Source organism: Oceanicola granulosus HTCC2516 (assembly GCF_000153305.1).
In the GTDB taxonomy this organism is placed as follows: domain Bacteria; phylum Pseudomonadota; class Alphaproteobacteria; order Rhodobacterales; family Rhodobacteraceae; genus Oceanicola; species Oceanicola granulosus.
The window spans coordinates 494,976-541,376 of sequence record NZ_CH724107.1; the positions used below are offsets into that span (position 1 = coordinate 494,976).

Here is a 46,401-nt window from a genome sequence, read left to right on the forward strand (position 1 = left end):
AACGACGACAACGGCCGCAACATCAACCGCGCCACCATGGTGCGCCCGTGGCTGTTCCTGTTCCCCGCGATCTTCGCGCTCGGCCTCTACCTCGTCTACCCGGTCGTCGGCTCGTTCTGGCGCAGCCTGTTCAACCGCTCGGGCAACGAGTTCATCGGGATGGGCAACTACGCCACGATGTTTGGCGAGGAGGGGTTCCGGCAGGCGCTGTTCAACAACTTCCTCTGGGTGCTCGTCGTCCCCGCCGCCTGCACCTTCATGGGCCTGCTCGTCGCGCAGCTGACCGACCGGCTGCGCTGGGGCAACATCGCCAAGAGCCTGATCTTCATGCCGATGGCAATCAGCTTCGTGGGTGCCTCGCTGATCTGGAAGTTCGTCTACGCCAACGATCCCGAGATCGGCATCATCAACGCGGTGCGCGACAGCTTCGGGATGGCGCCCATCGACGTGATGCAGATCCCGTTCTGGAACAACTTCTTCCTGATGATCATCCTGATCTGGATCCAGACCGGCTTCGCCATGGTGATCCTGTCGGCCGCCCTGCGCGGCATCCCCGAGGAGACCATCGAGGCCGCGATCATCGACGGCGCGAATCCGTTCCAGATCTTCTTCAAGATCAAGGTGCCGCAGATCGTGGGCACCATCGTCGTCGTCTGGACGACGATCACCATCCTCGTGCTCAAGGTCTTCGACATCGTCTACGCGATGACGGGCGGCAACTTCGACACCGAGATCCTGCCCAGCTACATGATGGACTACATGTTCCGCGACGACGGGCGGGCGACGGCGGTGGCCTTCGTCATCATGGTCATCGTGCTGCCGGTGATGATCTTCAACATCCGGCAGGCCCGGAAAGAAATGCACTGAGGGGGCAGGGACATGGACAACATCGCCGGTACCAAGTCGGGTCTCGTCTGGGCCACCAACCTCAGCGTGATCTTCCTCGTCATCCTCTGGCTCGTGCCCACGATCGGGCTGCTGGTCTCTTCGTTCCGCGACCGCGAGCAGATCAGCGAGAGCGGCTGGTGGCGCGCGCCGTTCGCCGTCGAGCAGGCGTTCCGCATCAACCCCGAGCCCGAGGGCGTGGTGCAGGAGGGCGACCTCTACGTGCTCGAAGGCAATCTCTTCGGTGACGCCGGCAGCGGCGCGGTGGCCGGCTTCGGCATCACCTCCCGCGCGCCCGGCGCCGCAGAGCCGGGGATGGTCTACGCCCGCTTTATCGTCGACGTCGAGGAGCCCGACGGCACCATCGACGACACCCGCCTCGAGCTCGCCTACCCGGCGGACGGCGAGCCGATCTTCCCGGCGCAGGACGAGGACGGCAACACCATCCTCGCCGAGACCGCCGTGCTCGACCGCGCGCTGCAGGTCGAGGCCAACGGCGACTTCCGCTACCTGTCCGACAGCGAGATCGACCGCGCGCCGACGATCTACATCACTGCCGAGACGCCGCCCGAGTTCAGCCTCGAGAACTACGACACGATCCTGACGTCCGACAACATGGACCGGGCCTTCATCAACACCCTCACCGTCACCATCCCGGCGACGATCATCCCGATCTGCATCGCCGCCTTCGCCGCCTATGCGCTGGCGTGGATGGACTTCGCCGGCCGGGGCTTCCTGATCGCGATGATCGTGGGGCTGCTCGTGGTGCCGCTGCAGCTTGCGCTCGTGCCGCTGCTGCAGCTCCACAACCGGATCGGCATCGGGCAGAGCTTCCTCGGCATCTGGCTCGCCCATACCGGCTTTGGCTTACCACTCGCGGTCTACCTGCTCCGAAACTACATGGTCGGGCTGCCACGCGACATCATCGAGAGCGCCAAGGTCGACGGGGCGACCGACTTCCAGGTCTTCACCAAGATCGTGCTGCCGCTCAGCTTCCCCGCGCTCGCCTCGTTCGCCATCTTCCAGTTCCTGTGGACATGGAACGACCTGCTCGTGGCGAAGGTCTTCCTGCCGTCCAATTCCGAGAGCTGGGTGATGACCGTCAAGATCGCCGACGACCTGCTCGGCAGCCGTGGCGGCGACTGGGGAATTCTTGCCGCTGCGGCATTCATCTCCATCGCCGTGCCGCTGGTTGTGTTCTTCGCGATGCAGAAATACCTCGTCCGCGGGCTGCTCGCAGGCTCGGTTAAATAGGGACGACCGCATGACTCTTGCGGAACAACAGGCACCAAGCCAGCAGGCCGCACTCGACCGCGACTGGTGGCGCGGCGCGGTGATCTACCAGATCTATCCGCGCAGCTTCCAGGACAGCAACGGCGACGGGATCGGCGATCTCGGCGGCATCCGCCAGCGCATCCCCTACATCGCTGCCCTCGGGGTCGACGCGATCTGGATCTCGCCGTTCTTCCGCTCGCCGATGAAGGATTTCGGCTACGACGTCTCCGACTACCGCGACGTCGAGCCGGTCTTCGGCACGCTCGACGACTTCGACGCCGTCATCGAGACCGCCCATGCCCACGGCATCCGGGTGATGATCGACCTCGTGCTGAGCCACACCAGTGACCAGCATCCGTGGTTCGACGAAAGCCGCTCGAGCCGCACCAACGCGAAGTCCGACTGGTACGTCTGGGCCGATCCGCGCCCCGACGGCACGCCGCCCAACAACTGGCTGTCGATCTTCGGCGGCTCCGCCTGGCAGTGGGACAGCCGGCGCGAGCAGTACTACCTGCACAACTTCCTGACCTCGCAGCCCGACCTCAACCTGCACTCGATGGAGGTGCAGGACGCGCTGCTCGACGTGGTGCGCTTCTGGCTGGAGAAGGGCTGCGACGGCTTCCGCCTCGACACGATCAACTTCTACTTCCACGACAAGGACTTGCGCGACAACCCGCCGCTCGCCCCCGAGCTGCGCAACGCCAACATCGCGCCCTCGGTGAACCCGTACAATCACCAGGAACACCTGCACTCGAAGAACCAGCCCGAGAACCTCGACTTCCTGCGCCGCGTGCGCGCCGAGCTCGACCGCTACGGCGCCGCCGCCGTCGGCGAGGTCGGCGACGCGCAGCGCGGGCTGCAGATCATGGGCCAGTACACCGCCGGCGACGAGCTGATGCAGATGTGCTACGCCTTCGAGTTCCTCGCCACCGACCCGCTCACCGCCGGGCGCATCGCCGAGGTGATGACGCGCGTCGACGAGGAAGCCTCCGACGGCTGGGCCTGCTGGGCCTTCTCCAACCACGACGTGACCCGCCACACCACGCGCTGGAACCTCACGCCCGCCGCCCAGCGGATGCTGTGCACGCTGCTGATGTGCCTGCGCGGATCGGTCTGCCTCTACCAGGGCGAGGAACTGGGCCTGCCGGAGGCGGAGGTCGCCTTCGAGGACCTGCAGGACCCGTACGGCATCCAGTTCTGGCCCGAGTACAAGGGCCGCGACGGCTGCCGCACGCCGATGCCGTGGGAGCCGAGCAATCAGAACGCCGGCTTCTCGAGCGCCAGGCCGTGGCTGCCGGTGCCGATCCGCCACCTGCACAGCACCGTCGCCCACCAGGAAGACGATCGCGCCGCGATGCTGCACCATTACCGCCGCGCCATCGCGCTGCGCCACGCCCACCCGCCGCTCGCCAAGGGCCGCCACGGGGGCGTGCGCCACGACCGGGACGTGGTCTACTTCACCCGGACCCATGACGGGCAGGAGGTGTTCTGCGCCTTCAACGTCTCGGAGGAGCCGGCCGAGTTTCACCTGCCCCCGGGCACGTGGACCGCGATCGGGGAGGAGCTGGGCACGGCGACGCCCGCGGCGGACGGGCGGGTCTACCTCGCCCCCTGGCAGGCCACGCTGGCCACCCGCCGGGCAGTGTAACAACGAGGGCGATCAGGGAGGGAACGGATGACCAGTCTGAAATTGACCGATGTCGGCAAGACCTACGGCAACGCGGTCGAGGTGCTCAAGCACATCGACCTCGAGATCGAGACGGGCGAGCTCGTCGTCTTCGTCGGCCCCTCCGGCTGCGGCAAGTCCACGCTGCTGCGGATGATCGCGGGGCTCGAGAAGATCTCGTCCGGCACGCTCGAGATCGACGGCCAGGTCGTCAACAACGTCCCGCCCGCGCAGCGCGGCATCGCCATGGTGTTCCAGAGCTACGCGCTCTACCCGCACATGACGGTGCGCGACAACATGACCTTCGCCCTCAAGCTCGCCAAGAAGAGCAAGGCCGAGATCGACGAGGCGGTGAACAAGGCCGCGCGCATCCTGCAGCTCGAACCCTACCTCGACCGCCTGCCCAAGGCGCTCTCCGGCGGCCAGCGCCAGCGCGTCGCCATCGGCCGCTCCATCGTGCGCGACCCGAAGGTCTACCTCTTCGACGAGCCGCTGTCCAACCTCGACGCCGCGCTGCGCGTGGCGACCCGGATCGAGATCGCGCAGCTCAAGGAGAGCATGCCCGAGAGCACGATGATCTACGTCACCCACGACCAGGTCGAGGCGATGACGCTGGCGTCGCGCATCGTGGTGCTCGCCAACAAGGGCATCGCCCAGGTCGGCACCCCGCTCGAGCTCTACGAGCGGCCCGAGAACGAGTTCGTCGCCCAGTTCATCGGCTCGCCCGCCATGAACCTGTTCCCCGGCGAGATCGTCGAGACCGGCGCGCGCACGGTGATCCGCCTCGACGGCGGCGGCACGGCGGTGTCGGCGGTGCCGACGCAGGCGGCCGACAAGGGCCTCAAGGTCAATATCGGCATCCGCCCCGAAGACTTCGTCGAGACCGAGGGCGAGGCCGCCTATACCGGCACCGTCGCCATCACCGAGGCCCTCGGCGAGGTGACGCTGCTCTACTTCGAGACCGACGCCGACCAGCCGGTGATCGCCAAGCTCCCCGGCATCCACGCCGACGTCCGCGGCCGCCAGGTCTCCCTCGCCGCCGCGCCGGAGAAGGTGCAGGTCTTCCACAACGGGATCTCGCTCTACTACCGCTGAGCTAGACCCCCGCGAGCAGCACGTCGAACGCGCGCACGATGGCGTCGCGGTGCTCGGGGACGTTGCCGATGTGGGTGTCCAGTTCTGACGGTAGCGCAGTGGCGAGCACGTGCGGCGCGAGGCGCAGGCGGAGGTCGCCCAGCTCGATCTCGGGCTGCAGGCCACGAATGGCCGCGTAGGGCGTGTCGAGCGGCTCGAGGCTGGCGACGGGGATCAGCGGAAACTCTTCCAGCAGATCGTTGCGCAACACCAGAACGTACGCCCGCGAGCGCAGCTGGTAGACATCGAACTGGCGAACCACCGTCAGAACTTGCGCAGCTCAGAGAGCGGAAGCCCGTTCTCCTCGACCCAGACCTTCATCTGCTCCATCGCCTCCCGGTTCTCCTCCTTCCAGCGCCTCTGGCGTTCGGCCCTGGCGGCGGCGGCGACGCCGGCCTCGGCGGCGCGGGAGACGTCGACGCCGAGCGCCTCCGCCTCGGCGAGCGTGGCGCTGCTGAGGGTGACGTCGACGGTGGCGCGCTTGTCGGTGGTCACATCCGTCTCCATGCCGGGATGTCTAACAGCTAAATCCTGACAAAGCGTTAAACAAGGCTGGGCAGCCAGAGCACGATGCCCGGGAACGCCACCAGCAGCGCGATGGTGATCGCGTCGGCGATGAAGAACGGCGTCACCCCGCGGAACACGTCCTGCACCGAGAGATCCGGCCGCACCCCGGCGACCACGAAGCAGTTCAGCCCGATCGGCGGCGTGATGAGGCAGAACTCGGCCATCTTCACCACCAGAATCCCGAACCATACCGCGCAGAGCGGCCCCGACATGCCGAACGCCGCCTCCTCGGCCGAGACGTTCACCCCGCCATTCAGCGCCATCACCGCCGGGTAGACCACCGGCAGGGTCAGCAGCAGCATCCCGATCGCGTCCATGAACATCCCCAGCACCGCGTAGGCGAGCAGGATCATCACCAAGGTCAGCATCGGCGATTGCTCGAGCGAGGTGATCCAGTCGGCGAAGGCGCCGGGCAGGTCGGCGAAGCCGAGGAAGCGGACGTAGATGAGCACCCCCCAGATGATGGTGAAGATCATCGCCGAGAGCTTCGCCGTCTCGATCAGAGCGTCGCGCAGGTCGCGCCAGCGCAACCCCTTCCAGAGCGCCATCAGCAGCACCACGAAGGCCCCGAGCGCGCCGCCCTCGGTGGGCGTGCCCCAGGCGTCGCCGCCGAAGGGGAGCGGGATCACGGCGCCGAAGAGGGTCATCTGCGGCGGGATCGGGTTGTAGACGAAGAACAGGATGATGATGACGACGAAGAAGATCGGGAAGGCCGGCAGCAGCGCGGCAAAGCGCTGGCGCCAGGTGAAGCCGCCGACGGGGGGGCCGAGCTTCTTCCACGCCATCGCCAGCCCGACGATGATGAGCGCGTAGACCACGGCCGAGAAGACGCCCGGCACGAAGCCGGCGAGCAGCAGCCGGCCGACGTCCTGCTCGACGATGATGGCGTAGATGACGAGGATCGCCGAGGGCGGGATCAGCGAGGCGAGCGTGCCGCCCGCGGCGACGACACCGGCGGCGAAGCGCTTGTCGTAGCCCACCTTGATCATCTCGGGGATGGCGATGCGCGCGAACACCGCCGCCGTCGCCACCGAGGCGCCGGAGACCGCGGCGAAGCCCGCGGTGGCGAAGACCGAGGATACCGCCAGCCCGCCCGGCAGCCAGCCGACCCAACGCCTGGCGGCCTCGAACAGGGCGCGGGTGAGGCCGGCGTAATAGGCGAGGTAGCCGATCAGGATGAAGGTCGGGATCAGCGACAGCGACTGGCTCGCCACCTTGGCGTGGGGCACCTGTCCGGCCGTCTTCACCGCGACCGACAACGCCCAGCCGAATTCCTCGCCCGCGTAGCCCTTGCGCGACCAGAAGATCCAGACGAGCCCCACCAGCCCCGCCAGCGCGGCGGCGAAGGCGACGCGCATGCCGAGGACGACGAAGACCAGCAATCCGCCGGTCACCCAGAGGCCGATATCGAGGCTATCCACGGCCGCCGCCGGCTTTGCATATTTGCAGCCAGATGAAGGGGCGCGTCATCTCTCTGCTCCCGAGACGGTCTCGGCTTCGCGGGCGGCGGTTTCGGCGGCGCTCTCGATCAGCGGCACGGCGACGGGGCGGTCGGTGCCGGTGACGAAGGCGCGGCCGAAGCCCCAGAGCTGCAGCGCCAGCCGCAGCGACAGCACCGAGAAGGCGACCGGGGCGAGCAGCTTGGCGGGCCAGATGGGCAGGCCGATGTCCATCGAGGAGTCGCGGCTCCAGAGCGGCGCGGCGAAATCGAAGGAGCGCTGGAAGTGCGCCCAGCTGCCCCAGACGAGCAGCAGCATCAGCACCAGCACGGTCAGCGTCGTGAACCACTCGACCGCCCAGAGCACGCGGCCCTTGAGCGCGCCGACGACGATGTCCATGCGGATATGCCCGCCGAGCCGCTGGGTGTAGGCGATGCCCATGAAGGCGATCAGCGGCATCGCCTGCTCGATCCAGTCGACGTAGCCGGGCAGGGGCCTGTTGAAGGCGTTGCGCCCGCCGACGGAGAAGACCGCGAGCAGCATCAGCCCGAAGACGGCGAGGCCCGACAGCAGCGCCAGCCAGCCCTCGAGCCGGACCAGGGCGCGGTCGAGGCGGCTCAGCAGCGAGCCGTCATCGAGCACGGAGGCGGCGCCGGCCATGGGCGGTCCTTTCCTGTCGGTGCGGGCGCGCCCGGGCTCCAGGGAGCCGGGCGCGCGGGAGGGCTCACTCGCCGGCGAGCACGCCGTCGACGATGTTGAGCAGCTCCTCGCCGGGCAGGCCGGCCGCCGCGGCGTCCTCGAGCCAGGCCTCGCGCGCGGGGCCGGCGGCGGCCTCGCGGAAGGCGGCGATGTCGTCGTCGGAGAACGTCACCTGCTCGATGCCCTTCTCCTCGAGCAGCGGCCCCCAGGCCGACATGGTCTGGGTGTTGTAGTGCTCGATGTAGTGCGCCAGCGCCTCGTCTACCGAGCCCAGCAGCGCCTCGCGGTGCTCGTCCGACAGCGACATCAGCGCGTCGGTGTTGACGACGACGGGGCAGTTGACGGTGCCGGGGTTGAGGTTGGTCGTCCACCAGTCCGCCGTCTCGACGGTGCCGAACGACATGTGGGCGTGCGGCGCGAAGGACGCCGCCTTGATCACGCCGCTGTCGAGCGCCTGGCGCACCTCGGTGGCCGACATCGAGGTCGGCACCGCGCCGACCGCTTCCATCGCCGCGCCGATGCCGCCGGTGGCGCGCACGGAGAGGCCTTCGAAATCGTCGAGGCTGGCGGGCGGCTCGCCCACGCCGACGAGGTTGTACTGGGGCAGCGGCGAGGGCATCAGCAGCGTCGCGTTCCAGCGCGCCATCTCCGCGACGGTGGCCGGGTGCAGGTAGACGGCCTCCGAGGCGGCGACCTCCTGCTCGAGCGTCTCGACGCCGAGGAAGGGCAGCTCGAGCACGGTGATCGCGCGGTTCTTGTCCGCGTGGTAGCCGGCGCAGAACTGCGCCATCTCGAAGGCGCCGATGGAGATGCCGTCGAGGTTCTCGCGCTCGTTGCTGAGGCCGCCGTAGGAAATGTTGAGGGTGAACTCGCCGTCGGTCTTCTCGGAGACCAGCTCGGCCAGCTTCTCGACATGCTCGGTGAAGGCCCGGCGCTGGCCCCAGAGCGACACGTTCCACTCGACGGCCGCCGCCTCGCCGGCGATCCCGACAACAAGCGCGGCGACGCCCGCGCGCATCCATAGCGTCTTCATGCAACTCTCTCCCTGTTGGCCCCGCTTTCGCGGCGGAGCGTCTGCCCCCACTTTTCCCGCACCGCGCGCGCCGCGCAAGAGCGCAGGCGCACAGGGGAGGCCAGGGACCGGGCGCCGTCAGGGGATGATGCGGGTGTACTTGATCCCCTCGACCGTCGCCGCGGCGCGCAGCCCGGCCTGTGCGAAGACCAGCGCGATCACCGGCGCCCGCGACGAGATCAGGTCGGCGCGGATCGTGTCGGCCTGGTCGGAGAGCGCGTATTCCGCGTCCGCTCCGCCGGCCCAGCCGCCGCTCCGGCGAAACTCGGCCAGCGCCTCCTCGGTCATGAAGAACAGCACGTGGCTGTATTGCTGCGCGCCGATCTGCAGGCCGGCGCTGACGGAGGTGGCGGAGTAGTAGTCGACGTTCATGCCGCCGACCCGCAGCGCGCCGCGCCCGTAGGCGCCGCCGAGCCCGAGCCCGGCCTCGGTGACCAGCGGCATCACCAGCATGCCGGCCGACTTGTTCACCAGGTCCTGCGCGTCGGGGTAGCGCTGGAGCATGTAGTTCACGGTGGTCTCGACGCGGGCGTCGATGGTCTGGGCGTTGGTGTTGCCGACGCCGTTGCCGCAGGCGGCGAGGGCCGTCGCCGCGAGTGCGGAGCCGGCCAGGAAGGTCCGTCTGGTAAAGCTGCTCATTGTGTGCCTCGATGTGCCTGTGCCGGCCTTGTGCGGCCGGTCTGTGCCGCCACTATAGGCTGTGGCGGCCGGCTTGTCATCCAGTGTCGCGCCCGTGCCGCTACGTGGCGAGGAGGCGCGCGGCGGCGGGGGCGAAGTAGGTGAGGATCCCGTCGCAACCCGCTCTCTTGAAAGCGAGAAGGCTCTCCAGCATCGTCTTGTCGCCGTCCAGCCAGCCGTTCCCGGCGGCGGCGCGGAGCATCGCGTACTCGCCCGACACCTGGTAGGCGAAGGTCGGGACGCCGAAGCTGTCCTTCACCCGCCGGCAGATGTCGAGATAGGGCATCCCCGGCTTGACCATCACCATGTCGGCCCCTTCCGCGAGGTCGCGCGCGACGAGCCGCAGCGCCTCGTCGGCGTTGGCCGGGTCCATCTGGTAGGTCGACTTGTCGCCCTTGAGCGCCGCCGAGGCGCCGACGGCGTCGCGGAACGGGCCGTAGAAGGCGGAGGCGTACTTGGCGCTGTAGGAGAGGATCGTAACCCACTGGTGCCCCTCGCTTTCCAGCGCCTGCCGGATCGCGCCGATCCGGCCGTCCATCATGTCGCTGGGGCCGAGAATGTCGGCGCCCGACGTGGCCTGCGCCAGCGCCATCTTCACCAGCGCGTCGACGGTGCGGTCGTTGACGATCTCGCCGTCGGCGACGAAACCGTCCTGGCCGCTGGCATTGTAGGGATCGAGCGCGATGTCGGTCATCACCGCCATCCCGGGCACCGCGTCCTTGACCGCGCGGATCGCCTGGTTGGCGATGTTGTCCATCGACCAGGCCATCGCGCAATCCTCGGTGCGCTGCGCCAGCGGCGTGTAGGGGAAGATGCAGATCGCCGGGATGCCGAGCCCGTGCGCCTCGCGCGCGGCGGCGGCGATGCGGTCGACCGTGAGACGCGACACGCCGGGCATCGACGGGATCGGCTCCTCGGCGTCGCAACCCTCCATCACGAAGACCGGCCAGATGAAATCGGCCGGGGCGAGCGTGGTCTCGCGCACCATCGCGCGCAGGGCGGGGCTCTTGCGCAGGCGGCGCAGGCGGGCGGCGGGGAAGGGGGCGACGGGGGAGGTCATGGGTGCGGCGGGCCTTTCAAGTCACACCTCCCGGTGCCACTAAATCGGCGGGCTCACAAGTCTGGGCATCGCCGGGCGCCGCCGGTAGGGTCCGGCAAAAACCAAGGCGGGCCCGCGTGAGCTGGACACAGACGATCTTCGAAGTCATCGACATGCGCTCGTTCTCGAACCTCTGGTTCTGGATCGCGCTCGCCGTCGTCTGGTCCACCGCGAGCCACTGGATCCTCGGCGTCCCGTTCGACATGCTCACCCGCGCCAAGCGCCACGGCGGGCAGGCGCAGGCCGACCTCGAGAGCGTCGTCTACATCATGGCCAGCCGCATCCTCTACATCACCGAGGTCTCGGGGATGCTGCTGCTCGGCTTCCTCAGCTTCGCGCTGACGGCGCTGGCGGTGCTCGGCTTCGTCTACGACGTGGAGTTCGCGCAGGCGCTGTTCCTGATCGGGCTGCCGATGTCGGGGGTGGGCGCGCTGTCGATGCACACCGCGCGCGGGATCGTGACGGAGCAGCTTCGGGGCGAGGCGCTCCACCGCCGCCTGATCCGCCATCGCCAGATCGTGCAGGCGATCGGGGTGCTGGCGATCTTCGTCACGGCCATGTGGGGCATGTGGCAGAACCTGGACCGGAGCTACCTGTTCAACTCCTTCTAGTTGACACCGGGGCCGGGCGGGCTCACATGAGCCGCCCCCCGAAGCCGCAAGCAGACGAGGCCCCCGAGCCATGGCCGACACCACCCGCATCACCGTCGGAGGCGCGCCCGAAGGGTTCGACGCCCGCCTCGTGCTGTCCGAGCTGGAGAAGTCCGGCGGCCCGGTGATCCATGTCGCGCGCGACGACAAGCGGATGGCGGCGATGCAGGCGGCGCTGGCGTTCTTCGCGCCCGACATGCCCGTCGTCACCTTCCCCGGCTGGGACTGCCTGCCCTACGACCGGGTCTCGCCCAACGCCGACATCTCGGCCGCGCGCATGGCGACGCTGGCGGCGCTGGTGCACGGGATGCCCGAGCGTTTCGTGCTGCTGACGACGATCAATTCGGCGACCCAGCGCGTGCCGGCGCGCGAGGTGCTGAAGGACGCCGCCTTCCGCGCCCGCGTCGGCGACCGGATCGACGAGGCGGCGCTGCGCGACTTCCTCGTGCGGATGGGCTTCAGCCAGGCGCCGACGGTGACCGAGCCCGGCGACTACGCGATCCGCGGCGGCATCATCGACATCTACCCGCCCGGCGAGATCGGCCCGGTGCGGCTCGACCTGTTCGGCGACGTGCTCGACGGCGCCCGCCGCTTCGACGCCGCCACCCAGCGCACCACCGAGAAGCTCGAGGTGATCGAGCTCGCGCCGGTCTCCGAGGTGATCCTCGACGAGGCGGCGATCACCCGCTTCCGGCAGAATTACCGGCTCGAGTTCGGCGCCGCGGGCTCCGACGATCCGCTCTACGAGGCGGTCAGCGCCGGGCGCAAGCACCAGGGTGTCGAGCACTGGATCGGGCTGTTCCACGAGCGGCTGGAGACGCTCTTCGACTACCTCCCCGCCGCCTCGGTGACGCTCGACGACCAGTCCGCCGCGATCCGCGACAGCCGCTGGACGCTGGTGTGCGACGCCTACGAGACGCGCCGCCACGCGCTGAGCCAGAAGTCGCGCCACGACAGCGTCTACAAGCCCGCCGCGCCGCAGACGCTCTACCTCGACGACGACGCCTGGGAGGCGGCCGTCGCCGGGCGCCGCGTGCTGCAATTCTCGCCGCTGCCGCAGGCCACCGGCCCCGGCACCATCGACGCAGGCGGGCGCATCGGGCGCAACTTCTCGCCGGAGCGCCAGCAGGAAAACATAAGCCTCTTCAAGTCTCTGGCGGATCATGTTCGCGCAAGGCTCGAAGTCGGGCCGGTCGTTGTCGCCTCCTACTCGGAGGGCGCGCGCGAGCGGCTCTCGGGGCTGATCGAGGACGAGGGGCTGGTCGAGACGATCCATGTCACCGACTTCACGCGCATTGGCAAGAGCGGCCTGCATCTCGCTGTCTGGCCTCTGGAAAACGGCTTCGAGGGTCCGCTCCGCGACGGCCGGGTGACGGTCATCTCCGAGCAGGACGTGCTCGGCGACCGGCTGATCCGCGCCCCCAAGCGCAAGCGGCGGGCGGAAAACTTCCTCACCGAGACCCAGAGCCTCGGGCCGGGCGACCTGGTCGTCCACGTCGACCACGGCGTCGGCCGCTACCGCGGGCTCGAGGTCATCACCGCCGCGGGCGCGGCGCACGAGTGCCTGGTGCTGGAATATGCCGAGGGCGCGAAGCTCTACCTGCCGGTCGAGAACATCGAGCTGCTCTCGCGCTACGGCCACGAGGAGGGCCTGCTCGACCGTCTCGGCGGCGGGGCGTGGCAGGCCAAGAAGGCCCGCCTCAAGGAACGCATCCGCGAGATGGCGGAGCGGCTGATCCGCGTCGCCGCCGAGCGGGCGCTGCGCCACGCGCCGATCCTGACCCCGCCCGACGGCCTCTGGGAGCAGTTCCTCGCGCGCTTTCCCTACCAGGAGACCGACGACCAGCTCGCCGCCATCGAGCAGGTGCTCGAGGACATGGAGGCCGGCACGCCGATGGACCGGCTGGTCTGCGGCGACGTGGGCTTCGGCAAGACCGAGGTCGCCATGCGGGCCGCCTTCGTCGCGGCGATGTCGGGCAGCCAGGTCGCCGTCGTCGCGCCCACGACCCTGCTCGCGCGCCAGCACGCCCAGTCGTTCAAGGAGCGCTTCCGCGGCTTCCCGCTCAAGGTCCGCGCCCTGTCGCGGTTCGTGTCGCAGAAGGAGGCCGCCGAGACCCGCGCCGGGCTCGCGTCGGGTGACGTCGACATCGTCGTCGGCACCCACGCGCTGCTCTCCAAGCAGGTCAAGTTCCGCGATCTCGGCCTGCTGGTCATCGACGAGGAGCAGCGCTTCGGCGTGGGCCACAAGGAGCGGCTCAAGCGGATGCGCACCGACGTCCACGTGTTGACGCTGACCGCGACGCCGATCCCGCGCACGCTGCAGCTGTCGCTGTCAGGCGTGCGCGAGCTGTCGATCATCGGCACCCCGCCCGTGGACCGGCTGGCGATCCGCACGTACGTTTCCGAGTTCGACGCCGTCACCGTGCGCGAGGCGCTGCTGCGCGAGCGCTACCGGGGCGGGCAGTGCTTCTTCGTCGTGCCGCGCATCAGCGACATGGCCGAGGCCGAGGCGTTCCTGCGCGAGCAGGTGCCCGAGGTCAGCGTCGTCACCGCGCACGGGCAGATGGCGGCGGGCGAGCTCGACGACCGGATGAACGCCTTCTACGACGGCAAGTTCGACGTGCTGCTCGCCACCACCATCGTCGAGAGCGGCCTCGACATCCCCACCGCCAACACGATGATCGTCTGGCGCGCCGACATGTACGGGCTGTCGCAGCTCTACCAGATCCGCGGCCGGGTGGGCCGGTCCAAGACCCGCGCCTACGCCTACATGACCACCAAGCCGCGCGCCCGCCTCACCGACCAGGCCGAGAAGCGGCTGCGGGTGCTCGCCTCGCTCGACAGCCTCGGAGCGGGCTTCACGCTGGCCAGCCAGGATCTCGACATCCGCGGCGCCGGCAACCTGCTCGGCGAGGAGCAGTCGGGGCAGATGCGCGAGGTGGGCTACGAACTCTACCAGCAGATGCTGGAGGAGCAGATCGCCAAGATCCGTTCGGGCGAGGCCGAGGGCCTTCCCGACGAAGGGACCTGGGCGCCGCAAATCAACCTCGGCGTGCCGGTGCTGATCCCCGAGGAGTACGTGCCCGACCTCGACGTGCGGCTCGGTTTGTATCGTCGTCTCAGTGACTTGACGACCAAGGTTGAACTGGAGGGCTTCGCCGCCGAACTGATCGACCGGTTCGGCAAGCTGCCGCGCGAGGTCAACACGCTGATGCTGGTGGTGCGGATCAAGGCGATGTGCAAACGCGCCGGGATCGCCCAGCTCGACGGCGGCCCCAAGGGCGCGACGATCCGCTTCCACAACGACAAGTTCGCCTCGCCCGAGGGGCTGGTGGAGTTCATTCAGGGCCAGAACGGGCTGGCGAAGGTGAAGGACAACAAGATCGTCGTGCGGCGCGACTGGAAGAGCGAGGCCGACAAGATCAAGGGCGCGTTCGCCATCGCCCGGGACCTCGCCGAGAAGGTGAAGGCGAAGAAGGCCGCCTGAGCACCCTCCCGTCGAGCACCAGGAGGCCCAGCGTCAGCAGCGCGAAGCCGCCGTAGGCGCGCGGCGCGAGGCTCTCGCCCAGCACCACCGCCCCTGCGACGATGGCCACCGGCGCGATCAGCAGGGTGACGAGCGTCAGGTTGCCGCTCCCGGCCATGGCGAGCACGCGGTAGTAGAGCAGGTAGGCGAGGGCCGTCGCGGCGATGGCGTAGTAGCCGATGGCCCCCCAGGTGCGCGCCGCGAGGCCGAGGTCGGGCGGGCCTTCCAGCCACAGGGCCAGCGGCACCGACACCAGCGTCGCCCCGGTCAGCATCCCCGCCGCCGCCGCCTCGGGAGCGAGGCCGCGCAAGGTCTTGCGCGCCCAGATCGAGGCGACGGCGTAGGAGATCGTCCCGGCGATGACCGCGAGCTGCGCCAGCGCGGTGATGTCGAGCGCGGCGAGGCTGGAGAGGCCGATCGCCGTCGCCACGCCGAGGAAGCCGAGCAGCACGCCCACGGCCCGGCGCAGCGACAGCCGCTCATCGGCGAAGACGAGCGCCGCGAGCAGCACGCCCCAGATCGCCGTCGAGGCGTTGAGGATCGAGGTCAGCCCGCTCGGGATCGTCAGCTGCCCCCATGCCATCAGCGTGAACGGCACCACGTTGTTGAGCAGCCCCATCATCAGCAGCGCGCCCCAGGCCGCCGCGCCGCGCGGCACCGCCAGCCCCCGCGCCAGCACCACGATCCAGAGCGCCAGCGCCGCCCAGCCGACGCGGTGCGCGACGACCCAGAACGGGCCGATCTCGTCGAGCGCGATACGCACCGTGAGGAAGGAGCCGCCCCAGAGGAGCGCGAGGAGGCCCATTTCGGCCCAGGCGCGGGGAGCCATGGTCTGCTGTCTCATGGCCCCCTCGTCGCCCGTCGACCCTCCCGCGACAACCCGGAACCTGCGCCTTCAGCGCCGCACGAGGTTGGCGTAGTTGGCCGCGAAGATCATCGCGCCGCCGAGGAAGACGAAGATGTCGAGCGGCTCGGAGTAGAGCAGCATCCCCGTCACCGCGATCAGCGGCAGGCGCAGGAAGTCGATCGGCATCACCACCGCCGCCGGCGCGCGGGCGAGCGCGTTGGTCAGGCAGAAATGCGCCATCAGCCCGGCGCAGCCGATGAGCACGAGGAAAGGCAGGGTGGCCGCCGAGGGCAGCGCCATGTCGCCGTCGATCAGCGCGCAGACGAGGCCGAACACGGCCTGCATCGCGGTCAGGTAGAACAGGATCGTCAGGATCGACTCGGTGCGCGTCAGCCGGCGCGTCAGCACGGCCGTGACGCCGAATCCCACCGCCGCGCCCGCCGCGGCGAGCAGGCCGGGGCTGAGGCTGTCGGGCGAGGGGCGGGCGACGACGAGGATGCCGACGAAGCCCACCAGCGCGGCGAGCAGCCCGGTGCGGGTGATGCGCTCGCCCAGGATCAGCGGCGCGAGCAGCAGCGCCCAGATCGGCGAGGTGAACTCGACCGCGAAGACCTGCGCCAGCGGGATCGCGGAGACGGCGAAGAACCACAGGTTCTGCCCGACGAAATGCGCTGCGTTGCGCACCGCGTGGAGGCGCAGCCGGTCGGTGCGCACGCGGGCGAGACCGCCGCGCACCGACAGGATCGCCAGCACGATCGCGAGGCCGACGAAGGAGCGGTAGGTCATGATCTCGAAGGTGTCGAGCGCGAGGCTGACCTCCCGGCCCGCGACGGCCATCGTCGAGAAGGACAGCACTGCGCCGAGCATCCAGAGCGCCGCCTTCGCCGTCTCGGTCGGCGGCGGGCGGGTCGTGGCGGGGGCGGGGCTGTTGGACATGTCACCTGATGCCGCGCCGCGAGGGCGGCGGCAAGCAGGCGGCGTCATTTCAGCAGGTCGAGCGACAGGCTCTCGCCGAAGCCGAGCCAATGGCCCACGCTCCAGGCCGATCCGCGCGCGATGTTGAGCCACCAGGCCAGCGCCTCGCGCAGGGTGATACGCGCGACCTCGAGCGGGTCGTCGTCGCCGAAGGCGGACGACTTGCACATCCCGTCGACCGGCGTGCCCGCCCACGCCATGCTCGCCGCGCCGCGCCAGAGGTGGAAGCCCTCGGTGACGAGCAGCAGGTGGTCATGGCGTGCCACCGCGGGGCGCGAGAACAGGGCGTTCTGCAGCGTCGAGCGCGACTCGCCCTCCACGCTCAGCGCGCCGTCGGGAACGCCGCGCGCCCGCGCGAGGTCGGCCATCAGCCCGGCCGTCGAGACGCCGCGCCGCGCGGCGCTGCCGGTGAAGTGCAGGTGGCCGACGGCGCCGCGTGTGTAGAGCTCCGCTGCCGCCTCGGCGCGGTCACGGCTGCCGTCGCCGAGCTGGTTGCCGTTCATCCCGCCCGCGAGCACCACCGCGACGCCGAACCGGCCGTCGAGCCCGTCGCAGGGCCGGCTGAGGAGGGCCGAGCCGAGTGCGGCGAGCACGCCCAGCGCGACCATCGCCGCGAGCAGGCCGAGGAGACGCCGCAGCGTCACTCCCACTCGATGGTCCCGGGCGGCTTCGAGGTGATGTCGTAGGTGACCCGGTTGATGCCGCGCACCTCGTTGATGATCCGCGTCGCGGTTTCGCCGAGGAAGTCGTGGCTGAACGGGTAGTAGTCCGCCGTCATCCCGTCGACCGAGGTCACCGCGCGCAGGGCGCAGGCGTAGTCGTAGGTGCGCCCGTCACCCATCACCCCGACGGTGCGCACGGGCAGCAGGGCGACGAAGGCCTGCCAGATCTCGTCGTAGAGCCCGTGCTTGCGGATCTGGTCGATGTAGACGGCGTCGGCCTTGCGCAGGATCTCGAGCTTGTCGCGGGTGATCTCGCCGGGGCAGCGAATCGCGAGGCCTGGGCCGGGGAAGGGGTGGCGGCCGATGAACGAGGCGGGCAGGCCGAGCTCGTGGCCCAGCGCGCGGACCTCGTCCTTGAACAGCTCGCGCAGCGGCTCGACCAGCTTCAGCCCCATCTTCTCGGGCAGGCCGCCGACATTGTGGTGGCTCTTGATCGTCACCGAGGGGCCGCCGGAGAAGGAGACGCTCTCGATCACGTCCGGGTAGAGCGTGCCCTGGGCGAGGAAGGAGGCGCCCTCGATCTTGTTGGCCTCGCGCTGGAAGACGTCGATGAACAGCCGCCCGATGGTCTTGCGCTTGACCTCCGGATCACTGACGCCCTCGAGCTCGCCGAGGAACAGGTCGGCCTCGTCGGCGTGGATCAGGGGGATGTTGTAGGCGTCGCGGAACATGCCCACGACTTCCTCGGCCTCGTTCTGGCGCAGCAGCCCGTGGTCGACGAAGACGCAGGTGAGCTGGTCGCCGATGGCCTCGTGGATCAGCACGGCGGCGACGGAGCTGTCGACCCCGCCCGAGAGGCCGCAGATCACCCTGGCATCGCCGACCTGCTCGCGGATCAGGCGGATCGCCTCGTCCTTGTAGGCGGCCATCGTCCAGTCGCCGGTGAAGCCGGCGATCTTGACGAAGTTCTCGAGGAAGGTGCGGCCGTTGGGGGTGTGATGCACCTCGGGGTGGAACTGCACGGCGTAGAAGTGGCGCGCGCGGTCGCCGGTGATGGCGAAGGGCGCGCCCGGCGAGGTGCCGAGCACCTCGAAGCCCGGCGCGAGCTTGGCGACGTGGTCGCCGTGGCTCATCCAGACCTGCTCGCGGGCCTCGAGGAACCAGCCGGTCAGCAGGTCGGGGTGCTTGTCGCCCTTGCGCTCGACCCAGGCGCGGCCGAACTCCGACGTGCCGTCGCCGCGCTCGACGCGCCCGCCGAGCATCTCCATCATCACCTGCTGCCCGTAGCAGATGCCGAGCACCGGCACGCCGAGCTCGAACACCTCCGCCGGCGGGCGCGGGCTGCCGGCGTCGATCACCGAGGCCGGGCCGCCCGACAGGATCACCGCCTTGGGCGCCGTCTCGGCCAGCAGCGCGGGCGTGACGTTCTGGAACGGGTGGATCTCGCAGTAGACGTTCAGCTCGCGCAGGCGGCGCGCGATCAGCTGGGTCACCTGGCTGCCGAAATCGATGATGAGGAGCGTGTCGTGCTGGTCCATATCCATGCGCCGAGGCTCTAAGACCAACCCGGAGCGGAGGCAAGCGGGGGCGCAAAGGGGCGCGCATGTCGTTTTCCCCCCGCCGAAGCCGCAAATCCACCATTGCGGCCGCACCGGCGAGCGTATGACCGGGCCAATCCGGACGGAAAGGACAAGCGACATGACCGAGGCTCGAACGGCACGCAGGACCCGCGGCGGCGGCGGCGCGGCACGGCGCGCGGAGCGCACCGCGGTCCGCTTCGAGACGGCGAAGTTCATCGAGCGCAACATCCCGAACTTCGAGGTGCTCGACGAGGAGGCGCTGCAGGTCATCGAGCACAACGCCGAGACGGTGCTCGAGGAGATCGGCGTCAACTTCGTCGAGAACCCGGCCGCGCTCGATCTGTGGCGCGCCGCCGGCGCGGATGTCGACGGCGAGCGCGTCCGCCTCCCGCGCGGCCTCGCGCGCGAGCTGTGCAAGACCGCGCCCTCCCAGTTCGTCCAGCACGCCCGCGATCCGGCGAAGTCGGTCACCATCGGCGGCAACAGCCTCGTCCTTGCCCCGGTCTACGGCCCGCCCTTCGTGCGCGACATCAACGGCGGGCGGCGCTACGCGACGATGGCGGACTTCGAGAAGTTCGTGAAGCTCGCCTACATGAGCAAGTGGCTGCACCATTCCGGCGGCACCATCTGCGAGCCCACCGACATCCCCGTCAACAAGCGCCACCTCGACATGCTGATGGCGCACATGACGCTGTCGGACAAACCCTTCATGGGCTCCGTCACCGAGCCGAGCCGGGCGCAGGACAGCGTCGACATGGCCGGGATCCTGTTCGGCAAGGAGTTCGTCGCCGACAACACCGTGATGACCTCGCTCATCAACATCAACTCGCCGCTGACCTTCGATGCGACGATGATGGGCGCGCTCGAGGTCTATGCCAGGAACATGCAGGCGGCGATCATCTCGCCCTTCATCGTCGGCGGCGCGATGGCGCCGGTCTCGGTGGCGGGGACGCTGACGCAGGTGCTCGCCGAGGTGCTGGCGGGCGTCGCCTACAGCCAGCTGGTGCGCCCCGGCGCGCCGGTGATCTTCGGCGCCTTCGTCACCTCGATCGACATGAACTCCGGCGCCCCCACCTTCGGCACCCCCGAGGCGAGCCACATCACCTACGGCGCGGGCCAGCTCGCGCGCCGGCTCGGGCTGCCCTACCGCTCGGCGGGCTCGTTCTGCGGCTCCAAGCTGCCCGACGCGCAGGCCGCCTACGAGACCTCGAACTCGCTCAACATGGGGCTTCTGTCCGGCGTCAACTTCATGCTCCACGCCTGCGGCTGGCTCGAGGGCGGGCTGGTGGCGAGCTTCGAGAAGTTCGTGCTCGACGCCGACCAGCTCGGCGTGCTGCACCGCCTCGCGGCGGGCGTCGACATGAGCGAGAACGGCCAGGCGATGGACGCGATCCGCGAGGTGGGGCCGGGCGGGCACTACCTGGGCTGCGCGCATACGCAGGCGAACTTCAAGACGGCCTTCTGGCGCTCCGACGTGCTCGACTACAAGCCGTTCGAGACCTGGGACGAGGAGGGCGCGCGCGACAGCCAGAGCCTCGCCGCCGTGCGCGTCGACAAGCTGCTCGCCGACTACCAGGCCCCCGCGCTCGACCCGGAGATCGACGCGGCGCTGCGCGCCTTCGTCGCCGAGCGCAAGGCCTCGATGCCCGACGCCTTCTCCTGAGGATCAGGCGACGTCCGGGGCCGGCTGGCGGCGCGCAGCAGCCGCGCCTCGCCCATGATCGCGATCAGCACCTCGACGTGGCGGGCGATGGAATAGTCCGCCGCGCCGGTGTTGCGCCGCGCGTTCAGGCTCTCTTCCAGTTCCAGCAACCGCACCAGCGCCACCCCGGTGCGCGGCGCGCCCGCGCTGCGCAGGATGCGGGGCAGGTGGGTGTCGCGCCGGTAGTCTTCGAGGCCGAATCGGGCGGCGCTGACGAGCAGCTTCGGGCGCTTCAGCGCGGCGGCCTTGGTGAACAGGTCCTGCATCTTTCCATCCCCTGACGGTTGTTTCCCTGAAGGAGACAATACACAACTTTATCGTGTGTTGCCTGGGGTTATATCGGGGAGAACCTGAGGATAACCTCCGCTTATTGTTTCCTAATCAGCGGTTAATCGGAGCGCTGCGTTAAGGTTTGAGTAACTGATGCAACCACAGGATGCGTCGGGTGACATGGCTCCGCCCGGCGTCGGCCGCGGCGGGGAGGTGAACAGCGAGAGGGACTGGGGATGTCGAGAGCGGACCTGCGGAAAACGAGCGTCGCGAGGGGTTTGCCGCCCTGGGTGCCGGCGGCGGCGGCGCATTATCTGGCTCACGTGGAGCGCGGGACGCCGATCCGCGCGCTGGCGCGGCGCGTCGACGTGCACGCCTCAACGGTGCTGCGCCAGGTCCGCCGCGTCGAGCGGCGGCGCGACGATCCGCTCGTCGACGCCGCGCTCAAGCGTCTGTCCGCGGCACTGCCCGATCCTGTGGACGGATCTGGGGGCGGATCGGGGACAAGTGCGCCGCTGCCCGCCGCCGAGACGGTCGAGGACGAGACGATCCGCGTCCTGCGACGGCTGGTGGAGCCGGGGGCGGTGCTGGCGGTGGCGCGCGACATGGAGATGGCGGTGGTGGTGCGCGAGAGCGCCGGCGGCGCGGCCGACCGCACCGCGCTGGTGGCGCGCGAGAGCGCGCAGGTGCTCGCGCTCAACGAGTGGATCGAGAGCGACGAGCCGGCGGCGCGGATCGCGCGCTACCGCATCACCGGCGCCGGGCGCACGGCGCTGCGCGAGCTGATCGCGGGGCGCGAGAACGCCCGCGCCACCGGCGAGCCGGCGCCCGCCGTCACCGGCCGCCGCACCGCGCGCCCCGCCCCCCGCGCCGCGCTCGCCGAGAGCCCGCTCGCCGGCCTCGCGCGGCGGCGCGACCGCGACGGCCGCCCGTTCCTGCCGCGCGAGCTCGTCGCGGCAGGCGAGCGGCTGCGCGAGGATTTCGAGCTGGGGCAGGTCGGCGAACGGCTCGGCCAGAGCTGGGACGGGCTGCTGACGGGACGCGTCGACGGCGGCGCGGCGGCGGGCGGGCAGGGCGCGAGCTCCGCCGCCGCGCGCGAGCGGGTCGAGGCGGCGCTCGCCGATCTCGGCCCCGGGCTCGGCGACGTCGCCCTGCGCTGCTGCTGCCTGCTCGAAGGCCTCGAGGAGACCGAGCGGCGCATGGGCTGGTCGGCGCGCTCGGGCAAGATCGTGCTGCGCATCGCCCTCCAGCGCCTGCGCCGCCACTACGACGAGCAGGGCTCCTGCGCGATGATCGGCTGACGCCGCCTTGTCATCCGCCCCCCTGCCGGTAGGCTCGCGCCGATGAGCCTGACCCTGAAGCAACTGCGCTACTTCGCGGCCCTCGCCGAGGCCGGCAGCTTCGGCACCGCCGCCGCGCGCGTCCACGTGACCCAGCCGGCGCTCTCGCTTCAGATCAAGGAGCTCGAGGAGCGGCTCGGGGTGAAGCTCGTCGAACGCCTGCCGCGCCAGCTGCGCCTGACCCGCGCGGGGCAGGAGGTGCTCGAGCGGACGCGCCGCATCCTCGCCGAGGTGGACGACCTCGAACAGGCGGTGCGCTGGCAGCAGGGGCTGAAGGGGCGCCTCAATCTCGGCGTCATTCCCACCGTCGCGCCCTATCTGCTGCCGCTGGCGCTGACCCGCATCCGCTCGCACGACCTGACGCTCGAGCTGCGGGTCCGCGAGGCGCAGACCGACACGTTGCTCGAGGAGCTGCGCCGCGGCCGGCTCGACGCCGCCGTCGTGGCGCTGCCGGTGCCGGGGCCGGGCCTCGTCGCGCGCCCGATCGCGACCGACCGCTTCCTGCTCGCCGGCTCGCGAGCCCGGCTGGCGAGCTGGGCCGAGCGGACCGAGGCGCTGCGCCCGCGCGCCCTCGCGCCCGACCAGCTGCTGCTGCTCGACGAGGGCCATTGCCTCGCCGAGCAGGCGCTCGAGGTCTGCGGCCTCTCCGGGCGCCGGCAGGTCGATCTCGGCGCCTCGTCGCTGTCGACGCTGGTGGGGCTGGTGGCGGAGGGGTTCGGGCTGACGCTGCTGCCCGAGATGTCCGTCGTCACGGAGAGCGCCGCGGCGCCCAACCTGTCGCTGCTGCGCTTCTCCGCCCCCGAGCCCGCCCGCGAACTGGCCCTGGTGCGCCGCGAGAGCAGTTCGGACAGCGGCTGGATGGACGACCTCGCCCGCCTCCTCACCGAGGCCGCCGACGCGCTGCTCGTCCAGGCGCGCCGGATCGTGCCGGAGGCGGCCGCGGCCTGACGCTTGCCGTGAGCGCATGGCTGCTAAGGCCCCGAGCTGTTGGACAGTGCGCGCGCGACGGCTTATGTCCGTTGGGCAAAGGCCGAGAGGAGAGCCGATGAGCCCGCGCGATCTCAAGATCCCCAGCCAGCGCCACCCCGAGAAGGCGCGCCGCCCGGACAACGCCCAGCCGAAGAAGCCCGACTGGATCCGGGTCAAGGCCCCGACCTCCGAAGGCTACAAGCAGACCCGCGACATCATGCGCGAGCACAAGCTCGTCACCGTCTGCGAGGAGGCCGGCTGCCCCAACGTGGGCGAGTGCTGGTCCCAGGGCCACGCCACGATGATGATCATGGGCGAGGTCTGCACCCGGGCCTGCACCTTCTGCAACATCGCCACCGGCAAGCCCCCCGAGGCGCTCGACGTGTTCGAGCCGGGGCGCGTGGCCGACGCGGTCAAGAAGCTCGGGCTCAATCACGTGGTCGTCACTTCCGTCGACCGCGACGATGTCGAGGACGGCGGCGCCGAACACTTCGCCCAGACCATCCGCGCCATCCGTCGCCAGTCGCCCGACACCACGATCGAGATCCTGACGCCCGACTTCATCCGCTGCGCCCCCGAGGCGCTCGAGGTGGTCGTCGCGGCCAAGCCCGACGTGTTCAACCACAACCTCGAGACGGTCCCCGGCCTCTACCCCGAGGTCCGTCCCGGCGCGCGCTACTTCCACTCCCTGCGGCTGCTGCAGCGGGTCAAGGAGCTCGACCCGACGCTGTTCACCAAGTCCGGCCTGATGGTCGGCCTCGGCGAGGACCGGCAGGCGGTGATCCAGGTGATGGAGGACATGCGCGCCGCCGACGTCGATTTTCTCACCATCGGCCAGTACCTGCAGCCGACGCCCAAGCACCACCGCGTCGACCGCTTCGTGACGCCCGAGGAATTCGCCTCGTACGAGAAGGCGGCCTGGGGCAAGGGCTTCCTGATGGTCTCGGCAACCCCGCTCACCCGCTCGAGCTACCACGCCGGCGACGATTTCGCGCGCCTGCGCGAGAACCGCATGAGGAAGCTCGGCCAGTTGGCGTGATGGTGGGTCGGGGGCCGGGCTGAAGCCCGGCCTACGCGTAGGGTGCGCATTCATTGCGCACCTGCACATGCCACACGGTCAGGGTAGGGTGCGCATTCATTGCGCACCCCCCGCCATTTCACGCCCGCCGACGACGCCGGCCGTCGCGCCGTGGCCCGCCGGCGGCGGCGGCGGCCTTTGAAGCGTCCGCGAAGGACGTGCCGTCCTTGGTGGCGTCGAGGATGCGGGTGAAGGCGATCCAGGCCGAGCCGTTGGGGTCGTGGTTGGCGAGCAGGTTGGCCGCGCGGATCGCTTCCATCTCCACCGCCCGGGTCGGGTTCATGATCGCCGAGGTCATGCCCGCGCCGATCGCCATGGGCAGGAAGGCGGCGTTGATGCCGTGCCGGTTGGGCAGGCCGAAGGAGATGTTGGACGCGCCGCAGGTCGTGTTCACCCCGAGCTCGTTCCGCAGGCGGCGCACCAGCGCGAAGACCTGCTGACCGGCGGTCGCCATCGCGCCGATGGGCATCACCAGCGGGTCGACGACGATGTCGTGCGCGGGGATGCCGAAATCCGCCGCCCGCTCGACGACCTTCCTGGCCACGGCGAAGCGCACGTCGGGGTCTTCGGAGATGCCGGTGTCGTCGTTGGAGATCGCCACCACCGGCACGTTGTACTTCTTGACCAGCGGCAGCACGAGCTCGAGGCGGTCCTCCTCGCCGGTCACCGAATTCAGCAGCGGCCGCCCCTCGCAGCATTGCAGCCCCGCCTCGAGCGCGCCGGGCACCGAGCTGTCGATGCAGAGCGGCACGTCGACCAGCCCCTGCACGAGCTCGAGCATCTTCGTCATCAGCGGCGGCTCGGTCTCGTTGGGGTTGGGGTTGGAGTTGTAGACCACCCCGGCATTCACATCGAGCATCGTCGCGCCGCAGGCGACCTGCATCAGCGCGTCGGCCTCGACGGTGGAGAAGTCGCCGGCCTCGAGCTCGGCGGCGAGCTTCTTGCGCCCCGTGGGGTTGATCCGCTCGCCGATGACGCAGAACGGCTCGTCAAAGCCGATCACGGCGGTCTTCGTCTTGCTCTCGACGACGGTGCGGGTCATGCGGTGGCTCCTTCAATGCGCCGGATCTCGGTCTCGAGCGCGGGGTCAGTGTAATCGCGGATGGTGGCGGTGGCGCCGGCGGCGCGGAGAGTGTCGGCGTCGAGCCCGGTCGTCACGCCGAGCACCGTCGCGCCGGCGCCGGCGGCCGAGGCGATCCCGGCGCGGCTGTCCTCGAAGGCGAGCGTCTGCCCGGGCGTGACGCCGAGCAGGCGCATCGCGTGGGCGTAAGGGTAGGGGTCGGGCTTGCCGCGCGGGCAGTCGTCGCCAAGCACGATGGTGGCGAAGCGCCCGTCGAGGCCGATGGCCGAGAGCATCGCCTCGGCGTTCTCGCGCGGCGCGTTGGTGACGACGGCCATGGGCCAGCCCGCGGCCTCGGCGCGCTCGAGCAGCGCCAGCAGCCCCGGCAGGGGCTCGGCGCTGCCGCCGAGCCGCTCGCGGAAACGGGCCTCCTTGTCGTCGGCCATCTCCTGGGTGTGGGAGTCGGGGAAGTACTCCTCGAAGATCTCGGCGTTCAGGCGGCCGTGGATGTGCTTCATGTAGAAAGCCTCGTCCACGTCGCGGCCGTGCTCGGCGAAGATGTCGACGAAGACCGCCGCGTGCAGCGGGTCGGTCTCGAGCAGTGTGCCGTCGAGGTCGAAAAGCAGCGCCGGCATCAGGCCGTCGCCGCCGCGGGACGGGCCGCCGCGCCGCCGTGGGTGCGCGCCCACTCCGCGCAGGCGGCGATGCCGCCGAGCGGAAAGAAGTGGATCTGCGGCACCTGGAAGCCGGGATGGACCGCCTTGTGATCGGCGAGGGCCTGCAGCACCTCGTCGGGCTCGTAGGGCAGCAGCAGCTTGGAGACGTCGAGCGCGCGCTTCTGCAGCACCTTCAGCGACGGTCCGACGCCGCAGGCCATGGCGAACTTGATCATCGTCTGCAGCTTCGCCGGCCCCGCGATGCCCACATGGACGGGCAGGGTGATGCCGGCGGCGGTGAGCGCCTCGGTCCAGCGGATGATCGCGCCCGCGTCGAAGGCGAACTGGGTGACCAGCGCCATCTCGGCGTCGGTGCGCTCGGAGAAGGCCTGCTTCCAGGCCAGCGCCTCCTCGACCTGCGCGGTCGAGCCGTCGGGGTCGATGTCGCGGTTGCCCTCGGGGTGGCCGGCGACGTGCAGGCGGGTGAAGCCGGCGGCGTCGAAGAGGCCGGTCTCGAGCAGCTGCATCGAGCAGTGGAAGTCGCCGTGCGGCGCCTTGACGCCGCCCGCCAGCACCAGCGCCTGGCGCACGCCGGCCTCGCCCCGGTAGCGGGCGATCCAGTCGGCGAGGGTGGCGCGGTCGGGGATGATGCGCGCGGGGAAGTGCGGCATCGCCTCGAAGCCCTCGTCGGCGAGGCGGCGCGCGGTGGCGACCATGTCCTCGATGGGGGTGCCCTCGATGTGGGCGATGTAGACGCGCGTGCCGGCGGGAAGCAGCGCGCGGAAGTCCTCCACCTTGGCGGCGGTGCGCGGCATCACCTCGATCGAGTAGCCCTCGAGCAGGGCGGCGACGCGCCCGTCGGTGGCCTGGCCGGCCGGGCCGGGGCTGCGGCGGAAGTTGAGCAGTGCCATGAGGACCTCCCTGAGACGCTGGCGGATCACGCCCAGCCGTCGTTTCCGATGAGCGCCTTGAGGCGCGCCGTGTCGTACTCCGCCTCGAGCCGCGCCGCGGTGGCCTCGGCGGCCTCGCGGTCGTCGCCCTCGACGCCGACGGGCGCGGCCTTGCGCCACTCCGCGAGGTAGGCGTCGGTCTCGGCGGCGCCAGTCTTCATCGCGGCCCGGTCGATCGCCTGCTCGAAGCGCTCGCTGAGCTGCACCTTCACCGCGCGCCGTCCCTTGCCGACGATCACCTGGGCGGGAATGTCTCGCCAGTACACGATCGTCACGTCCGCCATGCGATTCCCCTTTGCCGTCCGGGCACTTCTAAGGTCCAACGCGCGCGCACCGACGTCGGTTTTCGACATAACAACACCACGCTGCGACGCCTAGATCGCAAGCCCGCGCGCCGAGGGCCAGCCCCGGCCGCGTGAAAAGGGCTCACCACCATCTTGAGGCGGAGGTGACGCGACGCCGGGGTGTCGCGGAGAGGTCACAACGCTTGTCAGATCGACGACGCATCCGTAGATTGGCCTCAACTAGATATGGAGGGCGTGACGATGGCGCCCAAGCGTCCCAAGGGTGCGGGCGCTTTCCCACTGCCGGTCGAGAGCCCTGCGCCCATACCGCCGGATCCGGACTCGCTCTACGCGGCGCTGGATCTCGGCACCAACAGCTGCCGGATGCTGATTGCCCAGCCCAAGGGCAGTCAGTTCCACGTGATAGACAGCTTCTCGAAGTCGGTCCAGCTCGGGCTGGGGCTCGAGACGTCGGGGCGGCTGTCGCGCTCGTCGATGGCGCGCACCGTCAACGCGATGCGCATCTGCATGCAGAAGCTGCGCCGCCACAAGGTCTCGCGGATGCGGCTGGTGGCGACCGAGGCCTGCCGGAGGGCCACCAACGCCGGCCAGTTCATCGCCCAGGTGCGCCGCGAGACGGGGCTGAAGCTCGAGATCATCGAGCCCGAGGAGGAGGCCCGGCTGGCGGTCATCTCCTGCGCGCCGCTCGTCTCGACGCGCACCGACCAGCTTCTCGTCGTCGATATCGGCGGCGGCTCGACGGAGCTGGTCTGGATCGACCTCACCAACGTCCCGCGCCTCGACCGGCCCAAGGCGATCATGCGCCTGCATTCGGGCTTCAAGCAGGGTCCGGGCCCGTTCCCCGTCGCCAAGGTGGTGGACTGGATCTCGGTGCCGCTCGGCGTCGCCACCCTGCGCGACCAGTTCCGCGACGTGGAGGACGACTCGGCCCGCTTCGCGCTGATGAGCTGGTTCTTCGAGGAGAACCTCGCCGAGTTCGCGCCCTATGCCTCCGAGCAGATCAAGGAAGGTTTCCAGATCATCGGCACGTCGGGCACCGTCACCACCGTCGCCGCGTCCCACCTCGGCCTGCGGCGCTACGACCGCTCCAAGGTGGACGGGCTGCGGATGACGACGGAGCAGATCGACACGGTGATCCGCGACTACCTCGCGCTCGGCCCCGAGGGGCGGCGCAACGATCCGCGCATCGGCAAGGACCGGCAGGCCCTGATCATGTCGGGCGCGGCGATCCTGCAGGCCCTGATGCGGATCTGGCCGACGGATCGGCTGTCCGTCGCCGACCGGGGGCTGCGCGAGGGGCTGCTCTACGCGCAGATGAGCGCGGACGGGGTTCTCGAGGGTGGGCCGTACTAGCACGGCGGGCGCGGAGTGGCGGGGGGCCGGGCTGAAGCCCGGCCTACGTGCCGGCAGTGGGCCACGCGCCGCAGGCCGTCACTTCCGCCCGCCGCGCACCAGCGACAATCCGGTCACCAGCATTCCCAGCGCCGTCGCTCCGCTCGGAAACCGCTTCGCGTCCCACCAGCGGCGCTCGCGGGCGACGGCCTCGATGGCGGGGATCAGCGAGCGCAGCAGCATCAGCCAGCCGAGGGCGCGGAACCGGCCGCGCACGGTGAAGGCGGCGGCGGCGAGGATGCCGCTGACGAGCCGGGCCTGGTGCAGCGTGCGGCGCGCGGCCCCCGAGCGCAGCGGCCGGCGGTAGCGGGCGGCGGCGGCCTCGGGGTCGTTGACGAACTGGGCGCCGACCAGCACGGCACCGGCGAGGCCGGTCAGCAGCAGCGTCTTGGGCAGGGGGGTGGTCACGGCGGCGGGCTCCTCGTTTCGGCGTCTTCTTCCACAACCCCGCCGGGCCCGCCCGGTTTCGCCGCGGCTTGTCTGACGCGGCCCCACGCGCTATCGCGGGCCGCATGGCGAAGAAGACACGCAAATCCTCCGGCCGCGGCCAGCGCGACCTCACCGTGAAGGTGAAGACCGCGCGCGGCCGCAAGCTGTCCTCGACGCTCTGGCTGCAGCGCCAGCTCAACGACCCGTACGTCAAGCGCGCGAAGGCCGACGGCTACCGGGGCCGCGCCGCCTACAAGATCCTCGAGCTCGACGACAAGTACCGCTTCCTCGTTCCCGGCGCGCGGGTGGTGGACCTCGGCTGCGCGCCCGGCGGCTGGTGCCAGGTCGCGGTGCGGCGCACCAACGCGCTCGGCGAGCGCTCCGACAAGGCGGTGGGCAAGGTGCTCGGCATCGACCTGCAGGAGGTCGAGCCGATCGCGGGCGCGGAGATCCACCAGCTCGACTTCCTCGCCGACGACGCCGACGAGCAGGTCAAGGACTGGCTCGCCGGCCCCGCCGACGTGGTGATGTCGGACATGGCCGCCTCCGCCTCGGGCCACAAGCAGACCGACCACCTGCGCATCGTCGCGCTCTGCGAGGCGGCGGCGTATTTCGCCTTCGACGTGCTCGTCGAGGGCGGCACGTTCGTGGCGAAGGTGCTCGCGGGCGGCGCGGAGGGGAGCCTGCAGACCCTGCTCAAGCAGCGCTTCACCAAGGTCGTCAACGTCAAGCCGCCGGCCTCGCGCGCCGACAGTTCCGAAAAGTTCGTCGTCGCGACGGGCTTCCGCGGCTGAGGGGGCAGGGGCCTCCGACAATCGAAAAAAGCGGCGCCCGCCGAAGCGCGCGCCGCTCGGGAGAGGCAGCCGGCCCCCGGAGGGGCCGACGCTTCAGTGCTTGCCGCGCAGGTCGAAGCGGTCGGCGTTCATCACCTTGACCCAGGCGGCCACGAGGTCCTTCACGAACTTCTCGCCCGCGTCGTCGGCGGCATAGACCTCGGCCAGCGCCCGCAGCTGCGAGTTGGAGCCGAAGACGAGGTCGACGCGCGTGGCCGTCCACTTCTGCTCGCCGGTCGCCCGGTCGGTGCCGACATAGACGTGCTTGTCGTCCTCCGACGCCTTCCAGGCCGTGCCCATGTCGAGCAGGTTGACGAAGACCTCGTTGGACAGCCGTCCGGGACGCTCGGTGAACACGCCGTGCGACGTGCCGCCATGGTTGAGGCCCATTGCGCGCATCCCGCCCAGGAGCACCGTCATCTCCGGGCCGGTCAGCGTCAGCAGCTTGGCGCGGTCGACGAGCAGCTGCTCGGCCGGCACGGTGAACTCCGTGTCGAGGTAGTTGCGGAAGCCGTCGGCGCGGGGCTCGAGCGGCTCGAACGAGGCCGCGTCGGTCATGTCGTCGGTGGCGTCGGTGCGGCCCGGCGCGAACGGCACCTCGATCTCGTGACCGGCGTCGCGCGCCATCTTCTCGACGGCGGCGGAGCCCGCGAGGACGATCAGGTCGGCGAGCGAGATGCGCTTGCCGCCCGACGCCGCGCCGTTGAAGGCGTCGCGCACCTGCTCGAGGGCGGGCAGCACGCGGGCCAGCGTTGCGGGTTCGTTGGCTTCCCAGTCCTTCTGCGGCGCGAGCCGGATGCGCGCGCCGTTGGCGCCGCCCCGGCGGTCGGAGCCGCGGTAGGTCGAGGCCGAGGCCCACGCAACGAAGGCGAGATCGCGCGGCGAGACGCCGGCATCGAGCACCTTCGCCTTGAGCTCGGCCACGTCGGCGGCGTCGACCAGCGGGTGGTCGACCTCGGGCACCGGGTCCTGCCAGATCAGCACCTCGTCTGGCACTTCGGGGCCGTGGTAGCAGGAGCGCGGGCCCATGTCGCGGTGGGTCAGCTTGAACCAGGCGCGGGCGAAGGCGTCGGCGAAGGCCTCGGGGTTGTCGTAGAAGTGGCGCGAGATCTTCGCGTATGCCGGGTCTTCCTTCAGCGCGAGGTCGGTGGTCAGCATGTTCGGCGTGCGCCGCTTGCCGGGCTCGTGCGGGTCGGGGATCGTGTCCTGCGCCTCGGGGTTGACGGGGCGCCACTGGTAGGCGCCGGCCGGGCTCTTCGTCAGCTCGTAGTCGTAGTCGAACAGGTTGCGGAAGAAGCCGTGGCCCCACTCGGTCGGGGTCTGGGTCCAGATGACCTCGAGGCCCGAGGTGAAGGTGTCGTTGCCGTGCAGGCCGTGCTTGTGCTTCCAGCCGAAGCCCTGCTCGGTGATGTCGGCGCCTTCCGGCTCGACGTCGATGTCGTCGGGGCTGCCGGCGCCGTGGCACTTGCCGAAGGTGTGGCCGCCGGCGATTAGTGCGACGGTCTCCTCGTCGTTCATCGCCATCCGGCCGAACGTCTCGCGGATGTCCTGCGCGGCGGCGAGCGGGTCGGGCTTGCCGTCGGGGCCTTCCGGATTGACGTAGATCAGGCCCATCTGCACGGCGGCCAGCGGATTCTCGAGGGCGCGGCCCTCGCTGTAGCGGCTGCCCTTGGCCGTGGAGTCGGCGAGCCACTCCTCCTCGGTGCCCCAGTAGATGTCTTCCTCGGGCTCGTAGATGTCGGCCCGGCCGCCGGCGAAGCCGAAGGTCTTGAAGTTCATCGACTCGAGCGCGCAATTGCCGGCGAGGATCATCAGGTCGGCCCAAGAGAGCGCGGCGCCGTACTTCTGCTTGACCGGCCAGAGCAGGCGGCGGGCCTTGTCGAGGTTGGCGTTGTCGGGCCAGCTGTTGAGCGGCGCGAAGCGCTGCGCGCCCGAGCGCGAGCCGCCGCGGCCGTCGCCGGTGCGGTAGGAGCCGGCGGAGTGCCAGGCCATGCGGATGAAGAACGGCCCGTAATGGCCCCAGTCCGCCGGCCACCACTCCTGGCTGTCGGTCATCAGCGCGAAGATGTCCTGCTTCACCGCATCGAGGTCGAGCTTCTTGAACGCCTCGACGTAGTCGAACTCGGCGCCCATCGGATCGCCTTCGACGCCGTTCTGGTGAAGAATGCGCAAGGTGAGCTGGTTCGGCCACCAATCCTTGTTCCTGCGGCCGCGGAACGTGTGGTGCGCGACCGGGCACCCGCCGCTGCTGTTGCTACCGTCCATCTTGTCCTCCAAGTGCTGAGAGCCGCCCAGCGGGCGGTACGGCGTCTCGATAGACGGATTCCGGCAGCAGGAAAAATTAAATAACTGCAGCTCGTCGATAAGTTCGCCTGATGCATCCGCGGGCGCGGGGGCAGGGGGCGCGAATCCGGTTGGACTCGCCGCGCGTTGCGGCCACGGTCGGCCCGTTCCTGAAGGAGTGTGCGATGCCGACGAGCAGAACGAGTCCGTCCTTTCCCGACGCCGAATACTGGGACCGCATCGAGAAGGTCCGCGCCGCGATGGAGGCGGAGAACCTCGACGCGATCCTGATCACCGATCCCTCCAACATCGCGTGGATCTCGGGCTACGACGGCTGGTCGTTCTACGTCCACCAGGCGGTGCTGCTCAGCCACGAGGGCGAGCCGGTCTGGTGGGGCCGCGGCATGGACGCGGCGGGCGCGCTGCGCACGGTGTTCATGGATGAGGACAACATCTTCGGCTACGCCGACGATTATGTTCAGAATCCCGACCGGCACCCGATGGAAGACCTCGCGCGACTCGTCGAGGCCTACGGCCACGGCGAGCAGCGCATCGGGGTCGAGATGGAGAATTACTACTTCAGCGCAAAGGCTTACCAGACACTGCTGAAGGGCCTGCCGAAGGCCGAGCTGTGCGACGCGACGGGGCTGGTGAACTGGCAGCGCGCGGTGAAGTCCGACACCGAGATCATCTACATGCGCCGCGCCGCCGACATCGTCACGGCCATGCACGCACGCATCGCCGAGATGGCCGAGCCGGGCCTGCCGAAACACAAGCTGGTGGCCGAGATCTACCACACCGGCATCTCCGGCGTCGGCGGCCATTGGGGCGATTACCCGGCAATCGTGCCGATGGCGCCCTCGGGGCTCGACGCGACCGCGCCGCACCTGACGTGGGACGACACGCCGCTCAGGACCGGCGAGGCGACGTTCTTCGAGATCGCCGGCGCGCACCGGCGCTACCATTGCCCGCAATCGCGCACGCTGTTCCTGGGCAAGCCGCCGCAGAAGTACCTCGACGCCGAGGCCGCGGTCGAGGAGGCGACGGAGGCGGCGCTCGAACTCGCCAAGCCCGGCAACCGCTGCGAGGACCTGGCGCGCGCCTTCAACGAGACGCTGAGCCGGCACGGCTTCGTCAAGGACAGCCGCGTCGGTTACTCGATCGGGCTGAGCTATCCGCCGGACTGGGGCGAGCGGACCATGTCGCTGCGCGCGGGCGACCGGACGCTGTTGCAGCCGGGAATGGCGTTTCACTTCATGCCCGCGCTGTGGCTCGACGACGGGGGCATCGAGACGACCGAGCCGATCCTGATCACCGAGGACGGGTGCGAGAGATTGTGCACGACGCCGGGGGGGCTCGTGATCAAGGGCTGATGCGTGTAATCAGTATTATGTAACGTTTTAGCCGTGTGCCGGCGAGGGTGCCGGGCTGAAGCCCGGCCTGCGTCGGGAGACGGCGTAACCTCGCGGAAGTTGAGCGAGAGACTTTGCCTGCGCGCGATTCGCCTGCAATCTGCTTGTCACAAGGTCCGCGTAAGCCGGGCCCGAACCGACAACAGGGAAACGAACACATGACCTTTACCCTCACCCGCCGCGGCTTCCTCGCCGGTACCGCCGGCATGATCGCGCTGCATCCGTTCTCGGCCAGCGCCCAAAGCGGTCAGGCCCACCTGCGGATCATGGAAACCACCGATATCCACGTCCACGTCTGGCCCTACGACTACTACGCCGACCGCCCCTCCGACACGGTCGGCCTCGCCCGCACCGCCTCGCTCATCGACGCCGTGCGCGCCGAGAGCACGAACTCGCTGCTGCTCGACAACGGCGACTTCCTCCAGGGCAACCCCATGGGCGATTACATGGCCTACGAGAAAGGCATGGACGGCGACGTCGTCCACCCGGTCATCGAGGCCTTCAACACGCTCGGCTACGACGCGATGACGCTCGGCAACCACGAGTTCAACTACGGGCTCGACTTCCTGACCAAGGCGCTCGCCGGCGCGGGCTTCCCGGTGGTCTGCTGCAACGTCACCACCAGCCAGGGCGACGAGATCACCGCCGACGAGACGCTGGTGCCGCCCTACACCATCGTCGAGCGCGAGATCACCGACGGCGCGGGCGAGACCTTCCCGATCAAGATCGGCCTGATCGGCTTCGTTCCGCCCCAGATCATGACCTGGGACCGCCGCCACCTCGAGGGCCGCGTCGACGTGCGCGACATCATCGAGGCGGCCAACGCCTACGTGCCGAAGATGAAGGAGGAAGGCGCCGAGATCATCATCGCGCTGGCCCATTCCGGCATCGGCTCCGACGAGCACACGCACATGATGGAGAACGCCGCGATCCCGCTCGGCGGCGTCGAGGGCATCGACGTGGTCCTGTCGGGCCACAGCCACCTCGTCTTCCCCGGCCCCGACTACGAGGACTGGCCCGGTGCGGACGTCGCCGCCGGCACGCTCGGCGGCAAGCCCGGCGTGATGGCCGGCTTCTGGGGCTCGCACATGGGCCTCGTCGACCTGATGCTCGAGCGCGACGGCGACACGTGGACAGTCTCCGACTTCACCGTCGAGGCCCGGCCGATCTCGCAGCGCGAGGAGGATCGCTCGGTCACGGCGCTGGTCGACGACCACGAGCCGGTGCTCGAGGCCACCGATGACGCCCACGAGGAGACGCTGGAATACGTGCGCGCCGAGGTCGGCCAGACCGACGCGCCGCTCCATTCGTACTTCGCGCTGGTCGCCGACGATCCGTCCGTCCAGATCGTCTCCAACGCCCAGACCTGGTACATCGAGCAGATGATGCAGGGCACCGAGAACGAGGGCCTGCCGATCCTGTCGGCCGCCGCGCCGTTCAAGGCCGGGGGCCGCGGCGGGCCGGACTACTTCACCGACGTGGCCGCCGGCCCGGTGGCGATCAAGAACGTCTCCGATCTCTACCTCTACCCGAACACGGTGCGCGCGGTGAAGATCGACGGCGCCACGGTGCGGGAGTGGCTCGAACGGTCGGCCTCGATCTTCAACCAGGTCGAGCCCGGGGCCGAGGACGCGATGCTGCTCAACCCCGAGATGCCCTCCTACAACTTCGACGTCATCGACGGGGTCACCTACGAGATCGACCTCTCGGAGCCGCCGAAGTTCGACCGGGACGGCAACGTCATCAACGAGGGCGCGAACCGGATCAAGAACCTGCGCTACCAGGGCGAGCCGATCGACGAGAGCCAGGAGTTCATCGTCGCGACGAACAACTACCGCGCCTCCGGCGGCGGCACCTTCCCGGGCGCCGACGGCAGCACCACGATCTTCGAGGGCCCGGACACCAACCGCGACGTGATCGTGCGCTACATCGTCGAGCAAGGCACGATCAGTCCGACCGCGGACGCCAACTGGACCTTCACGCCGATGGACGGCACCACGGTCCTGTTCGAGACGGGCCCGGCAGGCGCGCACTACGCCGAGAGCGTCGAGGGCGTGCAGATCGAGCCGGCGGGCGACAGCGATACCGGCTTCGCCGTCTTCCGCATCCGGCTCTGACGGATCAGCGGCGCGCCCGGCCCCGGGCGCGCTGCACCCCCCAGACGGCCGCGGGCAGCGCCACCGTCACCGCCGAGGCGACGATGATCGCGAGCGTGCGGTGCTCGCCGTCGGCCACCCCTGCCCCCATCGCGGCGAAGGCGAAGCCCATCGGCGCGACGCCGAGCAGCGTCGCTAGGGCGAAGCGCCAGGTGGAGAGCGTGGTGAGGCCGGCGGCGTAGCTGACCGCGTCGAACGATATCAGCGGCACCAGCCGCGCGCCGAACACCGCGAGCATCAGCATCGTCGGCGAGCGCGGGCGGCAGATCCAGGCGGCGATCCTGTTGTCGCGCCCCGCGAGCGCGGATCGGAAGCGGCGCGCGATGGCGAAGGCGATCATCGCGCCGAGGAACGCGCCCGCGATGCTGACCGCGCCGCCCCCCGTCACCCCGTAGACCGCCCCCGCCGCCATGGCGATCGGCCCGCTCGGGATCGGGCTCGCCACCACCGCGAGGGCCATCAGCACGACCAGCAGCACCGGCCCCGCCCGCCCCGCCGCGGCGGCGAGCCGGTCCGTCGAGCCGAGCAGCGTCGCCCAGTCCGCCGCCACCGGCCACCAGACCGGCGCGCACAGCAACGCCAGCAGCAAGCTGCCGGCGGCGAGCGCCAGGAGGAGGGCGACGGGACGGGTGTGGTCGGAGGCGATCATGCCCGCCAGATGTCACGCCGCCGGGGGATTTAGAAGGGTCGGCGGCGCGATGGGCCGGCAGGGACTGGCCGGGCGGGTGCCCGGCCCCTGCCCCGCAAACTCAGCGCGCGAACGTCTCCATCCGCAGCTGCGCGTTGCAGTAGGCGCCGTCGTAGGTGCCGATCCAGATATCCATGCGCCCGTTCGATGGCCGCGTCAGGCTGATCCTGGGGTCGTAGTTCCCGTTGTCGTCGTCGTCGTAGTACCAGTTGACCGCGCCGGTATTGATCAGCAGCGCCGCGTCGCACTCGCTCACGACCGAGACGACGAGCCGCAGCCCGCCCATGTTCTGCAGGTGGAAGCTGAAGTCGGGCTGGGTGGTGAAGTAGCCGGCGCCCCGGTCCGTGCGCGGGTTGATGCCGGGGCAGTCCCAGATGTAGCTCTCGCCGCCCGCGACGACGTTGAAGAAGGCCGGCCGGCGCAGCTGTGGGCCGGTCGCGGAATATTGCTCGACGCCCGCGAGGGTGAAGGTTGGACAGGCGACGGCCGCACCGGCGGACAGGCCGAAGAAGGCGGCCAATGCCATGATAAGGCGTTTCATCTGGATGATCCTTTGCGAAAATTGCTTCGCCTCGACCATACGTGAAATGACATCGGCTAGTTAAGCCGAAAAGCGCCGAACCATGGCAAAAACGCGAAACGCCGCCCCGAAGGGCGGCGCTGCGGCAACTGGTGCAATCCGGGGCTGGCTCAGGCGGCGAAATCCTCGTCGTCGAGCTTCTCGACGGCGGCCTGCAGCTCTTCCTTGGAGACTTCCTTCTCCGTCACGTCGGCCTTCTCGAAGATCAGGTCGACGACCTTGTCCTCGAAGATCGGTGCCTGCAGCTGCTGGCGCATCTGCGGGTTCTGCTGGACGAACTCGAAGAACTGACGCTCCTGGCCCGGATACTGGCGCGCCTGATTCATGACGGCCTGGGTCATCTCGGCGTCGGTCACCTGGACCTCGTTCTTCTGGCCGATCTCGGCAAGGAACAGGCCCAGCTTCACGCGGCGCTCGGCGAGCTTCTGGTGCTCCTCGGTGGGCTCGATGGCCGGGTGGTCGTGGCCCTCGTGCTCGGGGTTCTCCTCGTGCCACAGCTGGTGCGCGATCTGGCGCGCCTCGGCGTCGACGAGGCCCTTGGGCAGCTCGAAGTTCACCTTCTCGTCGAGCGCGTCGAGCAGGCGGCGCTTGGCGACGGCGCGGGCGGCGCCCTGGTACTCGGCCTCGAGACGCTCGGAGATCTGCGCCTTCAGGCCGTCGAGATCGTCGGCGCCGTAGCGCTTGGCGAGCTCATCGTCGATGGCGGCCTCGGCGGGCGCTTTCACTTCCTTGACGGTGACGTCGAAGGTGACGGCCTGACCGGCGAGGTGCTCGGCCTGGTAGTCCTCGGGGAAGGTGATCTCGATCGTCTTCTCGTCACCGGCGGCGACGCCGCTCAGCTGCTCCTCGAAGCCGGGGATGAATGCGTTGGAGCCGAGCACCAGCGGGTAGTCTTCCGCGGAGCCGCCCTCGAACGCCTCGCCGTCCTTCTTGCCGACGAAGTCGATCACGACCTGGTCGCCGTCTTCGGCCGCGCCGTCCTTCGTCTCGAAGGTCTGGGCCGACTTGGCGAGGTTCTCGAGCGCGTCCTGCACGGAGGCGTCGTCGGCCTTGGCGACGAGGCGCTCGATGGAGATGGTGGAGAAGTCGATCTCGCCGATCTCGGGCAGCGTCTCGTACTCGACGTCGACGACGACGTCGTCGCCCTCTTTCCAGTCCTCGTTGTTCATCTTCATCGAGGGCTGCATCGCCGGGCGGTGGCCGGTCTCCTCGAGGTGGCTGGAGACGGCGCCGTCGACGCTCTCCTGCATCGCCTCGCCCATGAGCCGGGGGCCGTACTGCTTCTTGAGCAGCGCCATCGGGACCTTGCCCTTGCGGAAGCCCTTCATCTCGATACCGGGCTGCGCTTCCTTGAGCTTGCTCAGCACCTTGTCGTCCAGTTCGGCGGCCGTGACGGTGATCTGGTAGCCGCGCTTCAGGCCGTCGTTCAGGGTCTCGGTGACTTGCATTGTCTTCCTCGTGTGGGGAGCGTCTGGGACCGGGGCCGCACTTAAGGCCGCCCTCGAGAATTGGGGTCTTCTAGAGGTCGACCCGCTCGCCTTCAACCCCGTTTTTGCTCATGCAGGCAAGGCCCGCAGGCGTATCGCGGGCCCCGGCGGGCGAGTCGGGCGGCCGCTCAGAGGGCGACGCGCTCGCGGTTGGCGCTCTCGAGGGCGGTGGCGAGCAGCCGCTCGACGTAGTCGCCGACCGAGCGGAAGCAGTAGACCTCCGCCGCCGCGTCCCCCGTCAGCCGGATCGCCGCCGCCACCTGCCCGAGCCGCGTGCGCCGGACCTGGCCGACGTGGAACCGGCCCGGGCGCATGTCGCAGGGGGTAATCCGCGCGAGCGCGTCGCGCACGCCGGGGCCGCGCAGGGTGAAGACGACGCGCGCGTCCGACACGTCGCTGGCGAGGTGGTGCTGCGCGGCCAGCGCCTCGCCGAGCCGCGCGAGCACCTCGCCGACGTCGCCGGGGTCGCAGAGCAGCAGCAGCTCGTCGGGCGACATCCAGAGCAGCGCCCGCCCCTCGCCCGCCGCGCCGAGCGGTGCGGGCAGGTCGGCGCCGGTGATCTCGCGGCAGGGGCCGGCGAGGCTGTCGAAGTCGCCGCGCAGGGCGATCATGCCGCGCGGGGCCGCGCGCTCGAGCGACAGGTCAGACATTCTGCTTCTCCCCCTCCGGATCGTAGAAGACCGGGCTGACGACCTTCGCCGCCACCGTGCCGCCGTCCACCTTGTTGGCCTCGACCACCTCGCCCATCCGCGCCGGCCCGCGATGGAGCAGCGCCATCGCGATGCCGCGCCCCAGCGTCGGCGAATGGTAGGTCGAGGTGACGCGGCCCTGCACGTTGCGCTGGCCGTTGGCGTTGGTGCCGTCCTCGACGATGTAGGCGCCGTCGGGCAGCACCGAGCCGTCCTCCGTGAGCAGTCCGACGAGTTGCCAGCGGTTCGGATCGGTCATGTGGCTGCGCTCCTGCGCGCGCTTGCCGAGGAAGTCGTCCTTCTTCTTGCTGATCGCCCAGCCCAGGCCGAGATCCTGCGGGATCACCGTGCCGTCGGTCTCGTCGCCGATCATGATGAAGCCCTTCTCGGCGCGCATCACGTGCAGCGCCTCTGTGCCGTAGGGCATCACGCCGAACTCCGCTCCCGCCTCGAACAGCCGGTCCCAAAGCTCGCGGCCCCGGCCGGCGGGAGTGGCGATCTCGTAGGAGAGCTCGCCCGAGAACGAGATGCGGAACACCCGGACCGGCTGCCCGCCGAGCTCGCCGTCGCGCCAGTCCATGAACTTGAGCGCATCGGCGGAAACGTCCATGCCGCCGAGCTTTTCCAGCACCGCACGGGCCTTCGGGCCGACGACGGCGATCTGCGCGTACTGCTCGGTAAGGTTGGCGGTGTAGACCTGCCAGTCCCACCACTCGGTCTGCAGCCACTCCTCCATGTGGGCGTGGATGCGGTCGGAGCCGCCGGTGGTCGTGTGGCAGAGCCAGGTGTCGTCGTCGAGCCGCGCGACGACGCCGTCGTCGATGAGGAAGCCGTTCTCGCTGCACATCAGCCCGTAGCGGCAGCGGCCGACCGGCAGGGTGCTCATCATGTTGGTGTAGAGCATGTCGAGGAAGCGGCCCGCGTCGGGGCCCTTGACGACGATCTTTCCGAGGGTGGATGCGTCAAGCATCCCAACGGCTTGCCGGGTGTTCTTCACCTCCCGCGCGACCGCCTCGCCATGGCTCTCACCGCCCTCCGGGTAGCAGTAGGGCCGCCGCCAGTGGCCGACCGGCTCCCAATAGGCGCCGCGGCGCTCGTGCCACTCGTGCAGCACGGTGCGGCGGATCGGCTGGAACAGCTCGCCCCGCGCGTCGCCGGTGATCGCGCCCATGGAGATCGGCGTGTAGGGCGGGCGGAAGGTGGTGGTGCCGACCGCGGGAATGTCTTCATCCAACGCTTGAGCAAGCACGGCGAGGCCGTTGATGTTGCTCAGTTTCCCCTGATCTGTCGCCATGCCGAGCGTGGTGTAGCGCTTGGTGTGCTCGACGCTCTCGTAACCCTCCTGCGCCGCGAGGCGGACGTCGGAGACCTTCACGTCGTTCTGGAAGTCGAGCCACATCTTCTCGCGCAGCTCGATGCGCGCGTTGTCGGGCATCATCCAGACCGGGTGCAGCGGCGCTTCCTCGGGCTGCGTGCCCGGGGCGGGCGCTCCCTCGCCGCCGCCGGCGCGGTGGGCGTCCTCGAGGATGGCGGCGAGGCCGAGATGACCGTTGGCCGCGCCCGCGATGTCGACCACCGCCTCGCCGTCGGCGCCGGTGGGGGCGCGGTCGGGGTCGGGGCGGAAGAAAGCGCGCTCGGCGTCCCAGGAGAGCTTGCCGCCGGTGTGGCTCCAGAGGTGGACGACAGGCGACCAGCCGCCCGACATGGCCAGGCACTCGCAGGGGATCGTCTCGATCACCGCGCCCTCGCCCGCCTGCGCGCAGACATGGACCGCCTCGAGCCGCTTGCCGCCGGTGGCCTTGGCGACGCCCTTGCCGGTCAGCACCCGGACGCCCCGCCCGCGCACCTGCTCGGGCAGCGCGCCGGTGGCGGAGGTGCGGGCATCGAGCACGGCGACCACGTCGAGCCCCGCGTCGAGCACCGCCAGCGCTGTGCGGTAGCCGTCGTCGTTGTTGGTGACGAGCACGGTGCGGTCGCCGGTGCTGACGCCGTACTCGACGATGTAATCACGCACGGCCGAGGCCAGCATGACGCCCGGCAGGTCGTTGCCCGCGAAGGACAGCGGCCGTTCGAGCGCACCGGTGGCGACGATGATCCGCTCCGCCCGTACCCGCCAGAGCCGGTGGCGCGGCCCCGGCGCGCCGGGACGATGGTCCATCAACCGCTCATAGCCGGTGACGTAGCCGTGGTCGTAGACCCCGGCTCCCATGCAGCGCAGCCGGAGCTGCACGTTGTCGAGCCCCTCTAGCTCGCGTACCGCGGCGTCGATCCAGCCGGCCGCGTCGCCGCCGTCGATCTCGCCGCCGTCGACGGGCGTGCGCCCGCCCCAGTGCGCGCCCTGCTCCATCAGCAGCACCGAGCGCCCTGCCCGGCCCGCCGCGAGCGCAGCCTGCAGCCCCGCGACGCCTCCGCCGACGATCAGCACGTCGACGTGGGCGTAGTAGTGCTCGTAGGTATCCGCGTCGGCGTCCGTGGGAGCTTCGCCGAGGCCGGCGGACTTGCGGATGAACGGCTCGTAAACGTGCTTCCAGAACGGGCGTGGATGCATGAACATCTTGTAGTAGAACCCCGCCGGCAGCAGCCGCGACAGCCGCGCGTTGATCGCGCCGACGTCGAAGTCGAGGCTCGGCCAGTGGTTCTGCGAGCGCGCGACGAGGCCGTCGAACAGCTCCGTCGTCGTGGCGCGCGCGTTCGGCTCGAGCCGTGCGCCCTCGCCGAGGTTGACCAGCGCGTTCGGCTCCTCGACACCGCTGGCGACGATGCCGCGCGGGCGGTGGTACTTGAACGACCGCCCGACCAGCAGCTGGTCGTTGGCCAGCAGCGCCGAGGCGAGCGTGTCGCCCGCGAAGCCCTTCAGCTTGCGTCCATTGAAGCGGAACGTGACCGGTTTGCCAGGGTCGACGCGGCGTCCGCCGGCCTTCAGCCGCGTGCTCATGCGTTGCCCTCCCAGCCCGGTCGACGGGCCTTGATCTTGTCCAGGATGTCATCGGGCGGTGCGGTGGTCTGGGCAGAGTAGGTGCCGAACACCTCGAGCGTCGCCGTGTCGCGCGCCGCGTGAAACCACTTGCCGCAGCCATAGACGTGCCGCCAGCGCTCGAAGTGGACGCCGCGCGGGTTGGCGCGCTGGAACAGGTAGCCCTCGAAGCTGGCGTCGTCGCCGTCGGGCCCCACCCGTGTCAGGTGCGCCTCGCCCCCGGGGGCGAGCTCGGTCTCGTCGGCGGCGACGCCGCAAGCGGGACAGGTCAAGAGCAGCATGGCGCGGCCTCCGGGCGGATGGTTAACAGGGGGCCGGACACGACGAAGCGGACCGCCGCGCGCACGCGGCGATCCGCTCCGATGGTAGGACGGAGGGTGTTACTGGGTCGTTTCGGCGTCGTCTTCGTCGACTTCCTCGGCGACTTCGGCAGCGGTCTCGTCAGCTTCCTCGGCGATGGCGGCAGCAGCGTCGTCGATCTCTTCGTCGATCGTGGCCGCAGCGTCGTCGGCTTCCTCGGCGACGGCGCCGGCGGCTTCGTCGACTTCCTGGGCGACATCGGCGCCGGCGTCCTCGAGGGCCTCGCCGGCGTCATCGAGGGCTTCGCCAGCGTCATCGACGGCGGCCTCGGTGGCGACTTCGGCCTCCTCGAGCTCGACCTCGGCTTCGTCGATGACCTCGGCATCGTCGATGACTTCGGGCGTGGCGTCGAGCTCGGTGTCGGTGACGACGTCGTCGTCGCCGCCCCAGACGTACCACGCGATGAGCGCGACGATAACGACGAGCGCACCGACGAGCAGCGCCATACCGGTGCCGCCGCCCTTGGGAGGTTCGCCGCCGGTGTTGTTGTTGATGTTGGTGTTGGGATCCGACATGGGACTACCTTCCTCACTGTGTCATTACACATAGCAAGTGCGGACTCCCCGTTCCGGTTCCCCCTTGATGCGCATCCTGCGAATGCGCGGCGAATTTGCGCGGACGCACGCATCAGTGCGCCACCCCGGCGGCGACACTCTCGTCGATGAAGCGCCCCTCGCGGAAGCGGTCCAGCGAGAAGGCGTCGGCGAGCGGCGCGTGGCCTTTCGCCATCAGCTCGGCCATCGCCCAGCCCGAGCCGGGGATCGCCTTGAAGCCGCCCGTGCCCCAGCCGCAATTGACGAAGACGCCCTCGACCGGGGTCTTGGACAGGATCGGCGAGCGGTCCCCGGTCATGTCGACGATGCCGCCCCACTGGCGCAGCATCTTCAGCCGCGAGATCATCGGGAAGGTCTCGACCAGCGCCCGCACCGTCTCCTCGATGTGGTGGAAGGAGCCGCGCTGGGTGTAGTTGTTGAACCCGTCCGCGCCGCCGCCGATCACCATCTCGCCCTTGTCGGACTGGCTCATGTAGCCGTGCACGGTGTTGGCCATGACGACCACGTCCATGCAGGGCTTGATCGGCTCGCTCACCAGCGCCTGCAGCGACACGCTCTCGATCGGCAGCCGGAAGCCCGCCATCTCGGCGAGCTCGCCCGAATGCCCCGCCACCACGATTCCGAGCTTGCCGCAGCCGATCTCGCCCTTGGTCGTCTCCACCGCCGTGACCTTGCCGCCCTCGCGGCGGATGCCGGTGACCTCGCACTTCTGGATGATGTCCATGCCCATGTCCGAGCAGGCCCGCGCATAGCCCCAGGCCACGGCGTCGTGGCGCGCGGTGCCGCCGCGCGGCTGCCAGAGCGCGCCGAGCACCGGGTAGCGCGGCCCGTCGATGTTCATGATCGGGCAGAGCTCCTTGACCCGCTGCGGCGAGATGAATTCCGTCGCCACGCCCTGCAGCGCGTTGGCGTGGGCGGTGCGCCGGTAGCCGCGGACCTCGTGCTGGGTCTGGGCCAGCATCATCACGCCGCGCGGGCTGAACATCACGTTGTAGTTCAGATCCTGGCTCATCGTCTCGTAGAGGCTGCGCGACTTCTCGTAGATCGCGGCCGAGGGGTCCTGGAGGTAGTTGGAGCGGATGATCGTGGTGTTGCGGCCAGTGTTGCCGCCGCCGAGCCAGCCCTTCTCGATCACCGCGATGTTGGTGATGCCGTGGTTCTTGCCGAGCCAGTAGGCGGTGGCCAGCCCGTGCCCGCCGGCGCCGACGATGACCACGTCGTAGCGCGCCTTCGGCTCGGGCGAGCGCCAGGCGCGCTCCCAGCCCTCGTGGTGGCGCAGGGCCTCGCGGGCGATGGCGAAGGCGGAGTAGCGTTTCATCGTCGATTCCCTTCCCGAGGCCCGGCCGGCCCCTCGTGCTGGAGATGGACCGTAGGCCGATGAACTTGGCGACTGTCAACGGCACGTTCGCGCCGGATTGCGACATCGCCGCCCCGCGCCGTGCGCCCGTCGCGCGGGCGTGAGGCCGGCGGGGGTTTCGCCGCGTCCGTCGCGCCGCTATGCAAACGCGGACCCGATCCGAGAGTGCGATGCTGTTCTACCTGATCTGCGCCCTGCTGGCGCTCGCCGTCACCGCCACCCTGCTCGCGCCCCTGCTGCGCGACGGCGGCGACGGCGGGGCGGAGGCGTCGGACGTGGACGTCTACCGCGGCCAGCTCGCCGAGGTGGACCGCGACCTCGCCCGCGGCACCCTCGCCCCCGAGGAGGCCGAGCGCACCCGCACCGAGATCGCCCGCCGCCTGCTCGCCGCTGATGCCGAGGCCTCGGCCGCCGCGCCCGCCCCGCGCCGCGCGACGCGGGTGGTGGCCGGCCTCTCGGCGCTGCTGGTGCTCGGGGGCGGCGGGGCGATCTACGCCGCGCTCGGCGCCTTCGGCCCGGACGGCCCCTACCGCGACCTGCCCCGCGCCGAGCGGCTGGCGGCGGGCGAGGCGCTGCGCCAGTCGCGGCCCTCGCAGGCCGAGCTGCAGGACGCCGCGCCGCCCGTCACCGAGCGCGAGGCACCCGAGGAGTACATGGCGATGGTCGCGGAGCTGCGCGAAATCGTCCCCACCCGGCCCGACGACGTGCAGGGCTGGGCGCTGCTCGCGCGCAACGAGGCGACGCTGGGCAACTGGCCGGCGGCGCTCGCGGCGCAGCAGCGGCTGGTCGCGCTCAAGGGCGCCGAGACCAGCCTCGCCGAGCGCGTCCAGCTGCTCGACCTGATGGTCGCGGCGACAGGCGGCGTGGTGTCGCCCGAGGCCGAGACCCTGGCCGAGACCCTGCTCGCCGCCGATCCCGCCAGCACCCCCGCGCGCTATTACCTTGGCCTGCTCTACGCCCAGACCGACCGCCCCGACATCGCCGTCCGCCTCTGGCGCCCCGCCGTCGAGAATGCCGCGCCCGACGACCTCCACGCCAGCCTCGCGCGCGAGCAGATCATCCGCGCCGCCGAGCTCGCCGGGCTGGACTACACCCCGCCCGCCGCGCCGGCTCCGCGCGGGCCCGACGCCGCCGCCGAGGCGATGGACCCGGAGGCGCGCGCCGAGATGATCCGCGGCATGGTCGCCGCGCTCTCCGACCGCCTCGCCACCGAGGGAGGCCCGGCCGAGGAATGGGCGCGCCTGATCAACGCCTACGCGGTGCTCGGCGAGGAGGAGCGCGCGACGGCGATCCTCGCGGAGGCCCGCGACGTCTTCGCCGCGAGCGCCCGCGACCTCGGCATCATCGACGGCGCCGCGCGCCGGGCGGGCCTGCCATGATCTGCGACAGCGCCGAGGACTTCGCCGCCGCCCTGCCCGACCACGGCGCGCTCGTCGGGCTCGATCTCGGCACCCGCACCATCGGCGTCGCCGTGTCCGACGGCCTGCGCGCCGTGGCCACCCCGCTGCAGACGATCGCGCGCAAGAAGTTCGGCGTCGACGCCGCCGCGCTGCTGGCGATCTGCGAACACCGCGCGATCACCGGCATCGTGCTCGGCCTGCCGCGCAACATGGACGGCAGCGAAGGCCCGCGCTGCCAATCCACCCGCGGCTTCGCGCGCAACCTCGAGCGCCTCACGCCGCTGCCCATCGCCTTCTGGGACGAGCGGCTGTCCACTGTGGCCGCCGAGCGCGCCCTGCTCGAGGCCGACACCAGCCGCCGCCGCCGCGGCGAGGTGATCGATCACGTGGCCGCCGGGGTGATCCTGCAAGGGATGCTCGACCGCCTGCGCCACCTGAGGCTGCCGTGAGCCGCCCCGAGGATCCGGGCGCGGTCTGGTCGCGCGCCGAGGTGGAGAGCCCCTGCGTGCGGGTCTGCGTGGTCCACCCGTCGGCCCGGATCTGCACCGGCTGCCTGCGCACCCTCGACGAGATCGCCGCCTGGTCGCGCATGAGCCCCGACGAGCGCCGCGCCATCATGGCCGACCTCCCGACCCGCAAGCCGCTCCTCGCCCGCCGCCGCGGCGGCCGCGCCGCCCGCCTCGACCGCGAGAGCTGACGCCGGTGCCGGGCTGAAGCCCGGCT

At 70.2% G+C, this 46,401-nt stretch carries 43 protein-coding genes (1 of these 43 cut by a window edge); 17 read left to right on the top strand and 26 right to left on the bottom strand.

Annotation, left to right across the window (positions count from 1 at the left end; genetic code table 11):
- The 4 genes in view from OG2516_RS02415 to OG2516_RS02430 are tightly spaced (at most 27 nt apart) and all read left to right on the top strand, a layout consistent with a single transcriptional unit that may run on beyond the window.
- On the top strand, positions 1-867 hold the 3' portion of the coding sequence (locus OG2516_RS02415; protein ID WP_007254015.1) for a carbohydrate ABC transporter permease. 111 nt of this gene lie to the left of the window's left edge; the window shows 867 of its 978 coding nt (coding positions 112-978); the start codon falls outside the window, past its left edge; its stop codon occupies positions 865-867.
- 12 nt (positions 868-879) lie between these two features.
- Positions 880-2,139, top strand: a complete 1,260-nt coding sequence (locus tag OG2516_RS02420; RefSeq protein ID WP_007254016.1) for a carbohydrate ABC transporter permease — start codon at positions 880-882, stop codon at positions 2,137-2,139.
- A 10-nt stretch (positions 2,140-2,149) separates the two neighbouring features.
- Positions 2,150-3,808, top strand: a complete 1,659-nt coding sequence (locus OG2516_RS02425) for an alpha-amylase family glycosyl hydrolase (protein WP_040614898.1) — start codon at positions 2,150-2,152, stop codon at positions 3,806-3,808.
- 27 nt (positions 3,809-3,835) lie between these two features.
- Positions 3,836-4,921 (top strand): ABC transporter ATP-binding protein, encoded by a 1,086-nt coding sequence (locus OG2516_RS02430; protein ID WP_007254018.1) that lies wholly within the window; start codon positions 3,836-3,838, stop codon positions 4,919-4,921.
- A 1-nt stretch (position 4,922) separates the two neighbouring features.
- Here OG2516_RS02430 and OG2516_RS02435 read toward each other — a convergent pair whose 3' ends face one another.
- The 7 genes from OG2516_RS02435 to hemB all read right to left on the bottom strand — a co-directional run bounded on the left by OG2516_RS02435 (position 4,923) and on the right by hemB (position 10,475).
- On the bottom strand, positions 4,923-5,222 hold the full coding sequence (locus tag OG2516_RS02435) for a CcdB family protein (protein WP_007254019.1): 300 nt from the start codon (positions 5,220-5,222) through the stop codon (positions 4,923-4,925).
- Between the two features lie 2 nt (positions 5,223-5,224).
- Positions 5,225-5,455 (bottom strand): type II toxin-antitoxin system CcdA family antitoxin, encoded by a 231-nt coding sequence (locus tag OG2516_RS02440; protein WP_245544268.1) that lies wholly within the window; start codon positions 5,453-5,455, stop codon positions 5,225-5,227.
- Positions 5,456-5,502: 47 nt separating this feature from the next.
- Entirely contained in the window at positions 5,503-6,948 is a 1,446-nt protein-coding gene (locus tag OG2516_RS02445) for a TRAP transporter large permease (RefSeq protein ID WP_007254021.1), read from the bottom strand.
- Positions 6,949-6,993: 45 nt separating this feature from the next.
- Positions 6,994-7,626, bottom strand: a complete 633-nt coding sequence (locus OG2516_RS02450) for a TRAP transporter small permease subunit (RefSeq protein ID WP_007254022.1) — start codon at positions 7,624-7,626, stop codon at positions 6,994-6,996.
- Between the two features lie 64 nt (positions 7,627-7,690).
- Positions 7,691-8,698: a C4-dicarboxylate TRAP transporter substrate-binding protein gene (locus OG2516_RS02455; protein ID WP_007254023.1), complete on the bottom strand. Its 1,008-nt coding sequence runs from the start codon at positions 8,696-8,698 to the stop codon at positions 7,691-7,693.
- Positions 8,699-8,815: 117 nt separating this feature from the next.
- Positions 8,816-9,376 (bottom strand): lipid-binding SYLF domain-containing protein, encoded by a 561-nt coding sequence (locus OG2516_RS02460; protein WP_007254024.1) that lies wholly within the window; start codon positions 9,374-9,376, stop codon positions 8,816-8,818.
- A 100-nt stretch (positions 9,377-9,476) separates the two neighbouring features.
- Complete coding sequence (gene hemB / locus OG2516_RS02465; RefSeq protein WP_007254025.1) at positions 9,477-10,475, bottom strand: porphobilinogen synthase; 999 nt, start codon at positions 10,473-10,475, stop codon at positions 9,477-9,479.
- Between the two features lie 116 nt (positions 10,476-10,591).
- Here hemB and OG2516_RS02470 point away from each other — a divergent pair, with 116 nt between their 5' ends.
- Together OG2516_RS02470 and mfd are read left to right on the top strand one after the other, a co-directional pair.
- Positions 10,592-11,125: a hypothetical protein gene (locus OG2516_RS02470; RefSeq protein WP_007254026.1), complete on the top strand. Its 534-nt coding sequence runs from the start codon at positions 10,592-10,594 to the stop codon at positions 11,123-11,125.
- A 70-nt stretch (positions 11,126-11,195) separates the two neighbouring features.
- Entirely contained in the window at positions 11,196-14,651 is a 3,456-nt protein-coding gene (mfd, locus tag OG2516_RS02475; protein ID WP_007254027.1) for a transcription-repair coupling factor, read from the top strand.
- Here mfd and OG2516_RS02480 read toward each other — a convergent pair.
- The 4 genes from OG2516_RS02480 to guaA are packed head-to-tail and all read right to left on the bottom strand — an operon-like array spanning position 14,587 to position 18,712.
- A complete protein-coding gene (locus OG2516_RS02480; RefSeq protein ID WP_050769106.1) occupies positions 14,587-15,534 on the bottom strand; it encodes a DMT family transporter in 948 nt (315 codons plus the stop codon). The genes mfd and OG2516_RS02480 overlap by 65 nt on opposite strands.
- 51 nt (positions 15,535-15,585) lie before the next feature.
- Positions 15,586-16,473, bottom strand: coding sequence for a DMT family transporter (locus OG2516_RS02485; protein ID WP_007254029.1), 888 nt, complete (start codon positions 16,471-16,473; stop codon positions 15,586-15,588).
- Positions 16,474-16,517: 44 nt separating this feature from the next.
- Complete coding sequence (locus OG2516_RS18840) at positions 16,518-17,162, bottom strand: YdcF family protein (protein ID WP_156799262.1); 645 nt, start codon at positions 17,160-17,162, stop codon at positions 16,518-16,520.
- Complete coding sequence (guaA, locus tag OG2516_RS02495; RefSeq protein WP_007254031.1) at positions 17,153-18,712, bottom strand: glutamine-hydrolyzing GMP synthase; 1,560 nt, start codon at positions 18,710-18,712, stop codon at positions 17,153-17,155. Before guaA ends, OG2516_RS18840 begins: the two co-directional genes overlap by 10 nt.
- Before the next feature lie 160 nt (positions 18,713-18,872).
- Here guaA and OG2516_RS02500 point away from each other — a divergent pair, with 160 nt between their 5' ends.
- Positions 18,873-20,417: a trimethylamine methyltransferase family protein gene (locus tag OG2516_RS02500; protein WP_007254032.1), complete on the top strand. Its 1,545-nt coding sequence runs from the start codon at positions 18,873-18,875 to the stop codon at positions 20,415-20,417.
- On the opposite strand, the gene OG2516_RS02505 is transcribed toward OG2516_RS02500, so the two are convergent.
- Entirely contained in the window at positions 20,324-20,722 is a 399-nt protein-coding gene (locus OG2516_RS02505) for a DUF6477 family protein (protein ID WP_007254033.1), read from the bottom strand. The genes OG2516_RS02500 and OG2516_RS02505 overlap by 94 nt on opposite strands.
- 240 nt (positions 20,723-20,962) lie before the next feature.
- On the opposite strand from OG2516_RS02505, the gene OG2516_RS02510 reads away from it, so the two are divergent.
- From OG2516_RS02510 to lipA, 3 genes are all read left to right on the top strand, one after another.
- Positions 20,963-22,027 carry a DUF6456 domain-containing protein gene (locus OG2516_RS02510; RefSeq protein WP_050769107.1) on the top strand — a complete coding sequence of 355 codons (1,065 nt, stop codon included), beginning with the start codon at positions 20,963-20,965 and terminating at the stop codon, positions 22,025-22,027.
- Positions 22,028-22,069: 42 nt separating this feature from the next.
- Entirely contained in the window at positions 22,070-23,014 is a 945-nt protein-coding gene (locus OG2516_RS02515) for a hydrogen peroxide-inducible genes activator (RefSeq protein ID WP_007254035.1), read from the top strand.
- Between the two features lie 97 nt (positions 23,015-23,111).
- The gene (gene lipA, locus OG2516_RS02520; protein WP_007254036.1) at positions 23,112-24,074 is read left to right on the top strand and encodes a lipoyl synthase; all 963 of its coding nucleotides are present in this window, start codon (positions 23,112-23,114) and stop codon (positions 24,072-24,074) included.
- Positions 24,075-24,192: 118 nt separating this feature from the next.
- Here lipA and OG2516_RS02525 read toward each other — a convergent pair whose 3' ends face one another.
- From OG2516_RS02525 to OG2516_RS02540, 4 genes are read right to left on the bottom strand one after another with little or no spacing between them, the layout of a single operon-like run.
- Positions 24,193-25,155 carry a methyltetrahydrofolate cobalamin methyltransferase gene (locus tag OG2516_RS02525; RefSeq protein ID WP_007254037.1) on the bottom strand — a complete coding sequence of 321 codons (963 nt, stop codon included), beginning with the start codon at positions 25,153-25,155 and terminating at the stop codon, positions 24,193-24,195.
- Positions 25,152-25,808, bottom strand: coding sequence for an HAD family hydrolase (locus tag OG2516_RS02530; protein WP_050769142.1), 657 nt, complete (start codon positions 25,806-25,808; stop codon positions 25,152-25,154). Before OG2516_RS02530 ends, OG2516_RS02525 begins: the two co-directional genes overlap by 4 nt.
- Positions 25,808-26,740, bottom strand: a complete 933-nt coding sequence (locus OG2516_RS02535; protein WP_007254039.1) for a methylenetetrahydrofolate reductase — start codon at positions 26,738-26,740, stop codon at positions 25,808-25,810. Before OG2516_RS02535 ends, OG2516_RS02530 begins: the two co-directional genes overlap by 1 nt.
- 26 nt (positions 26,741-26,766) lie before the next feature.
- Positions 26,767-27,063, bottom strand: a complete 297-nt coding sequence (locus tag OG2516_RS02540; RefSeq protein ID WP_007254040.1) for a virulence factor — start codon at positions 27,061-27,063, stop codon at positions 26,767-26,769.
- A 261-nt stretch (positions 27,064-27,324) separates the two neighbouring features.
- Here OG2516_RS02540 and OG2516_RS02545 point away from each other — a divergent pair, with 261 nt between their 5' ends.
- Positions 27,325-28,437 (top strand): Ppx/GppA phosphatase family protein, encoded by a 1,113-nt coding sequence (locus OG2516_RS02545; protein WP_040615374.1) that lies wholly within the window; start codon positions 27,325-27,327, stop codon positions 28,435-28,437.
- A gap of 78 nt (positions 28,438-28,515) precedes the next feature.
- On the opposite strand, the gene OG2516_RS02550 is transcribed toward OG2516_RS02545, so the two are convergent.
- The gene (locus tag OG2516_RS02550; RefSeq protein WP_007254042.1) at positions 28,516-28,884 is read right to left on the bottom strand and encodes a hypothetical protein; all 369 of its coding nucleotides are present in this window, start codon (positions 28,882-28,884) and stop codon (positions 28,516-28,518) included.
- Between the two features lie 104 nt (positions 28,885-28,988).
- Between OG2516_RS02550 and OG2516_RS02555 the strand changes: the two genes are divergently transcribed.
- On the top strand, positions 28,989-29,699 hold the full coding sequence (locus OG2516_RS02555) for an RlmE family RNA methyltransferase (protein WP_007254043.1): 711 nt from the start codon (positions 28,989-28,991) through the stop codon (positions 29,697-29,699).
- Positions 29,700-29,792: 93 nt separating this feature from the next.
- Here OG2516_RS02555 and katG read toward each other — a convergent pair whose 3' ends face one another.
- On the bottom strand, positions 29,793-32,003 hold the full coding sequence (gene katG, locus OG2516_RS02560) for a catalase/peroxidase HPI (protein WP_007254044.1): 2,211 nt from the start codon (positions 32,001-32,003) through the stop codon (positions 29,793-29,795).
- Positions 32,004-32,206: 203 nt separating this feature from the next.
- Here katG and OG2516_RS02565 point away from each other — a divergent pair, with 203 nt between their 5' ends.
- Both OG2516_RS02565 and OG2516_RS02570 read left to right on the top strand, forming a co-directional pair.
- Positions 32,207-33,394 (top strand): M24 family metallopeptidase, encoded by a 1,188-nt coding sequence (locus OG2516_RS02565; protein ID WP_007254045.1) that lies wholly within the window; start codon positions 32,207-32,209, stop codon positions 33,392-33,394.
- A gap of 197 nt (positions 33,395-33,591) precedes the next feature.
- Positions 33,592-35,550 (top strand): bifunctional 2',3'-cyclic-nucleotide 2'-phosphodiesterase/3'-nucleotidase, encoded by a 1,959-nt coding sequence (locus OG2516_RS02570; RefSeq protein ID WP_007254046.1) that lies wholly within the window; start codon positions 33,592-33,594, stop codon positions 35,548-35,550.
- A 4-nt stretch (positions 35,551-35,554) separates the two neighbouring features.
- Here the strand turns inward: OG2516_RS02570 and OG2516_RS02575 are convergent, their stop codons facing one another.
- From OG2516_RS02575 to OG2516_RS02610, 8 genes are all read right to left on the bottom strand, one after another.
- Positions 35,555-36,238, bottom strand: a complete 684-nt coding sequence (locus OG2516_RS02575) for a TVP38/TMEM64 family protein (RefSeq protein WP_007254047.1) — start codon at positions 36,236-36,238, stop codon at positions 35,555-35,557.
- A 100-nt stretch (positions 36,239-36,338) separates the two neighbouring features.
- On the bottom strand, positions 36,339-36,818 hold the full coding sequence (locus tag OG2516_RS02580; RefSeq protein WP_040614907.1) for a hypothetical protein: 480 nt from the start codon (positions 36,816-36,818) through the stop codon (positions 36,339-36,341).
- Between the two features lie 149 nt (positions 36,819-36,967).
- Positions 36,968-38,305 carry a trigger factor gene (gene tig, locus OG2516_RS02585; protein ID WP_007254049.1) on the bottom strand — a complete coding sequence of 446 codons (1,338 nt, stop codon included), beginning with the start codon at positions 38,303-38,305 and terminating at the stop codon, positions 36,968-36,970.
- A 167-nt stretch (positions 38,306-38,472) separates the two neighbouring features.
- Entirely contained in the window at positions 38,473-38,994 is a 522-nt protein-coding gene (locus OG2516_RS02590; protein ID WP_007254050.1) for a sarcosine oxidase subunit gamma, read from the bottom strand.
- Positions 38,987-41,968 (bottom strand): sarcosine oxidase subunit alpha family protein, encoded by a 2,982-nt coding sequence (locus OG2516_RS02595; protein WP_007254051.1) that lies wholly within the window; start codon positions 41,966-41,968, stop codon positions 38,987-38,989. Before OG2516_RS02595 ends, OG2516_RS02590 begins: the two co-directional genes overlap by 8 nt.
- On the bottom strand, positions 41,965-42,288 hold the full coding sequence (locus OG2516_RS02600) for a sarcosine oxidase subunit delta (protein WP_007254052.1): 324 nt from the start codon (positions 42,286-42,288) through the stop codon (positions 41,965-41,967). The genes OG2516_RS02595 and OG2516_RS02600 overlap by 4 nt, the downstream gene beginning before the upstream one ends.
- Positions 42,289-42,387: 99 nt before the next feature.
- Positions 42,388-42,882, bottom strand: a complete 495-nt coding sequence (locus OG2516_RS02605) for a hypothetical protein (RefSeq protein ID WP_007254053.1) — start codon at positions 42,880-42,882, stop codon at positions 42,388-42,390.
- Between the two features lie 112 nt (positions 42,883-42,994).
- Positions 42,995-44,239: a sarcosine oxidase subunit beta family protein gene (locus tag OG2516_RS02610; RefSeq protein ID WP_007254054.1), complete on the bottom strand. Its 1,245-nt coding sequence runs from the start codon at positions 44,237-44,239 to the stop codon at positions 42,995-42,997.
- Between the two features lie 209 nt (positions 44,240-44,448).
- Between OG2516_RS02610 and ccmI the strand changes: the two genes are divergently transcribed.
- The 3 genes from ccmI to OG2516_RS02625 are packed head-to-tail and all read left to right on the top strand — an operon-like array spanning position 44,449 to position 46,375.
- A complete protein-coding gene (gene ccmI / locus OG2516_RS02615) occupies positions 44,449-45,657 on the top strand; it encodes a c-type cytochrome biogenesis protein CcmI (RefSeq protein ID WP_007254055.1) in 1,209 nt (402 codons plus the stop codon).
- On the top strand, positions 45,654-46,127 hold the full coding sequence (ruvX, locus tag OG2516_RS02620) for a Holliday junction resolvase RuvX (RefSeq protein ID WP_007254056.1): 474 nt from the start codon (positions 45,654-45,656) through the stop codon (positions 46,125-46,127). Before ccmI ends, ruvX begins: the two co-directional genes overlap by 4 nt.
- On the top strand, positions 46,124-46,375 hold the full coding sequence (locus OG2516_RS02625; protein WP_007254057.1) for a DUF1289 domain-containing protein: 252 nt from the start codon (positions 46,124-46,126) through the stop codon (positions 46,373-46,375). Before ruvX ends, OG2516_RS02625 begins: the two co-directional genes overlap by 4 nt.
- Positions 46,376-46,401: the final 26 nt, after the last annotated feature.

Bases quoted from the DNA above. Each gene is read 5' to 3' on its own strand.
- OG2516_RS02420 (WP_007254016.1), top strand. From the start codon at position 880: ATGGACAACATCGCCGGTACCAAGTCGGGTCTCGTCTGGGCCACCAAC.
- OG2516_RS02425 (WP_040614898.1), top strand. From the start codon at position 2,150: ATGACTCTTGCGGAACAACAGGCACCAAGCCAGCAGGCCGCACTCGAC.
- OG2516_RS02430 (WP_007254018.1), top strand. From the start codon at position 3,836: ATGACCAGTCTGAAATTGACCGATGTCGGCAAGACCTACGGCAACGCG.
- OG2516_RS02450 (WP_007254022.1), bottom strand. From the start codon at position 7,626: ATGGCCGGCGCCGCCTCCGTGCTCGATGACGGCTCGCTGCTGAGCCGC.
- OG2516_RS02455 (WP_007254023.1), bottom strand. From the start codon at position 8,698: ATGAAGACGCTATGGATGCGCGCGGGCGTCGCCGCGCTTGTTGTCGGG.
- OG2516_RS02460 (WP_007254024.1), bottom strand. From the start codon at position 9,376: ATGAGCAGCTTTACCAGACGGACCTTCCTGGCCGGCTCCGCACTCGCG.
- hemB (WP_007254025.1), bottom strand. From the start codon at position 10,475: ATGACCTCCCCCGTCGCCCCCTTCCCCGCCGCCCGCCTGCGCCGCCTG.
- mfd (WP_007254027.1), top strand. From the start codon at position 11,196: ATGGCCGACACCACCCGCATCACCGTCGGAGGCGCGCCCGAAGGGTTC.
- OG2516_RS02480 (WP_050769106.1), bottom strand. From the start codon at position 15,534: ATGAGACAGCAGACCATGGCTCCCCGCGCCTGGGCCGAAATGGGCCTC.
- OG2516_RS02485 (WP_007254029.1), bottom strand. From the start codon at position 16,473: ATGTCCAACAGCCCCGCCCCCGCCACGACCCGCCCGCCGCCGACCGAG.
- guaA (WP_007254031.1), bottom strand. From the start codon at position 18,712: ATGGACCAGCACGACACGCTCCTCATCATCGATTTCGGCAGCCAGGTG.
- OG2516_RS02500 (WP_007254032.1), top strand. From the start codon at position 18,873: ATGACCGAGGCTCGAACGGCACGCAGGACCCGCGGCGGCGGCGGCGCG.
- OG2516_RS02505 (WP_007254033.1), bottom strand. From the start codon at position 20,722: ATGCAGGACCTGTTCACCAAGGCCGCCGCGCTGAAGCGCCCGAAGCTG.
- OG2516_RS02510 (WP_050769107.1), top strand. From the start codon at position 20,963: ATGTCGAGAGCGGACCTGCGGAAAACGAGCGTCGCGAGGGGTTTGCCG.
- OG2516_RS02515 (WP_007254035.1), top strand. From the start codon at position 22,070: ATGAGCCTGACCCTGAAGCAACTGCGCTACTTCGCGGCCCTCGCCGAG.
- lipA (WP_007254036.1), top strand. From the start codon at position 23,112: ATGAGCCCGCGCGATCTCAAGATCCCCAGCCAGCGCCACCCCGAGAAG.
- OG2516_RS02525 (WP_007254037.1), bottom strand. From the start codon at position 25,155: ATGACCCGCACCGTCGTCGAGAGCAAGACGAAGACCGCCGTGATCGGC.
- OG2516_RS02530 (WP_050769142.1), bottom strand. From the start codon at position 25,808: ATGCCGGCGCTGCTTTTCGACCTCGACGGCACACTGCTCGAGACCGAC.
- OG2516_RS02535 (WP_007254039.1), bottom strand. From the start codon at position 26,740: ATGGCACTGCTCAACTTCCGCCGCAGCCCCGGCCCGGCCGGCCAGGCC.
- OG2516_RS02540 (WP_007254040.1), bottom strand. From the start codon at position 27,063: ATGGCGGACGTGACGATCGTGTACTGGCGAGACATTCCCGCCCAGGTG.
- OG2516_RS02545 (WP_040615374.1), top strand. From the start codon at position 27,325: ATGGCGCCCAAGCGTCCCAAGGGTGCGGGCGCTTTCCCACTGCCGGTC.
- OG2516_RS02555 (WP_007254043.1), top strand. From the start codon at position 28,989: ATGGCGAAGAAGACACGCAAATCCTCCGGCCGCGGCCAGCGCGACCTC.
- katG (WP_007254044.1), bottom strand. From the start codon at position 32,003: ATGGACGGTAGCAACAGCAGCGGCGGGTGCCCGGTCGCGCACCACACG.
- OG2516_RS02565 (WP_007254045.1), top strand. From the start codon at position 32,207: ATGCCGACGAGCAGAACGAGTCCGTCCTTTCCCGACGCCGAATACTGG.
- OG2516_RS02570 (WP_007254046.1), top strand. From the start codon at position 33,592: ATGACCTTTACCCTCACCCGCCGCGGCTTCCTCGCCGGTACCGCCGGC.
- OG2516_RS02575 (WP_007254047.1), bottom strand. From the start codon at position 36,238: ATGATCGCCTCCGACCACACCCGTCCCGTCGCCCTCCTCCTGGCGCTC.
- OG2516_RS02580 (WP_040614907.1), bottom strand. From the start codon at position 36,818: ATGAAACGCCTTATCATGGCATTGGCCGCCTTCTTCGGCCTGTCCGCC.
- tig (WP_007254049.1), bottom strand. From the start codon at position 38,305: ATGCAAGTCACCGAGACCCTGAACGACGGCCTGAAGCGCGGCTACCAG.
- OG2516_RS02590 (WP_007254050.1), bottom strand. From the start codon at position 38,994: ATGTCTGACCTGTCGCTCGAGCGCGCGGCCCCGCGCGGCATGATCGCC.
- OG2516_RS02595 (WP_007254051.1), bottom strand. From the start codon at position 41,968: ATGAGCACGCGGCTGAAGGCCGGCGGACGCCGCGTCGACCCTGGCAAA.
- OG2516_RS02600 (WP_007254052.1), bottom strand. From the start codon at position 42,288: ATGCTGCTCTTGACCTGTCCCGCTTGCGGCGTCGCCGCCGACGAGACC.
- OG2516_RS02605 (WP_007254053.1), bottom strand. From the start codon at position 42,882: ATGTCGGATCCCAACACCAACATCAACAACAACACCGGCGGCGAACCT.
- OG2516_RS02610 (WP_007254054.1), bottom strand. From the start codon at position 44,239: ATGAAACGCTACTCCGCCTTCGCCATCGCCCGCGAGGCCCTGCGCCAC.
- ccmI (WP_007254055.1), top strand. From the start codon at position 44,449: ATGCTGTTCTACCTGATCTGCGCCCTGCTGGCGCTCGCCGTCACCGCC.
- ruvX (WP_007254056.1), top strand. From the start codon at position 45,654: ATGATCTGCGACAGCGCCGAGGACTTCGCCGCCGCCCTGCCCGACCAC.